General features: G+C 39.7%; 54 protein-coding genes and 1 pseudogene (1 of these 55 only partly in view). 46 read left to right on the top strand and 9 right to left on the bottom strand.

Going from position 1 to position 57,671, the window contains the following annotated elements; genetic code table 11:
- Positions 1-698, top strand: partial view of a hypothetical protein gene (locus OCV60_RS00700; protein ID WP_117784647.1) — the 3' portion only. Its footprint begins 349 nt before the window's first position; the window shows 698 of its 1,047 coding nt (coding positions 350-1,047); its start codon lies beyond the left edge, outside the window; its stop codon occupies positions 696-698.
- A 544-nt stretch (positions 699-1,242) separates the two neighbouring features.
- Here the strand turns inward: OCV60_RS00700 and OCV60_RS00695 are convergent.
- From OCV60_RS00695 to OCV60_RS00685, 3 genes are read right to left on the bottom strand one after another with little or no spacing between them, the layout of a single operon-like run.
- A complete protein-coding gene (locus tag OCV60_RS00695) occupies positions 1,243-2,205 on the bottom strand; it encodes a hypothetical protein (protein ID WP_262529015.1) in 963 nt (320 codons plus the stop codon).
- Positions 2,202-2,429, bottom strand: coding sequence for a helix-turn-helix domain-containing protein (locus OCV60_RS00690; protein WP_008400533.1), 228 nt, complete (start codon positions 2,427-2,429; stop codon positions 2,202-2,204). Before OCV60_RS00690 ends, OCV60_RS00695 begins: the two co-directional genes overlap by 4 nt.
- 14 nt (positions 2,430-2,443) lie before the next feature.
- Entirely contained in the window at positions 2,444-3,352 is a 909-nt protein-coding gene (locus tag OCV60_RS00685; RefSeq protein WP_021944455.1) for a DUF2975 domain-containing protein, read from the bottom strand.
- A 278-nt stretch (positions 3,353-3,630) separates the two neighbouring features.
- Between OCV60_RS00685 and fliB the strand changes: the two genes are divergently transcribed.
- The 4 genes from fliB to OCV60_RS00665 all read left to right on the top strand — a co-directional run bounded on the left by fliB (position 3,631) and on the right by OCV60_RS00665 (position 6,653).
- Positions 3,631-4,713: a flagellin lysine-N-methylase gene (gene fliB / locus OCV60_RS00680; protein ID WP_117784650.1), complete on the top strand. Its 1,083-nt coding sequence runs from the start codon at positions 3,631-3,633 to the stop codon at positions 4,711-4,713.
- 89 nt (positions 4,714-4,802) lie between these two features.
- On the top strand, positions 4,803-5,369 hold the full coding sequence (locus OCV60_RS00675; RefSeq protein ID WP_021944453.1) for an LOG family protein: 567 nt from the start codon (positions 4,803-4,805) through the stop codon (positions 5,367-5,369).
- 23 nt (positions 5,370-5,392) lie between these two features.
- On the top strand, positions 5,393-6,133 hold the full coding sequence (locus OCV60_RS00670) for a DNA alkylation repair protein (protein ID WP_262529010.1): 741 nt from the start codon (positions 5,393-5,395) through the stop codon (positions 6,131-6,133).
- A gap of 46 nt (positions 6,134-6,179) precedes the next feature.
- Positions 6,180-6,653 (top strand): LURP-one-related/scramblase family protein, encoded by a 474-nt coding sequence (locus OCV60_RS00665; protein WP_118675551.1) that lies wholly within the window; start codon positions 6,180-6,182, stop codon positions 6,651-6,653.
- On the opposite strand, the gene OCV60_RS00660 is transcribed toward OCV60_RS00665, so the two are convergent.
- Positions 6,650-7,186, bottom strand: coding sequence for a TetR/AcrR family transcriptional regulator (locus tag OCV60_RS00660; RefSeq protein WP_008400525.1), 537 nt, complete (start codon positions 7,184-7,186; stop codon positions 6,650-6,652). The two genes, OCV60_RS00665 and OCV60_RS00660, sit on opposite strands and share 4 nt — an antisense overlap.
- Positions 7,187-7,329: 143 nt before the next feature.
- On the opposite strand from OCV60_RS00660, the gene glgB reads away from it, so the two are divergent.
- From glgB to OCV60_RS00525, 27 genes and pseudogenes are all read left to right on the top strand, one after another.
- Complete coding sequence (gene glgB / locus OCV60_RS00655; protein WP_262529213.1) at positions 7,330-9,228, top strand: 1,4-alpha-glucan branching protein GlgB; 1,899 nt, start codon at positions 7,330-7,332, stop codon at positions 9,226-9,228.
- A 17-nt stretch (positions 9,229-9,245) separates the two neighbouring features.
- Positions 9,246-11,132, top strand: coding sequence for an aminopeptidase P family protein (locus OCV60_RS00650; RefSeq protein ID WP_262529006.1), 1,887 nt, complete (start codon positions 9,246-9,248; stop codon positions 11,130-11,132).
- A 22-nt stretch (positions 11,133-11,154) separates the two neighbouring features.
- On the top strand, positions 11,155-12,741 hold the full coding sequence (locus OCV60_RS00645) for a TFIIB-type zinc ribbon-containing protein (RefSeq protein ID WP_117784654.1): 1,587 nt from the start codon (positions 11,155-11,157) through the stop codon (positions 12,739-12,741).
- Positions 12,729-12,941, top strand: coding sequence for a hypothetical protein (locus OCV60_RS00640; protein WP_021944447.1), 213 nt, complete (start codon positions 12,729-12,731; stop codon positions 12,939-12,941). Before OCV60_RS00645 ends, OCV60_RS00640 begins: the two co-directional genes overlap by 13 nt.
- A 330-nt stretch (positions 12,942-13,271) precedes the next feature.
- Positions 13,272-13,874, top strand: a complete 603-nt coding sequence (gene thrH / locus OCV60_RS00635; RefSeq protein WP_021944446.1) for a bifunctional phosphoserine phosphatase/homoserine phosphotransferase ThrH — start codon at positions 13,272-13,274, stop codon at positions 13,872-13,874.
- Between the two features lie 123 nt (positions 13,875-13,997).
- Positions 13,998-14,531, top strand: a complete 534-nt coding sequence (locus tag OCV60_RS00630) for an N-acetylmuramoyl-L-alanine amidase family protein (RefSeq protein WP_021944445.1) — start codon at positions 13,998-14,000, stop codon at positions 14,529-14,531.
- A 138-nt stretch (positions 14,532-14,669) separates the two neighbouring features.
- A complete protein-coding gene (locus OCV60_RS00625; protein WP_008400514.1) occupies positions 14,670-15,569 on the top strand; it encodes a hypothetical protein in 900 nt (299 codons plus the stop codon).
- Between the two features lie 270 nt (positions 15,570-15,839).
- Entirely contained in the window at positions 15,840-16,313 is a 474-nt protein-coding gene (locus OCV60_RS00620; protein WP_044944682.1) for an HAD domain-containing protein, read from the top strand.
- A 50-nt stretch (positions 16,314-16,363) separates the two neighbouring features.
- Positions 16,364-17,047 (top strand): annotated as a pseudogene (locus OCV60_RS00615) (F0F1 ATP synthase subunit A); the annotation flags it as partial.
- Positions 17,048-17,083: 36 nt separating this feature from the next.
- Positions 17,084-17,308 (top strand): ATP synthase F0 subunit C, encoded by a 225-nt coding sequence (atpE, locus tag OCV60_RS00610; RefSeq protein ID WP_008400511.1) that lies wholly within the window; start codon positions 17,084-17,086, stop codon positions 17,306-17,308.
- A 102-nt stretch (positions 17,309-17,410) separates the two neighbouring features.
- Positions 17,411-17,914 (top strand): F0F1 ATP synthase subunit B, encoded by a 504-nt coding sequence (gene atpF / locus OCV60_RS00605; RefSeq protein ID WP_008400510.1) that lies wholly within the window; start codon positions 17,411-17,413, stop codon positions 17,912-17,914.
- Positions 17,895-18,404, top strand: coding sequence for an ATP synthase F1 subunit delta (gene atpH, locus OCV60_RS00600; protein ID WP_021944441.1), 510 nt, complete (start codon positions 17,895-17,897; stop codon positions 18,402-18,404). Before atpF ends, atpH begins: the two co-directional genes overlap by 20 nt.
- 6 nt (positions 18,405-18,410) lie before the next feature.
- Positions 18,411-19,919 (top strand): F0F1 ATP synthase subunit alpha, encoded by a 1,509-nt coding sequence (gene atpA / locus OCV60_RS00595; RefSeq protein WP_008400508.1) that lies wholly within the window; start codon positions 18,411-18,413, stop codon positions 19,917-19,919.
- Positions 19,920-20,804 (top strand): ATP synthase F1 subunit gamma, encoded by an 885-nt coding sequence (gene atpG / locus OCV60_RS00590; RefSeq protein ID WP_021944440.1) that lies wholly within the window; start codon positions 19,920-19,922, stop codon positions 20,802-20,804.
- Between the two features lie 13 nt (positions 20,805-20,817).
- Positions 20,818-22,206, top strand: a complete 1,389-nt coding sequence (atpD, locus tag OCV60_RS00585; RefSeq protein ID WP_044944676.1) for a F0F1 ATP synthase subunit beta — start codon at positions 20,818-20,820, stop codon at positions 22,204-22,206.
- Positions 22,207-22,226: 20 nt separating this feature from the next.
- The gene (atpC, locus tag OCV60_RS00580) at positions 22,227-22,634 is read left to right on the top strand and encodes an ATP synthase F1 subunit epsilon (RefSeq protein WP_117784657.1); all 408 of its coding nucleotides are present in this window, start codon (positions 22,227-22,229) and stop codon (positions 22,632-22,634) included.
- A gap of 100 nt (positions 22,635-22,734) precedes the next feature.
- Positions 22,735-23,460 carry a lysophospholipid acyltransferase family protein gene (locus OCV60_RS00575; protein WP_118675556.1) on the top strand — a complete coding sequence of 242 codons (726 nt, stop codon included), beginning with the start codon at positions 22,735-22,737 and terminating at the stop codon, positions 23,458-23,460.
- Between the two features lie 272 nt (positions 23,461-23,732).
- Complete coding sequence (locus OCV60_RS00570) at positions 23,733-24,584, top strand: hypothetical protein (protein ID WP_262528993.1); 852 nt, start codon at positions 23,733-23,735, stop codon at positions 24,582-24,584.
- Positions 24,585-24,914: 330 nt separating this feature from the next.
- Positions 24,915-26,201 carry an aspartate aminotransferase type Ic gene (locus OCV60_RS00565; RefSeq protein ID WP_021944438.1) on the top strand — a complete coding sequence of 429 codons (1,287 nt, stop codon included), beginning with the start codon at positions 24,915-24,917 and terminating at the stop codon, positions 26,199-26,201.
- 201 nt (positions 26,202-26,402) lie between these two features.
- Positions 26,403-27,125, top strand: coding sequence for a LytR/AlgR family response regulator transcription factor (locus OCV60_RS00560; protein WP_243100724.1), 723 nt, complete (start codon positions 26,403-26,405; stop codon positions 27,123-27,125).
- A 1-nt stretch (position 27,126) separates the two neighbouring features.
- Entirely contained in the window at positions 27,127-28,428 is a 1,302-nt protein-coding gene (locus OCV60_RS00555) for a GHKL domain-containing protein (RefSeq protein WP_262528984.1), read from the top strand.
- Between the two features lie 149 nt (positions 28,429-28,577).
- Positions 28,578-29,168 carry an accessory gene regulator B family protein gene (locus OCV60_RS00550; protein WP_262528982.1) on the top strand — a complete coding sequence of 197 codons (591 nt, stop codon included), beginning with the start codon at positions 28,578-28,580 and terminating at the stop codon, positions 29,166-29,168.
- Positions 29,158-29,292, top strand: a complete 135-nt coding sequence (locus OCV60_RS00545; protein WP_117784661.1) for a cyclic lactone autoinducer peptide — start codon at positions 29,158-29,160, stop codon at positions 29,290-29,292. Before OCV60_RS00550 ends, OCV60_RS00545 begins: the two co-directional genes overlap by 11 nt.
- Before the next feature lie 34 nt (positions 29,293-29,326).
- Positions 29,327-29,758, top strand: a complete 432-nt coding sequence (locus OCV60_RS00540) for a hypothetical protein (protein ID WP_117784662.1) — start codon at positions 29,327-29,329, stop codon at positions 29,756-29,758.
- A gap of 200 nt (positions 29,759-29,958) precedes the next feature.
- Positions 29,959-30,954, top strand: a complete 996-nt coding sequence (locus OCV60_RS00535) for an ABC transporter permease (protein ID WP_181985681.1) — start codon at positions 29,959-29,961, stop codon at positions 30,952-30,954.
- A gap of 6 nt (positions 30,955-30,960) precedes the next feature.
- A complete protein-coding gene (locus OCV60_RS00530) occupies positions 30,961-32,193 on the top strand; it encodes an ABC transporter permease family protein (protein ID WP_117784664.1) in 1,233 nt (410 codons plus the stop codon).
- A 23-nt stretch (positions 32,194-32,216) separates the two neighbouring features.
- On the top strand, positions 32,217-32,879 hold the full coding sequence (locus tag OCV60_RS00525; RefSeq protein ID WP_117784665.1) for an ABC transporter ATP-binding protein: 663 nt from the start codon (positions 32,217-32,219) through the stop codon (positions 32,877-32,879).
- A gap of 151 nt (positions 32,880-33,030) precedes the next feature.
- Here OCV60_RS00525 and OCV60_RS00520 read toward each other — a convergent pair whose 3' ends face one another.
- Positions 33,031-33,957 (bottom strand): tyrosine-type recombinase/integrase, encoded by a 927-nt coding sequence (locus OCV60_RS00520; protein ID WP_021944128.1) that lies wholly within the window; start codon positions 33,955-33,957, stop codon positions 33,031-33,033.
- A 327-nt stretch (positions 33,958-34,284) separates the two neighbouring features.
- Between OCV60_RS00520 and OCV60_RS00515 the strand changes: the two genes are divergently transcribed.
- Complete coding sequence (locus OCV60_RS00515) at positions 34,285-35,556, top strand: PLP-dependent aminotransferase family protein (protein ID WP_118675559.1); 1,272 nt, start codon at positions 34,285-34,287, stop codon at positions 35,554-35,556.
- Here the strand turns inward: OCV60_RS00515 and OCV60_RS00510 are convergent.
- The gene (locus tag OCV60_RS00510) at positions 35,542-37,866 is read right to left on the bottom strand and encodes a P-loop NTPase family protein (RefSeq protein ID WP_186847274.1); all 2,325 of its coding nucleotides are present in this window, start codon (positions 37,864-37,866) and stop codon (positions 35,542-35,544) included. The genes OCV60_RS00515 and OCV60_RS00510 overlap by 15 nt on opposite strands.
- Positions 37,867-38,019: 153 nt before the next feature.
- Between OCV60_RS00510 and OCV60_RS12920 the strand changes: the two genes are divergently transcribed.
- The 11 genes from OCV60_RS12920 (at position 38,020) to OCV60_RS00455 (ending at position 50,323) form a co-directional block, all read left to right on the top strand.
- A complete protein-coding gene (locus tag OCV60_RS12920; protein WP_118663426.1) occupies positions 38,020-38,865 on the top strand; it encodes a patatin-like phospholipase family protein in 846 nt (281 codons plus the stop codon).
- Between the two features lie 117 nt (positions 38,866-38,982).
- Positions 38,983-40,437: an MATE family efflux transporter gene (locus tag OCV60_RS00500; RefSeq protein ID WP_262528970.1), complete on the top strand. Its 1,455-nt coding sequence runs from the start codon at positions 38,983-38,985 to the stop codon at positions 40,435-40,437.
- A 286-nt stretch (positions 40,438-40,723) separates the two neighbouring features.
- Positions 40,724-41,374 carry a 3'-5' exonuclease gene (locus tag OCV60_RS00495; protein WP_117784669.1) on the top strand — a complete coding sequence of 217 codons (651 nt, stop codon included), beginning with the start codon at positions 40,724-40,726 and terminating at the stop codon, positions 41,372-41,374.
- 79 nt (positions 41,375-41,453) lie between these two features.
- Positions 41,454-42,707 (top strand): AI-2E family transporter, encoded by a 1,254-nt coding sequence (locus tag OCV60_RS00490; protein WP_021944004.1) that lies wholly within the window; start codon positions 41,454-41,456, stop codon positions 42,705-42,707.
- 72 nt (positions 42,708-42,779) lie between these two features.
- Positions 42,780-44,087, top strand: a complete 1,308-nt coding sequence (locus OCV60_RS00485; RefSeq protein ID WP_008400495.1) for an ATP-binding protein — start codon at positions 42,780-42,782, stop codon at positions 44,085-44,087.
- A gap of 6 nt (positions 44,088-44,093) precedes the next feature.
- Positions 44,094-44,738, top strand: a complete 645-nt coding sequence (nth, locus tag OCV60_RS00480) for an endonuclease III (RefSeq protein ID WP_262528966.1) — start codon at positions 44,094-44,096, stop codon at positions 44,736-44,738.
- Positions 44,739-45,036: 298 nt separating this feature from the next.
- Positions 45,037-45,981: an AIR synthase family protein gene (locus tag OCV60_RS00475; RefSeq protein ID WP_262528964.1), complete on the top strand. Its 945-nt coding sequence runs from the start codon at positions 45,037-45,039 to the stop codon at positions 45,979-45,981.
- Between the two features lie 66 nt (positions 45,982-46,047).
- A complete protein-coding gene (locus OCV60_RS00470; protein ID WP_008400491.1) occupies positions 46,048-46,812 on the top strand; it encodes a hypothetical protein in 765 nt (254 codons plus the stop codon).
- A gap of 28 nt (positions 46,813-46,840) precedes the next feature.
- A complete protein-coding gene (locus tag OCV60_RS00465) occupies positions 46,841-48,553 on the top strand; it encodes an RNA-binding domain-containing protein (RefSeq protein WP_008400490.1) in 1,713 nt (570 codons plus the stop codon).
- A 189-nt stretch (positions 48,554-48,742) separates the two neighbouring features.
- Positions 48,743-49,234, top strand: coding sequence for a tRNA (uridine(34)/cytosine(34)/5-carboxymethylaminomethyluridine(34)-2'-O)-methyltransferase TrmL (gene trmL, locus OCV60_RS00460; protein ID WP_117808535.1), 492 nt, complete (start codon positions 48,743-48,745; stop codon positions 49,232-49,234).
- Between the two features lie 12 nt (positions 49,235-49,246).
- Positions 49,247-50,323: a helix-turn-helix transcriptional regulator gene (locus OCV60_RS00455; protein WP_242996158.1), complete on the top strand. Its 1,077-nt coding sequence runs from the start codon at positions 49,247-49,249 to the stop codon at positions 50,321-50,323.
- Positions 50,324-50,582: 259 nt separating this feature from the next.
- Here the strand turns inward: OCV60_RS00455 and OCV60_RS00450 are convergent, their stop codons facing one another.
- The 3 genes from OCV60_RS00450 to OCV60_RS00440 are packed head-to-tail and all read right to left on the bottom strand — an operon-like array spanning position 50,583 to position 55,205.
- Positions 50,583-52,085 carry a HAMP domain-containing sensor histidine kinase gene (locus OCV60_RS00450; protein WP_117784672.1) on the bottom strand — a complete coding sequence of 501 codons (1,503 nt, stop codon included), beginning with the start codon at positions 52,083-52,085 and terminating at the stop codon, positions 50,583-50,585.
- Positions 52,086-52,087: 2 nt separating this feature from the next.
- The gene (locus tag OCV60_RS00445; protein ID WP_021943696.1) at positions 52,088-52,804 is read right to left on the bottom strand and encodes a response regulator transcription factor; all 717 of its coding nucleotides are present in this window, start codon (positions 52,802-52,804) and stop codon (positions 52,088-52,090) included.
- A gap of 25 nt (positions 52,805-52,829) precedes the next feature.
- Positions 52,830-55,205 carry an endonuclease MutS2 gene (locus tag OCV60_RS00440; protein WP_262528952.1) on the bottom strand — a complete coding sequence of 792 codons (2,376 nt, stop codon included), beginning with the start codon at positions 55,203-55,205 and terminating at the stop codon, positions 52,830-52,832.
- Positions 55,206-55,569: 364 nt separating this feature from the next.
- Here OCV60_RS00440 and OCV60_RS00435 point away from each other — a divergent pair, with 364 nt between their 5' ends.
- Positions 55,570-56,001, top strand: coding sequence for a protease complex subunit PrcB family protein (locus OCV60_RS00435; RefSeq protein ID WP_262528950.1), 432 nt, complete (start codon positions 55,570-55,572; stop codon positions 55,999-56,001).
- A gap of 21 nt (positions 56,002-56,022) precedes the next feature.
- On the top strand, positions 56,023-57,576 hold the full coding sequence (locus OCV60_RS00430; protein ID WP_262528948.1) for a DUF3794 and LysM peptidoglycan-binding domain-containing protein: 1,554 nt from the start codon (positions 56,023-56,025) through the stop codon (positions 57,574-57,576).
- The last annotated feature ends 95 nt before the right edge of the window (positions 57,577-57,671 follow it).

Here is a 57,671-nt window from a genome sequence, read left to right as displayed (position 1 = left end):
TGTGCGATTCCGGTGCAGATTACAAATTCCCACATGAGTTATTTATTTTTGGCTATGATAAGGATAAGGAAGAATTCCATGTTGGTGATTTCACATTTGGTGAGCATTATTCTTATTCAACTGTATCTTTTGAGGATGTTAAGCGGGGTTACGATATCATAACAGCATCCGAAGATCATATGTTTAAGGATGATTATAAAGGCAGACGTGGTTTATATGTGATCCAGAAGAATACCGCTGAGATGTATTATGATCTGGATGTGGCATATATCAAGGATACATTGGTTGAATATCTGGACGCAAAGGATTCCAAGAATCATTTCCGTATGATGAGAAATCGTTTCTCAGATACAGTATTCGGTGTAGATGTATACGATGCAGTATATAAGCAAATCGAAAAGCAGCTTTCAGGAGATGAGCCTGATTTTGATATCCGTGCGCTTCACCTGTTATACGATCATAAAGTTCTGATGAATGAACGTCTGAAGTATATGATGGCAAAAGGTGTGCTGGCTTATGATAATGAGATTCTTGACGAGTACATGGAGGTTGTCAACAATATGCTGACAGCAAGAAACCTTCTGATCAAGACATCCATCACAGGAAATGTGAACTGCCTTGATCGTTTTGAGAAGTATATCATGACCGCAAAGACCAAAGAGATTGAAGTCCTCAACAAGGTTGTCGAGAGACTCTAAAGTAGCAGACGAAAACACCACGGTGTATGGTCAAGTGACGAATTCGGGCCGGGCTTATATCTATTATTACGCAAAACATATACGAAGGTCTTTGAACTAAAAAAGAAAGAGTGACATTACCTATTATTACGCAAGTCGTTTGCACTCTATTCCAACGCAGCGGTACTAAGTTCCTCGCCTACGGCGACTCACTAAGAACCGGCGTTGGAACAGGCTTGCTTCATAATAGTAATGTTACTCTTCCTTTTAGTTCAAAGTTCTAATATCATGTTAGTTTTACATGATAACAGGTATAAGCCCGGTCCGAGTTCTGTTTCTTGAAATGTATATACCGTGGTGTTTTCTGTTTGTGGAAGAACCAAAGCCAGAAAAATATAGTCGGCTGTCCGGCAACAGATATTTTCATGAAGCAAGCCTGTTCGAATGTCGGTTCTTAGCGATCCACGGAAGTGGGAGCTTAGTACCGCTACATGAGAATAGAGCGAGAGCGTCTTGCGGAATGAAAAGTATCTGTGCCGGACAGCCGACTATATTTTTCGTCCGGTTACTTTACAATATGGATCTCTGAAGGCTGATAGTAAAAGCTGTCAGTTGCGATATAGCGGTTGCGGTAGTCAGGATCTGTGGTTTCTGCGTCATCATCTGTATGGGTAAGGACGTCGTAGGAAACAATGCCTTTGGTGGACACTTCTTTTATGAGCAGATAGGAAGCACCTTTTAAGGATATCGGTTCATCGGTGAGGGTGGCTGCTTTTTGTGTGTCGCTCCAAAGTATGGTATTGTCATCGGACATACCATAGAAGGTGTAGCTGTCTATAGGATCTGAAATGGATCGTACCGTAAGGGAGATCGTATTCGTTGTAGTGGCATTGGAATCGATGCCTGATTCTGTGTAGCTTTCAGAGAAGGTTTGAGTCGTTGATTCGCCTTCGTTCATGATTGAAACAGGAGAGCCGGGTGTTATAAAGAGATCACCATTTTCTTTCTGATAGATTAGATTCAGATAGATATAATAAAGATCTGAATCTGTGGAATAATCTGTTTTGTCCGGATCAACATAGAGAGTGCCGGAAAGGGATAAGGAAGCTTCTGTGGTACCATCAGGCGGATATATATAATTGCTTTGACCGATTAGTGTATGGGATGAAGACTCATAGGAGGTAGTGCTCGTTCCATCGGAACCGGAAATGTTTATAGATGGTTCAGCCATCATATCGGAACGGAACGAATAATAGAAATCTCCTTCTTCTTCGGATACATCAACTTTAATTGCGGCAAGATAGCAGCCGGAGATATCGGGATTATCCGGTTTGAAAGTATCTGTTTTCTGATCATATGTGCAGGAAATCGGTTCTTCCTGATCATCCAGAGGTGTTGCTGTACAATAGATGCCAACCAGATGCTTGGTAACTGCAGATGGGGTATTTTCTTTCTTTGCAAGCTGACAGCCGGAAAGGACAGTCAGACCTAAAATGGTCAGTATACTTATAGATAAAAATTTCTTCATGCTTCTTCCTCCTCATCAAGATTTCCGTCAAATGACAGAATATCGCCTACATCACAGTGCAGGTAGTAACATATTTTATTGATGGTTGTAAATCGGACACCTTTTGCTTTTCCGCTTCGCAAAATGGAAAGATTTGCTTCGGTTATGCCGATCTTTTTGCATAATTCTTTAGAAGTCATATTATTTTCTTTTAAGACTTTTTCCAGATTGATCTTAATTGCCATATGAAACCTCCGTGTTAAATGAATGCTTCATTTTCTTCTTCCAGCGTGTGTGCTGTCTCGAATTTCTTTGCAAGGATAAATGCCGTTACGGTCAGAAGTATCTCTATAATAGGAAGAGATACGGTAAAGGTCGTATCTGAAAGTGACGGAAGCATAAGAAGCTGCAGGATGTTTCGAACAACTTCAAGTACTGCCGTAATGCAGAGAACTCTTATACACAGATGGGAGAGTGCCCCTGCATCCTGGATCGTCTGATCGGTGAAATGATTGTCTTTCAGAGAACGACACAGCCGGAAGGATGCGATCAATACCCAGATGAATAACAGGGATGGAACCAGGTCGCAGAGGAGTAACGGAATGCGGTCAGGCTGAAATGATCTCATGCTGCCATTATCAAGCATAACAGCACCATCTTCTGATGATATGATCCGGGAATACAGGTCAGGACCTGTTTGATTTGCAGAAACCCATAGTTTTGGAAGCTTTATGAAACAGATATTAATGATTGATATGATCATTACAAGAATGATGAAAACCTGTGCGATCTTTGCCAGATTGATCTCATTTGCATACCGGATTATGGCAAGAACCCGGAGAATGATGTAACAGATAAAGATGGACCACAGGGTTGTCGATATTGCCAGATTGATCATAGGTATCGAATAACGAAAATAGGGGGGCATAAGCCCCGGATTTATCATCAGGTAAATGCCGATAAAGAGGGCAGCAGAGCATACGAGTAACAGATAGTCTGCACGGATCTTCTTTTTCCTTAGACAAAGAAGCAGAAATGCGATTGCCGGGAGACAGCAGATAATGATATAAAGTATGATCGCGATACAGTTACCGGAGTTTCCGGATAATGAAAGCTTTCGAAGCCATACTGCGATCCATTCAAACGGAGTTGTAAAAATCTGATTCATGGTTATATCCTTTCTGATAGCTGATTTTATCTAAAAATTATCGAAAAACAATAATTACAGTTTCAAAATATCATTAAAATTATCGTTTGTCAATAATTTCTATGGATTGCGAGCTTGATTCATTTATGCAGGTCTAATATAATAGAAATTGCCGTGTTCAGATTTCGTATCATTTGATTGAAGGATAAAATGATCGTTGGCATTTCGGTACCGGCATAAGGGAACATGGGAGAGCAATATTCTCAGTGACGATATATAAATGTTTGTGAGGCAGAGATATGATTTATTCTTATCCGGATTATTATAAAAAGTTTAGATGTATAGCGGACAAATGCCCGGACACCTGCTGTTCTGACTGGCAGATCGTGATCGATGATGAATCATTGGAAAAATATCGGAATTACGCAGGAGAATACAGGCAGACACTTCACCGGAATATACAGTGGGAAGAAGGCGTATTCGGACATAACCGGAAGGGCAAATGTGCATTTTTGCGGGATGATGGACTGTGCGACATGTATAAGCATATGGGAAAAGACAGCCTATGCACGACCTGTCGGGAATATCCAAGACATACGGAAGAATTTGAAAATATAAGAGAGATTTCATTATCGCTTTCCTGCCCGGAGGTGGCAAGGATATTGATGCAGAAGACAGAACCGGTAACATTTGTCTGTGAAGAAGACGATGAGGAAGAAGTATTTGAGGATTATGATTATTTCCTGTTTTCCAATCTTGAGGATATCCGGGAGGAGATTTTGAAGATTACCCAGAACCGGGAAGAAAGTCTGAAAGCAAGGATCAGAAAGGTATTGCAGATCGGTGCTTCCGCACAGAGACATTATGAAGAAGGGGATCTGATCGACTGGGATGAATGTGAGGATACAGATAAAGTCTGCGTGAAAGATGAATATGAACTGTTCCGGAAGCATATGAGATTCCTGTCAGAGGAGCTGGAGCTGTTATATCAGGACTGGGATGATGTGCTGGTGGAATCCGAAGTGCTTTTGTTTGATCAGGGGGAATCCGGTTTCACAGAGAATAAGAAACGATTTCTGTCATGGTGGGGAAACAGCAGCTTGCCTTCACTTGAGATCGTGCTGGAGCAGATCGTTGTTTATTTTATCTCGATCTATTTGTTAGGTGCGGTCTATGATGGGAATATTCTTGGTAAAATAGATTCCGCGGTGGGACATGTGACAGTAATCTTCCTGCTGCTTCTCGCCAGATGGATAAAGTGCAGTGAGAAGTTAGAGATGGCTGATCTGATCGAACTGGTGTACCGGTATTCCAGAGAGATCGAACATTCGGATGAGAATCTCGACCGGGTGGAAGAATTGGACTGGTTTATAAGAATATAATTTGAATTTCAGTGAACTCTATAGCATACTATAGGATAAGGTCGCTCGCAGAACGATGAACAGTGATAAAAGGAAAATGGAGTAGCAGTATGAATATATGTATATTTGGTGCATCCAGCAATGACATTGATCAGGCATACATGGATGCGGTTTTTAATCTTGGAAAGAAGCTGGCAGAGAGAGGACACACATTAGTATTTGGTGCGGGTGCAAGAGGACTTATGGGGGCTGCCGCCAGAGGAGCAAGTGCCGGAAACGGTGAGATCGTTGGCGTTGCACCGACATTTTTTAATGTGGATGGTATCATCTATGACAAATGTACAGAGCTGATCCGGACAGAGACGATGCGTGAGCGGAAACAGATCATGGAGGATCGGAGTGATGCGTTTATCATGGTGCCGGGTGGAATCGGAACATTTGAGGAATTTTTTGAGGTGCTGACTTTAAAGCAGCTTGGACGACATGGCAAGGCGATCATTGTCTATAACCAGGATGGATTCTTTAATTCCCTGTTTCAGATGATGGATGAATGTGTCGAGAAGGGTTTTATGAATCATGTAACAAACGAGATCTATCAGGTGATGACAGATACAGATGAGATCCTTTCTTATCTGGATGGCTATACACCGGAGGTTGGCAAGGTGTTTAAATTTTAAACGATATAGGTGCAGGAGGAAAAATGGGAGATACGAATGAATATACAGTTCACGATCTGGTACGGGATGAGTTGTATAAAAATATGGATGTTGAATATGGAAAATTTACAGCGAGTCTGTCACCGGGAGCAGGAAATATCATCGGCGTTCGGATTCCGGTGCTGCGCAAAATGGCGAAAGAGATTGCGTCTGTAAACTGGAAGGAGTATCTGGATGGTGCAAGGGATGATACCTTTGAAGAAGTCATGCTACAGGGCATCGTGCTTGGCTATGCCAGAGGAAAGATCGACGACATTCTCACATACATGGGACGGTTCATACCAAAGATCGATGACTGGTCGATCTGCGATACCTGTTGTAATACCTTTAAGATCGCAAACCAGTATCAGCAGGAAGTGTGGGATTTCCTGATGCCATATCTGGACGAGCAGGGAGTAATCGATGGCAAGCCTGCTAACGAGAGAAATCGTGAGTTTGAACTGCGGTTTGTAGCGGTTATGATGTTAAATTATTATCTGAATGATGCCTATATTGATAAGGTGTTATATGCATACGATCATATGAAGAATGATGGCTATTATCTGAAAATGGGTGTTGCATGGGGACTTGCAGAAGCCTATGTAAAATGTCCGGAGCCGACGAAGGCATTTTTAAAAAATAACCATCTGGATGATTTCACATTTAACAAAGCAATCCAGAAGATGCAGGAATCCTTCCGTATCACACCGGAGGAAAAAGCTGCACTCAAGGCAATGAAGCGATGATAATGATAATATAAGTAAATATGGCGAAATGAACGGAGGTGGCAGTATGAGAATGTATTTTAAACAGAGATTGTTTTCGTGGTTTGACAGTTATGATATTTATAATGAACAGGGAAATCCGATATATGTGGTAAAGGGACAGATATCCTGGGGACATTGTCTGAAGATTTTCGATCCATATGGGAATGAAGCCGGTACAGTAAAGGAGCAGATATTCACATTTCTTCCAAAATTTGAGATCTATCAGGGAAATCAATATCTGGGATGCATTAAGAAAGAGTTTTCCTTTCTTAAGCCCCGATATGATATTGATTATAATGGATGGCATATTGATGGAAGCTTTATGGAATGGGATTACAAGATCACAGATGCTGCAGGTGGTATGGTTGCATCCATATCAAAGGAACTGTTTCATATGACAGATCAATATGTGATCGATGTATATGATCCACAAAATCCACTTATTGCACTTATGTTTGTTCTGGCCATTGATGCAGAGAAATGTTCGAGGAATGATTAGGAATGGTCGGCAATCCTTCCGATGGTATCGGCAAGAATCTCGATCACCTGCTCGGTATCTTCTTCCTTATATTTTAAGAAGGTATGTACGCTTCCTTGAATCAGCAGAGAAATTGTGATATTTTTCTCCAGATTGTCTTTGAATTCCGGATGCGTGATAAAGATCAGTTCCTTAATGCGGGCTTCCAGTTTGTTGGTGAGCACGCCGCAGCTTCTGTCATCATCCGGGAAAAGAATGTTGAACAGATGTCCCTGTGTGATAAATGCGGTACAGAGCAGTCTGGCTGCGGCAGCCGGATCTGTGATGATAAGATCCGGATTTGGAATGTCTGCAACCAGTGACGTGATCGCGTCATTTTCCAGATATTCCGACAGATCGTAGATATCTTTAAAATGAAGATAAAATGTCTGTTTGCTGATATTTGCTTTCTGGGTCAGCTCCCGGATCGTAATCTTTTCGAGCGGTTTTGCCGCACGTAATTCTATAAAAGCACTGAAAATGCTGTTCTTGGTTTTCTGTATTCTTAAATCCATTGCAATCTCCTGATTTACTATTTGTTGACTATGGTCAATAAATTGACGTTATTCAATTATTGGCTATGGTGTCAGCTTTTGTAATCTCATATAATAAACATGTCTATTTTAATCTATAAATTTACTATAGTCAATAAAGAATCATCTGTACAAATACAAAGGAGAATGACATGGATATTTACGAATTTTATTCCGGAAGAAGCTTTGATGCATATAGAGAACTGGGGGCGCATGTGAAGAAAGAGGTCACAGGAAAGAAGACGGTTGTCAGTGGTGTGGAATTTGTCACATATGCACCGAATGCTCTGGGGGTAAATGTGATCGGTGAATTCAACGACTGGAACGAGACGGTCATGGAACGCTGTTATGACGGCAGCTTTTTCAAGGTATTTGTGCCGGAAGCAAGACCGGGCATGATGTACAAATATAAGATCTATCACAGAGACGGCAGCAGCATGGAGCATTGTGATCCGTATGGCTTCGGCATGGAGCTGCGTCCGGCATTTGCATCCATTATCCGGGATATGGATACATATCGTTTCCATGATGCCAAATGGATGAAGAACCGTAGTGTATGTCAGGGCAGTCCACTTAACATCTATGAAGTTCATCTGGGTTCCTGGCGCACAAAACCGGTCTTTGATGAACAGGGAAATCCGCTGACACCGGAGGAGATCGCAGAGAGCAACCGGGTAGCGGAGAGCTGGTATACCTATAAGGAGATCGCTCCGATGCTTGCGGAATATGTGAAAGAGCAGGGATATAATTATGTAGAGTTCATGCCGCTCTCCGAGCATCCGTCCGATCAGTCCTGGGGCTATCAGAATACCGGATTTTTCAGTCCGACATCCAGATATGGAACAGCAGATGACCTGAAGGAAATGATTGATATTCTGCATCAGCATAATATTGGCACAATTCTTGATTTTGTTCCGGTTCATTTCGCACTTGATGGCTATGGACTTGCCAGATATGATGGCACGGCATTGTATGAATATCCAAGCAACGATGTGGGATACAGTGAGTGGGGAAGCATGAACTTCATTCATTCCAAAGGAGAAGTGCGGAGCTTCTTACAGTCTGCGGCGAATTACTGGCTGTCAGAGTATCATTTTGACGGACTTCGTATGGATGCGATCAGCCGTATCATCTACTGGATGGGCGATGAGAGCCGTGGTGTAAATGACCGGGCGGTTGATTTTATCCGGAATATGAATCAGGGGTTAAAGGATCGTCATCCTTCGATCATCCTGTGTGCCGAAGACTCGACAGACTTTAAGGGTACAACGAAGGAAACAAAATATGGTGGACTGGGCTTTGATTACAAATGGGATATGGGCTGGATGAATGATACACTGAATTTCTTCCGTACACTTCCATTTGTCCGCGGCGAGCATTATCATGACCTGACATTCTCGATGATGTATAACTATAATGAACGGTATCTGCTTCCTTTGTCACACGATGAGGTTGTACATGGAAAGGCAACGATCATTCAGAAGATGGCGGGTATGTATGAAGAAAAGTTCCCGCAGGCAAAGGCATTATATGCTTATATGTATGCGCATCCGGGCAAGAAGCTGAACTTTATGGGAAATGAGATCGGACAGTTCCGCGAGTGGGATGAGAAGCGCGAGCAGGACTGGGATCTTTTGAAATATCCGAACCATGATTCTTTCCACCAGTATATGAAAGCACTGAATAAGATTTATATGAAAGAGCCGGCATTATCTGCATGGGATGATGATCCGAATGGATTTGCATGGATCCTTTGCGGTAAGGAAAATGATGTTGTCTATATCTTTCAGCGTGAAGTAAATGAAGATAAGGTGATCGTTGTATTAAACCTGTCGGGACTTGTATATAAAAATTATCACTTTAATTATGAAAATGGTGATACAATGAAGGTACTGATCAACAGCGACTGGAATAAATTTGGCGGAAGCACAAAAGATACAGAGAAAACGATTAAGGGTGTAAATGGAGATTTTGGATTTGACCTTCCGGCATTTTCCGGAATTTACCTGAAACCGGTCGATTAGAACATGAGAAGGTGAATATGATGACGACAATAGAGAAGCTGGCAGAGCTGCGTGAGAAAATGAAGGGAACAGGTGTAGATGCTTATGTGATTACTACGGATGACTTTCATGCATCCGAATATGTTGGAGCATATTTCAGGGAAAGAGAATATATGTCCGGGTTTACAGGATCTGCCGGAACACTGGTTGTGCTCCCTGATACGGCGGCATTGTTTACAGATGGGCGGTATTTCATTCAGGCGGAAGCACAGCTTGCAGGCAGTACGATCGAACTGATGAAGAGTGGACAGCCGGGCGTTCCAACGATCGAAGAATATTTGTATGACCATCTGGAATCGGAAAAGGTTGTAGGCTTTGATGGAAGAACCGTCAGCTTGGATTTTGCTGATAGGATGCTTGGCAAACTGGGCGATAAAAAGGTCACTTTAAATGGTGAACTGGATCTGGTCGATGAACTCTGGGCGGACAGACCGGAGCTGTCACATGAGCCGGTATTTGAATTACCATTTTCATACACAGGCGAAACCCGTGCGGATAAGCTTGTGCGTGTCAGAGCGTCAATAAGATCTGCAGGTGCGGATGCCCGGGTGATCTCTGCGCTGGACGAGATCGCATGGCTTCTGAATCTGCGAGGAAATGATATAGACTGTAATCCGGTATTCCTGTCATATATGCTGATCGCAGATGAAGACTGTCGTTTATATATCAATGATGCGATCTTAAACGATGAAATCACCAGAGAACTTGCCGTTGATGGGATTACACTTCATCCGTATAATGAGATCTATACGGATCTCAGGAGGTTGCCGGAGGTCATTCAAACACATAAAAAGACAGAGCAGGTAACGATATTGCTGGATGGTTGTCAGGCCAATTACAGATTGAGAAGCTGTATACCGGAGACTGTATCCGTAGTCGATGAACCGTCTGCTATTCAGTTGATGAAGGCACAGAAGAATTCTGTAGAGTGCGAAAATGAACGGAATGCGCATATCAAGGATGGAGTTGCTGTAACGAAATTTATCTACTGGCTTAAGCATCATATCGGAACAGAAACGATCACAGAGCTTTCGGCAGCAGAGAAGCTGGAGTCTTTTCGAAAAGAGCAAAAGGGGTATATCGAGCCGAGCTTTGATACGATATCTGCATATGGTCCACATGGCGCGATCGTACATTATGAACCGACAGAGGAGACAAATGTCGAACTAAAACCGGAGAGCTTCTTATTAGTGGACAGTGGCGGTCATTACATGGAGGGAACAACTGACATCACCAGAACAATCACACTGGGGGCTTTGACAGAGGAAGAAAAATGGGCGTATACACTGGTGTTGATCGGACATCTGAATCTGGCAGCAGCAAGATTTAAACATGGAACGCGTGGTGAGAATCTCGATTATCTGGCGCGTGAACCACTGTGGCGGTATGGCCTGGATTTCAATCACGGCACCGGTCATGGAGTCGGATATCTGTTAAATGTACACGAAGGACCAAACAGGATCCACTTCCGAATCATGGAAGAACGCAGACCGACAGCAGTATTCGAAGACGGAATGATCACGTCAGATGAACCGGGTATATATATAGAAGGAAGGTTTGGCATCCGTCATGAGAATCTGGTTCTTTGTAAGAAAGCAGGAAAACCGGCAGGCAAGCTTCCGGAGGTATTCTTGAAAGAAACGGAAGCAAATGGAACATTTCTGGAATTTGAAACTCTGACCTGGGTTCCGTTTGATACAGAAGCTTTGATACCGGAACTGATGACAGATCGTGAGCTCCAACGATTGAATGAATATCACAAGAATGTGTATGAGAAGATCGCTCCACATCTGACGGAGGAAGAACGCATATGGCTGGAGCAGGCAACGAGTCCAGTATCGAAAAAATATCATAATATAATTTGATGAATTTCAAGGGGAGAAACATATGATCTATAAGTGTGAGGCATGTGGGGGTGTGCTGGTATATGACCCGGATCTCGGGAAAATGAAATGTACACAATGTGGTCAGACAAGCGAACGCAGATTCCATATGAAGTTAAAGGAAGTAGATCCGGATACAGAGGAAAAAGAAGACGGAAAACGATCATTTGATAATCTGTGGTTTGGTCTTGATAAAGATCAGAAGTGGCATGGAGAGAAGGAAATCCAGATCAATCCTGACTGGGATGCGGATCTGTTGGCATTTGAGATGCGGAATAACAGACCGGAAGATATATCGGCTGCATCAAAACAGACGGAAGCAGAAGATATATCAGAAAAATCAGAACAGCAGGCACAAGACACTGCTTATACAGGTGACCGGAGAGAGATGCAGGGAGAACGACTGATGTCGGTTCAGATATTCCGCTGTACTTCCTGCGGAGCACAGATTATGATCCATGGAAATGAGCGGGCAACTTTTTGTTCGTTTTGTGGACAGCCGACGGTTATATTTGACCGTGAATCGAAGGAAGTATGGCCGGATTATATCATTCCATTTTCCATAACGGAACAGCAGGCAGTGGATGCGATCAAAGAGAAATTCGGTACAGGCAGATATGTGCCAAGAGAGATCAAGCATCCGAAGATTGACAAGATCCGTGGAATCTATATTCCATATTGGCTGTATACAGTGTATATGCGGAAAAAAGCAAATCTGCATCTGGTAACGAGTAATGAAGCTGAGAAGAAAGAACCGGAAAATATCTTTAATGCCGGAATGAACAGAAACCAATCCTTTTATACGATGCTGCAGTCATCGAAGAAGATGGGATTGTATCCGGGATCATTTCAGAATCAGAAATATGATGCGGAAACGAGAAGTGTCTCTGTAGGTATAAATGAGAAGACAGATATGTTTGCAGATGCATATGGAAATTTTGAACAGGTTACCTTTGATGCATCCAGAAAATTAGATGATCGGCTATCCAGTCGTCTGGAACCATATCATATGGAAGCATTAAAGCCATTTGATCCATCGTATCTGTCCGGATTCTATGCAGATCGGTATGATGTGCCGTCCAGAGAGGCTGCGCCGGACATCCATCAGAGGATAAGTGATGCTATGGATAAAGCAATGATAGAAGATACAGGAACGACTTACATAGAGAAGAGCATTGAACAGTACAGTGTGGATAAGATTGAGTACGCGCTCCTGCCCGCATGGTTCATGACCTTCTGGTATAGGCATGAGCTTTATACGATACTGGTCAATGGACAGACCGGAAAGGTTGTTGGCAATATTCCGGTGAATAAAAGGAGTTTTATTTCGGATGCGGTGATGACCGGAGTTGTATGCTGCACGATCGGAGCGGTTGTATTTTATGAAATCAATCAGGGAATTGCAAAAGGGTATGGCTTTTTCCATGAATATGGAGGGTCGATCATTGTATTCCTTTTTATGCTGGCGGCGGGACTTTTTACCAGAAATCTCAGTAAATATAACAGGTATAAGCACGACAAAGAACGACTTGCATCTTCAACAACGACTGATTATGTAAAAGAAAGGCAGGATAAGACATGGATTCGATAAATATTTTACTTACAGGATTTAAATTGTTACCGATCATACAGGGCATTGTCTGTGGCGGACTGTTTGCGGCAGGTCTGTTGCTGTCGTGGATGCTTCGCTCCAACCTCCATGGCGAGATGGAAACAGAGAAGGAATTTGCCAGACAGCACAAAATCTCCTACTACCAGATCGACCAGGGCCACAAGATTTTATTCTTCTGATTAATAAAAAGGAAAATCCTGCATATTTGTGGGGGAACATCTTGAATATCAGCTATAATGCCGCAGTGGCTTCTTTGTTTGAAAGATACGCTTTTTTCTTATTCGATACATATGCCTGATCCGCTCATGCTCCTGTGCAAACTCGCTCTTCGAGCTCAGACATGCACCCGCATTCGCTGGCAGTATGTATCTCATAGGAAACGAAGCGAATCTTTGAAGCCTAGCCTGTCCCGCCTGCATACATACAAACTGTTTTCCTCAGATGTATTGCAGAATGGCAGGCGGTATATTATAATGAAGCGAGAATGTAGATAACAGGAGGAACCCGAAATGGACATTGTATGTTTGGATTTGGAAGGTGTATTAGTACCGGAGATTTGGATCGCATTTGCAGAGGCAAGCGGCATCCCGGAGTTAAAGAGAACAACAAGAGATGAGCCGGATTATGACAAATTAATGAACTGGCGTCTTGGCATATTAAAAGAACATGGACTTGGCTTAAAAGAGATTCAGGAAACAATCGCAAAGATCGATCCGATTCCCGGTGCAAAGGAATTCTTAGATGAGCTTCGTTCTATGACACAGGTTATCATTATCAGTGATACATTTACACAGTTTGCAAGCCCGCTTATGAAGAAGCTCGGCTGGCCGACAATCTTCTGCAACTCATTGGAGGTAGCAGAAAGTGGAGAGATCACAGGCTTTAAGATGCGTTGTGAGAAATCCAAATACACAACCGTAAAGGCACTTCAGTCTATCGGTTATGATACGATCGCAAGTGGTGATAGCCACAACGATCTTGGAATGATCCGCGCAAGCAAGGCCGGATTCCTCTTTAAGAGTACCGATCAGATCAAAGCAGACAATCCTGATCTTCCGGCTTATGAGACATATGATGAACTGCTTGCAGCCATCAAGAAAGTGCTGGCTTAAGATCAATCCTTTCATATAAAAATGTATGCAGTATGTGAGACAGGCATACTGAGATCGTGAAAATTAAGTACATATAACAGAGAACCTGCATATACTGTAGCAAACAGAGTATGCAGGTTTTTTATGGCTATAAAAATAATGATTGATGCCGGACATGGCGGATTTGACAATGGGGCATCTTATAATGGAAGAACGGAGAAGAATGACAACCTGAATTTGGCTTTGGCACTCGGTGATGCGTTGTCAGAGCTTGGTTATGACGTGGAATTTACGAGAACGACAGATGTCTATGATTCACCGACAAGAAAAGCACAGATCGGAAATGAGAGTGGTGCGGATTATTTTATCTCCCTGCACAGGAATGCTGCACCGTATCCGAACAAATATAACGGAGTGGAAACCTTGGTTTATAATACATCAGGGATTGCATATGAAATGGCAGAAAATGTGGATGCAGAGCTTGCAAAGATCGGATTTGAGAATCTGGGAGTTGAGGAACGGAAGAATCTGGCTGTTCTGCGCCGGACAACGATGCCGGCAATTCTGATCGAGACTGGATTTATTGACAGTGATAAGGATAATTATCTGTTTGATTACCGGTTTGAAGATATCGTGAATGCGATCGCACTCGGAATTGATGAAACACTTCGTGGATAGATGTGTGAAAAACGCACAAAAGAATTTACAGTTAACGAGAAAAATTGTATAATTATAAAGACTGTTTTAGAAAACGACAATCCGATTGGAGAAGGTTATCTGATTGGAAAATACGATAGAAAAGTGGGGTAGAAAACAATGAAAAATACGTTCAGTAATTCAGGCATGTTGAACTGGCTTGGCTTCTTTGCAAATAAGATGGATGTCAGCCCGGAGAAGATAAAGATGCTTAATATCTGCGGCAGACAGAAAAATGTCGTGCCAACGATTGATACACATAAGCGGGTTCTGATCTATACTGATGCCAGTCATGAAGATCTCTTCTATACATTATGGGAAGCGGGATTTGGCGAATATGATATCTGGATCGGCGAAGGAACAGAGCCGGGAAGTGAACTAACAAATGCAAAGCTCAAGAATGTTATTAATAAGAAGATATCCGAACCGACGGTTATATTTATCGTAAACGAGAAGACCAGAGAATCCGTACGGTACGGTATGAAGAATGATCTGTTTACAAAGGGATCGGTTCATTATGTATGCAATGAGATCCGCGCGGTTATCATGAGTATTCTCGGTGTAGATACTCATGACACGATTCTTGCTCTGATGGCAGAGAGTATCGTTATCGAAGCTGCGATCACAGCGAGCGAAGGTCAGATCATTGCAGTAGAGCCGGACAGCGGTTCCAGAAGATCTATGGAGGAAAATGTTGAGAAGTTTGGAGTTCATAACGTGCAGATCATTCCGGATATGAGCGAAGAATCCTTAAGTAAGATTCCGGTACCAAGACTTGCATTTATCGTTGCGAATCATTATCTGGAATCTGATATTGAACGTCTGCTTGCGATCAATCCGCAGATGCAGTTTGTTATCTACACATTAGATCTTGGTATCCTTGCAGAGACCAAGCTGATTTTTGATAAATTCGGTATTCAGAATATGGAAGCGTTACAGATCAACGTATCCAAAACAAATAAAGAAAATGTATTTGTTGCTCAGCCGGCACCATGGATCATTACAGGTGGGGCTGAATAGAACATAGATATTCAGAAATAAAGCCCCATTCTCCGGTAAGAGTTTTCTTCTGTTTTATGGACAACGTAAAAAACAGAAGAAAGCCTGAAAAGGATGGGGCTATTTTACTTTACAGAGTAGAATTAGTTATGACTTTTTTATAAAAAGTTTAGAAATATATTTTTTATTAATAAATTAATAAAAGGTGAAAAATAAAAAATGGTGTGCTATAATACGTTGTTGTTTAAAGGACAACTGGAAGCACATGGAAGAATGCAGGAGGAAATTTAAATGAAAGCCATTTTTTTCGACATTGACGGTGTGTTAAATTCAAACAAATTCATCTGTAACAATCCGGGTGAAACCGTTGACAGAAAAAATGTAAAAAACCTTGCAGATGTTGTAAAGGCAACAGATGCGAAGCTGGTAGCGATCTTTAACTGGCGGAAAGAGGTTATGAAAGATCCGGTATGTGACGAGAGAGCACAGGAGCTGATCCTGAAGCTTAAGGAGGAAGGTCTCGTTATATCCGATGTAACTCCGCCGCAGGAACATATATCCGGCAAGTATGAGGATTATGGACGGTGCTTTGAGGTTAAGGACTATGTAGACCAACACGATGTGGACAGGTTGGTGATCTTAGATGACATGGATTCAGACTGGGACAGAGTTGGACTTGCTGATTACTGGATCAATACGGAGAATACAGTAAAAGGATTTTCCGAGAGTGATGCAAGAGAAGTAATAAATATCCTTAACAGTTAGTATGCCCTTTGAAAAAATTACATGAGAGGAAGTGAAGACCTACGGGTGACCTTGCAGAAAAGTTAACAGAGGAGCTGAATTGCGAGACTCTCTTTACCATTCCAATTTTTGGTGGAATCCCGATCTCGGAATCAATCGTGGTAACATGGATCATTATGGCGGTACTTGTTCTGTTGTCCGTTATACTTGTCCGGAATCTGAAAGTTGAAAATCCGGGAAAGAAACAGCTTGCTCTGGAGTCGATCATTACGACATTTAATAATCTGTTTAGTGACGTTTTGGGAGAAAAAGGTAAGGCATATATACCGTATCTGATCACTGTCATTTTGTATATCGGAATGGCAAATATCGCAGGTATATTTGGATTTAAACCACCAACCAAGGATCTGAACGTAACAGCAGCACTGGCGATCATGAGTATAGTCATGGTTCAGGTTGTCTGTATTAGAAGCAGGGGACCGAAAGGATGGCTTAAGAGCTTTGCAGAGCCGGTAGCAATAGTAGCACCTATAAATGTAATGGAGCTTGTAATAAAACCATTGTCGTTATGTATGCGATTGTTCGGCAATGTTTTAGGTGCATTTGTTGTAATGAAATTAATTGAGGCGGTAGCGCCTGCCATTGTGCCTATTCCGTTAAGCCTTTATTTTGATATCTTTGATGGCTTACTTCAGGCATTTGTATTCACATTCTTAACTGCACTCTACATGCAGGAAGGATTGGGAGAAGACTAAGATTAACATAAGGAAAATGAAAAGGAGATAATAATTATGAACACAGTAATCGCAATTGGAGCTGCTATAGCAGTATTAACAGGTATTGGTGCAGGTATCGGACTTGGAATCGCAACATCAAAGGCAGTAGAAGCAGTAGCAAGACAGCCGGAAGCAGACAGTAAGATCACAAAGCTTCTGATCATCGGTGGAGCACTTGCAGAGGCAACAGCCGTTTACGGTCTGGTAATTGGTCTTTTGATCATTCTTCTTCTGAAATAATATTTATAAGAATATGATGATTGCGGCACTATATCATAATAGATATGAAGGAATCGTAATTGTCGGATAACGAAAACAGACAGAAAGGCAGGAGGTCATTAAATGATAAATTTAAGTGTCTCGTCCATAGCCATAACCATAATTAATATTATAGTTTTGTTTCTTCTGTTAAAGAAATTCCTGATCGGTCCGATCAATAAGATCATGGCAGAACGTGAAGAGATGATCAAATCCTCGATCGCGAATGCCAATCAGACGAAGGATGATGCCATGAAACTGAAGCAGCAATATGAAGATACTCTCGCAGGTGTTCAGGATGAATGTGATACCATGCGGGATAAATCCAGACAGGCTGCACAGAATGAATATAACAGGATTGTGGCAGATGCAGGCGAGAAATCAAACCGTATGATTAAGGATGCGGAAAAAACTATAGAAGTACAGCGTGAAAAGGCTTTGAGCGATATGGAATCTCAGGTTGCAGAGCTTGCAATGTCGGCAGCGGCTAAGATTCTGGGTGAAGACTCAAATGACGCGAAAAATCAGTCACTATATGATGAGTTTATAGAAAAAGCAGGTGAGGCCCATGACACAGAAAGCAATTAATTATGCTGAAGTTTTGTGCGAGCTGAATATTGATGCGGCTGAGCTTTCAGATATGGAAGCAGTTGTCAGGGAGAATCCTGAATTACAGGAGGCACTTACGTGTCCGGTTGTCAGCAGAGAAAAAAAGTCAGAAGTTATCGATAAGATATTCGACGGTTCAAAGACTACGGTAAAATTCTTAAAGGTACTTTGCAACAATTCTGATTTTGATCAGTTCTTTGAGATATGCAGGGAATACAGAGTTCTTATAAAGAAGAAGGCAGATGTCCTTCTTGCAACCCTTTATTATGTGACACCTCCAACGGAGACACAGAAGAAGGGGATTGAAGATTTTCTGAAAAAGGAATATAAGACCTCAGATGTGGAACTGACATTGGAGAAGAAAGACAGTCTGATCGGCGGCTTTATTATTAAGGTCGGAAATAAGGAATATGACTGGAGTCTGGCAGGCAGATGTAAGCGGCTTACACAAAGATTGGTTACGAGGTGATAAGATTTGAGTTCAATAAGTTCAGGAGATATTATCTCCATACTGAAAAGTGAGATAGAGAATTTTGACTTCGACACCCGGGACAAAGAAGTAGGAACTGTCATCTGGGTAGGAGATGGAATAGTAACGATATATGGTATTGATAATGCCATGTATGGTGAGATTGTAGTATTTGAAAATGGTATCAAGGGTATGGTACAGGATATCAGAAGAACCGAGATCGGATGTATCCTGTTCGGAAAAGATACCGGAATAAAAGAAGGTACAAAGGTTACCAGAACAGGTAAGAGAGCCGGCGTACCGGTAGGTGAAGAATTCCTTGGAAGAATCATCAATGCATTGGGTGCACCAATTGATGGTAAGGGAGCGATCAAAGAGGCAGATTATATGCCGGTTGAGCAGGAAGCACCAAGTATCGCAGACAGACAGTCGGTCAATGAACCACTTCAGACCGGTATTCTGTCGATCGATTCCATGTTCCCAATCGGTAAAGGACAGCGTGAGCTGATCATCGGTGATCGTCAGACCGGTAAGACTTCGATCGCACTTGATACGATCATCAACCAGCGTGGAAAGGATGTTGTCTGCATCTATGTAGCGATCGGTCAGAAAGCATCCACCGTTGCAAAGATTGTTTCCACACTTGAGAAGAATGATGCAATGGACTATACGATCATTGTAGCATCAACAGCCAGTGATCCTGCACCGCTTCAGTATATAGCACCATATGCAGGAACATCGATGGCAGAATATTTTATGCATAAGGGAAAAGACGTGCTCATCGTATACGATGATCTGTCAAAGCATGCAGTAGCATACAGAACACTGTCCTTGTTACTTGGACGTTCCCCTGGACGTGAGGCATATCCCGGTGATGTATTCTATCTGCATTCCAGACTGCTTGAGCGTTCCAGTAAGTTAAAGGATTCATTAGGCGGTGGTTCGATCACAGCCCTTCCTATTATAGAGACACAGGCAGGTGATGTATCTGCATACATCCCAACAAATGTTATCTCCATCACGGATGGTCAGATCTTCCTTGAGAGTGATCTGTTCTTCTCAGGTATGCGTCCTGCGGTAAATGTAGGATTGTCCGTATCCCGTGTCGGTGGTGCAGCGCAGACCAAGGCTATGAAGAAAGCAACCGGTACCGTCCGTATCGATCTTGCACAGTTCCGTGAGATGGAAGTATTCACCCAGTTCAGTTCCGATCTGGATGAGAATACAAAGGAGCAGCTTACTTATGGTAAGGGACTGATGGAGCTGTTAAAGCAGCCGTTATGTCATCCGCTTAGTATGGCAGAGCAGGTTATTACACTGGTTGCAGCAACAAATAAGCTGTTCTTAAATGTAGATATCAAGAAAGTAAAGCAGACACAGATGGATATGCTTGCATATTTCAAGGATGCAGAACCGGATGTTATCAAAGAGATTGAAGAAGGAAAGGTTCTGACAGATGATCTGAAAGAGCATATTCTTGAAGCAGGAAAAGAGTTTATGAAGAGGGTGGAGTAATTGGCAAGTACCAAAGAAATCCAAAACAGAATAAAAAGCATTAAGGATACAATGAAGATCACAAATGCCATGTACATGATCTCTTCTTCCAAACTGAAAAAAGCGAAGAAGGATCTGGAGAATACGGAACCGTATTTCTATACTTTACAGGTTTCTCTGGCACGACTGTTACGACATCTTCCTGATATGGATCATCTTTATTTCGAAAATGAAGACGATGAAAAGAAGGAAAATCCGAAAAGAGGTTATATTGTAGTTACAGCCGATAAGGGCATGGCAGGTGCATATAACCATAATATCATTAAGATCGCAGAAGAAGAACTGGCAAATCACCCGGACAGCGAATTATACGTTGTCGGACAGGTGGGAAGACATTATTTTGCAAGGAAGAATGTGCCGGTTGATATCCATTTCCAGTATACAGCCCAGAACCCAAGTCTTCACAGAGCGAGGGTTATTGCGGATAAGATGCTGGAGAATTACGAAAGCGGTAAGATCGATGAAGTCTATATCATCTATACGAAGATGATAAACAGTGTAACGGCAGAGCCGGAGATGATCCAGCTTCTTCCGTTCAGAAAGATGGATTTCAAAATCTCGCAGGCGGATGTCTATCATGAGGAGATCATCATTGAACCTTCTCCGAGAGCGGTCATGGATCGAATTGTTCCGAATTATATTACAGGTTTCATATATGGAGCACTGGTTGAATCCTTCTGTAGTGAACAGAATTCCCGAATGATGGCAATGGATTCTGCAACCAGAAGTGCGAAAGATATGTTAGCTGATCTCAGTATTAAATACAACAGAGCCAGACAGGCTGCGATCACGCAGGAGATCACCGAGGTAGTTGGTGGTGCGAAGGCTCTGCAGAATAAGAAATAGGAGGTCTGATGTTTTGAAAAACGGTAAAATAGTACAGGTCATGGGACCTGTTGTAGACGTAGAATTTCCGGATAATGATTTACCAAACATCAAGGATGCTCTGGAAGTTGATAATCATGGAAAGAAATGCATAATGGAAGCTGCACAGCACATCGGAAATAATACCGTCAGATGCATCATGCTGGCAGCAAGCGAGGGCTTATCCAGAGATATGGAGGTTGTTCCGACAGGATCAGGAATCAAGGTTCCGGTTGGTACAGATACCCTTGGCAGATTATTTAATGTAACCGGTGACACTCTGGACGGTGGACCGAATCTGGCAGATACAGAGCACTGGGTCATCCACAGAGATCCTCCATCATTTGAGGATCAGAGCCCTGTTGTTGAGATTCTCGAAACAGGTATCAAGGTTATCGATCTTCTTGCCCCATATGCCAAAGGTGGTAAGATCGGTCTGTTCGGTGGTGCCGGTGTAGGTAAGACCGTTCTGATCCAGGAGCTGATCCAGAATGTAGCAACAGAGCATGGCGGATATTCTATCTTCACCGGTGTCGGTGAGCGTTCCAGAGAGGGTAATGACCTCTGGACAGAGATGAAAGAGTCAGGGGTATTGTCCAAGACAGCCTTAGTGTTTGGACAGATGAACGAGCCACCTGGAGCAAGAATGCGTGTTGCGGAAACAGGACTTACGATGGCAGAATATTTCCGTGACGTAAATCATCAGGATGTGTTATTATTTATAGATAATATCTTTCGTTTTGTACAGGCAGGATCAGAGGTTTCTTCCCTGCTTGGACGTATGCCATCCGCAGTTGGTTATCAGCCAACTCTGGCAAATGAGCTTGGTGAGTTGCAGGAGCGAATCGCTTCTACAAAGTCAGGATCCGTTACATCCGTACAGGCAGTTTATGTGCCTGCCGATGACTTAACAGACCCGGCTCCGGCAACTACATTTGCGCATCTGGATGCGACAACCGTTCTTTCCAGAAAGATCGTAGAACAGGGTATCTATCCTGCTGTTGATCCTCTGGAATCCAATTCCCGTATTCTGGAGGTGGACGTTGTCGGTGAAGAACATTATAATGTAGCCAGAGGCGTACAGGAGATTCTTCAGAAATACAGAGAATTACAGGATATCATCGCAATTCTTGGTATGGAAGAATTATCAGAGGAAGATAAGATTACGGTTACAAGAGCACGTAAGGTGCAGAAGTTCTTATCACAGCCATTCCATGTAGCAGAGAACTTTACAGGTGTTCCGGGAAAATATGTACCTCTTAAAGAAACAGTAAAGGGCTTTAAGGCTATCTTAGACGGTGAGATGGATGAATATCCTGAGTGGGCATTCTTTAACGTAGGCGGAATCGAAGAAGTCAAAGAAAAAGCCGCAAAGGGACAGTAGGATAAAGGAGGCAGACAGACATGAATACATTTTACCTGAGAGTCATATCAAGTAATAAAGTATTTTTTGATGATAAGGTTACGAAGTTTGTATTGCCTTTGGAAGATGGTGAGATGGCAGTCCTTCCTCACCATGAGAATATGATCATTGCAACCAGTATCGGGGAGATCCGAATTGATACACCGGATGGAAAGAAGATCCTTGGTGTTGTCGGGGAAGGATTTGCCCAGATCGTAAATAACCGTGTAACGATGCTGGTGGATTCTGCAGAGCATCCGGAGGATATCGACAGAGTCCGTGCTGAACAGGCACTTGAACGTGCGAAAGAGCGTTTGAGACAGAAGGAAAGTCTGAAAGAGTACAAACAGACAGAAGCATCTCTTTCCAGAGCGTTAATGCGATTAAAGGTAACGGGTAGAGATTTATAAATGGCCGGATCCGGTGCGAATCGCACCGGATCAAAAAAACAGTTGTTGGATATTGCAGTACTTTTGGACAGAGAGTTGTAAATTCAGGGGATTTAGGTAGATGGTTAGATTTTTTATAGTGATCATTTCCTGTTTTTTTCTGATTTTGTATTATGTTCCGAAGATGTCATATTATGCCAGACATGGTGAGAAATATGATGAGGAGACATGCTACAGAATGGCACAGGTTATGATCGAGCATGTAAAGAAAAGAGGGCGTATCGAGACGGTTGCATCCGGCATGGAGAATCTGCCGACGGAAGGCGGATATATCATGTTTGCAAATCATCAGGGCAAGTACGATGCACTTGGTGTTATAAGCGTACATGAAAAGCCATGCACATATGTAATGGATGCGAAGCGATCGCATTTGTTTATCGTCACGCAGTTGTGTGAGCTGTTAAAGGCAAAGCGTCTGGATAAAACCGATCTCAGGCAGCAGGTTCAGGTAATTAATGACGTTGCGACAGAGATCAAAGCGGGAAGACGATATATTCTTTTCCCGGAAGGCGGATACGACCATAACCATAATTCTCTGAGAGGCTTCCTGCCGGGAAGCTTCAAGATCGCACAGAAGGCAAAATGCCCGATTGTGCCGGTCGTATTATATGATTCATTTAAACCATTCGAAGGAAAATCTTTCCGAAAGGTTATTACACAGCTTCATTTTCTGCCACCGATCCCATATGAGACATTTGCAGATATGAAGACCTATGAGATAAGAGATATGGTAGTTTCACTGATCCAGAACCAGCTCGACAAGATGGAGAGCCTGAATGACTGGTAGGAGATTGCCGAAGAAAAGAGAGATAGCAGTTATGTTATCTCTTTTTTTTCGTGGAAATCCAGATAGAGCAGAAATGTTGTATCTGAATTTTGGGGTTTGAACATATACAAGTGTGGCATTTCTTTAGCAAAAATTTTAGAAATATATTGTCTGTTGAGATTTTAGATGGTAGAATAAATTTTGTCGATAATGAATATATTGTGTTATCGATGGGCTATCTGGCAGATGAGGCTGTCAGATGAAATTTAGTCTGAATTATAAAGGAGAGTAACATGGACGAGAATATGAATGGAAATCAGCAAAATGGCACAAATGCCGGACAGCCGGATGGAGCAGCTCAGAATATGAATCCAAATCAGCAGGCATACGGCGGACAGCAGTATTATGATCCGAACCAGCAGGCATATGGCGGACAGCAGTATTATGATCCGAACCAGCAGGCATACGGCGGACAGCAGTATTATGATCCGAACCAGCAGGCATACGGCGGACAGCAGTATTACGATCCGAACCAGCAGGCATATGGTGGACAGTATGGACAGCAGCCACAGGGTAATAAGCCGGCAGGCGGTGGATTTGATAAAGTAAAGAATGCGATTGTGAATAATAAGAAGATCGTTATTATTGCGGCGGCAGCAGTTGTTGCATTGATCCTGATCTTTAACATTATCGGTGGAATTGCTGGTCACGGTAAGCAGAGCCCAAAGGCAGTTGTTAAGGCTTATGTAAATGCAGTAGAAAAGCAGAGCGGTAAGAAGCTGTATAAGCTGATTGATAAGAAAGTCCTTAAATATACGAAGGACGAAGAAGATATGGATAAAGATGAAATGATCGATAAGTTAGATCAGATTCTGGAATGGTCAGGTGAATCTCTCGAAAACCAGGTTGGTAAAGTAAAGAGCATCAAGGTTAAGTTCAAGAAGGTTAAGAAGTTAAAAGGCAGCAAGCTGGAAGATAAGCAGGAAGACTATGAAGATGAATACGATATCAAGGTTAGCCAGGTTGCACGCGTGGAAGGCACGGTCAAGGTAAAGGGCAAGGATGATGATATCGAGAATGATTTCACTATGTATGTCTATAAGAGAGGCGGAAAATGGTATCTGGATTTTAGTTCCATATACTAAGATGAAAGCTTGTAAAAGTATCAATTCGTAAATACATATAAGATGGCACCGGTTGGAGAGAGAGTCTGACCGGTGTTATTTTGTTTGCATATTACTTAATGAAAACAAGTCATACATGAAAATAATGGAGAAAAATACGATTTTTGCAGAAAAAAAAGAATAAAATAAAGAAAATTCAATAAAATAGTTGATATTTGAAACGAAATAGACAAGAACTTTCAATTATAGGCTTGCCTTTTTTGAAAAATGTTTTAAAATAGCTAATAGGAATTTTACAGGACATAACTGATTTAACCGGAATAGAATAAGTGAAAGGCACAGGTATGTAGAATGAAGAAATACAAAGATATGAGTAAAGATGAATTATTGACTTTAAAAGCCGCTCTTTTGGAGGAGTATAAGGAAGAACAGGCAAAAGGTCTGAGTCTGAACATGGCAAGAGGTAAGCCAGGATTCTCACAGCTTGCATTGTCTATGGGAATGTTAGATGAGATTAATAGTTCTTCGGATATGAGAACTTTGTTAGGAAATGATACCAGAAACTATGGTGATCTGGATGGTATCGGTGAGTGCCGTCAGCTTATGGCAGATATGATGGAAGTTAAGAAGGAGAATATCATCGTATATGGTAACTCCAGCTTAAATGTAATGTATGATACAGTATCACGTTCCATGACACATGGTGTAAATGGTTCTACTCCATGGTGTAAGCTGGACAAGGTGAAGTTCCTTTGTCCTGTACCGGGATATGACAGACATTTCAAGATTACAGAATTCTTCGGAATTGAAATGATCAATATTCCTTTATTAGAGGATGGACCTGACATGGATCTCGTAGAGGAATATGTAAATAACGATCCTGCGGTAAAGGGAATCTGGTGTGTACCAAAGTATTCAAATCCAACCGGAATCGTATATTCAGATGAAGTTGTAAGACGTTTTGCAGTATTAAAGCCTGCAGCAGAAGACTTCAGAATCTTCTGGGATAACGCATACTGCATCCATCATTTATATAAGGACAAGCAGGCAGAGATCTTAAATATTTTAGATGAATGTGAGAAAGCTGGAAATCCTGATATGGTATACATGTTTGCTTCTACATCTAAGATTACATTCCCTGGTTCTGGTATCGCAGCACTTGCTACATCTCCAAGAAATGTTGAATTTATCAAGAAGCAGCTTACTGTTCAGACAATCGGACATGATAAGATCAACCAGCTTCGTCATACAAGATTTTTTAAGAACATCGATGGCATGAAGGCTCATATGGATAAGCATGCAGATATCTTAAGACCAAAGTTTGAAGCAGTTCTGAATGAATTTGACAAGGAACTTGCAGGACTTGAGATCGGCTCATGGATAAGACCGGTCGGTGGATATTTTATTTCATTTGATGCATTAGAGGGCTGTGCAAAGAAGATTGTAGCAATGTGTAAGGATGCAGGAGTTGTTCTGACAGGCGCAGGTGCAACCTTCCCATACGGTAAAGATCCAAAAGACAGCAATATCCGTATCGCACCATCCTTCCCATCTGTTGAGGAGATGGAAGCAGCTTCAAAGATCTTTGTTCTTTGCGTAAAGCTGGTCAGCATCGACAAATATCTGGGTGAAGAATAAGTAATAAATAATCGAATAGAGGACATATAGAAACAACATTAACGTGTTAAAAATAAGATTATCAGAAGGTAGTCTTATGGCTGGCATGTTGATGTTGTTTTTTGTCGAATAAAAAGGCCAGACGATTGATTTATGGGCAAAAATCTTATATTATATTGTTTACAGACATAATGCATTATGCGAAAAAGAGGGGGACATATGATGAAGATTGCCATATGTGATGATGAAAAAGAATTCCGTGATCTGATACGGGTATATATAGAAGACTATCTGAATACAAAGGATATTCTATATACAATCGATACATTCATTTCCGGGGAGAAGTTTCTAAATGAGACATTCCCTTCTGAGTATTCTATTATATTCCTTGATATAAATATGGAAGGCATGGATGGTATTACAACAGCAAAGAAAATCCGTGAGAGGGGAATTAACAGTTATATTGTATTTGTGACGGCATATATAGATTATTCTCTGGAAGGATATAAGGTTGGTGCTGTTCGTTACCTTTTAAAAAATGGATATAATCTGCAGGTGGCAATGGAAGAGTGTCTGGATGCCATTTTGGAGAAAAAGAGAGAGAACAATGCCAGAAAAAAGTTTCCATTTAAGGAAGGACAGACAGAGGTTCTCTTTGCTCAAATTCTCTATATTGAAAGTAAACTACATAAACTGGAATTTCATATTCTGGAAAATGAAAAAATACGAATTTATACTATGTACGGAACAATGAATGAACTGGAAGAAGAGCTGGAATTATATCATTTTGTCCGAGTACATCAAAGCTATCTTGTAAATTTACAATATATCAGACAGGTATCAAGATACAAAGTTACACTTTATGATGATGAGACAATTTCAATACCAAAAGCCCGATATAAAGAGGTTCAGGCAGTATTTGTAGCATATAAAGGAGAAATATAATATGTTTGAATGGATAAGTAGTCTGGCTCTTGTTATATTTGAAGTAATCTGCTGCGTGATGTTTTTTGAAAGCTTTTGTAAAGAACAGGAGAATTGGAAAAAATGGCATAAATATGCACTGATAGGAATACAGACAGCGGAGTTTTTTGCATGTGGAATGTTTTTATCACAGTGGATCATTATAAAACAGATTGTAGGTGTGCTTATGATAGTCATAAATATGTGTGTCTATTTTGGAATCAGCATACCAAAGTCCGGTATATTGTCTGTGTTGTACACAAGTCTGGTATGGGGAGCAGATTATCTGGTATATGCCGGAAATAGCATTATGTTTTCACGGGCTGGGGAGGTACAGTCTGGATATGCACTTAAAGGAAACTTATTGGTTATATGCGCAAAACTTATATTGTTTGTATTTGTTATACTGATTCGCAGACGGTTTCAGAATAAATCATCTGATATATTAAATGATGCAGAATGGGTCAAATTTCTTGCGTTCCCAATATTTACAATTTTAACTGTATCTGGAATGATTGCAGTATCTTCTGGAGTTAAGAATCAGATGCAGGAAAGGGTGATGTATCTGATCGCATTCGGAATGGTCGTTATGAATATATTTGTGTATTATCTGATCAGTGATATTATGGAGCATGAAGCAAAGCTGCATGAAAAAGAAATACTTGAAATGCAGGAAAAAAATCAAGTTGAGTTGTATCATTCTATGCTGGAGCATTATGAACAACAGAAACGAAGGTCACACGAATTCAAAAATCATATCTTGTGCATGGAGACGCTTGCGAGAGAGAAACAATATGATGAACTGGTAAAGTATTTGAATCAGATAAGTGAACAGATTGTAGATGGTGACAGACAGATCGATACAAATCATATCATTGTAAATGCGATATTGAATGCAAAATATAATGAGGCAATAAAGAAGAATATTCTTTTTATTTTGCGGGTAAATGACCTGTCAAAGCTTCAGATCCAAAATGATGATCTGGTTGTTTTGCTGGCAAATTTGCTGAATAATGCGATTGAGGCGTGTGAAAGCTGTAAAGAGAAACGACAGATTAAATTCCGTTTCACCAGAGAAAAAGATGGAACTACTATTCTATCTGTAAGAAATACATATAGCAGACCTCTTGTATTTCAACAGGATGAATTGAAAACCAGTAAAAAGGATCAGCCGGAGGAACATGGAGTAGGTGTGAAGAATATAATTAAGGTTGTTGAGAAGTACAACGGTTCCTATGTTATTCAGCATGATGCTGGTGAATTTTATATATCGATCATACTGTAATGAATGAACATAATCCGATATGGTTATCGCATATAGAGTGGTAACTATATCGGATTTTGCCGTTTTCTGCAATATTTGGTCGTTTTCTGCAATATGGGTTGTAGGCAGTATGGGAAAATTATATATTGAGGATGGAGGAGGTGTAGAGTGTGGTTGCAAGGTTCGCAGAGCATCTGGTAGATCAGTTTGAAAAAGAGAAATTAATGGATCATACGATGAGAGAACATTACATTTATGCAGTGGTCTCAATAATTGAACGTTTTTTGACGGTGGGATCCATAATATGTCTGGGATTTATTCATAAAAATGTGGATTTAACAGTTCTCTTTATGATCTTCTTTTTTTCCTTACGAAAAAGAACTGGAGGATATCATGCAAAGCATTATTGGCAATGTTATATTATGACAATAATTGTGTACATGACAGTTATGTATCTGTGTCATCATGTGCAGGAAGTGGCCTGTTTGATATGGATTCTGCTCGGAATATCAGTTGTGGTTATCAGCGTTATAGGCACAGTAAATCATCCAAATCTTGATCTGGATGCAGAAGAAATGCAGATATCGCAGAAATCAGCCCGATATGTATTGCTGATAGAATGTGGAATTTTATGTATAGCATGGTATCTTCGTATAGATAATTCTTATGTATATTGTATGATGCTTGCAGTCATACTGTGCGGCTTTCTCATGATACTGGCAAAATTATTGGAACAGGAGGTGAAGAGGGATGAAGCATGAAGTAAAGAAAAACATTCTGAAAGGTGCAGAAAAAATCGTAAATGCTGAGGTAAAAAAGAATAATGATACTACAGCCTGGTGTTTTGGATTTTTCCACCAGCCGAAAAGACCTAAGAAGATGTAGTAGATCAGAAATTGTATTATTGGGAGGTGTTTTTATGAAAAAGAGTAGTTTAAAACGAAGAAGAAATATTTCAATTTTAGTGCTGGCATTAGTATTTACTTGTTTATTTAGTAGTATATCTTATGCAAGTGGAGCTGGTTCTGCAGCTAAATCAGGAACTTATTGTCAGGTTGCAGGAGCTTTTTCCCAGAGCAGTTCAAATAGTTCAAAGATATCTGGGCTAGCAAGTGTCAAAAATTTATATGCAGGTAAGGTATATACAACTTTAAGTGTAAGAATGTATGATACAAAAGGAAAACTACAGGATAGCAAATACTATAGCCGTGTATTATCAAGTAAAGGACAGTTACAAACCGATCTTATTCAGACAAATCGTTCTTATAAGGTTAAAGCGACAGGATCTGTATATAGAGGCCCTAGTGTATCATCTGGGCAGTTGGAATCAGTGACTATAACTATTAATTAAAATTGTACAGAATTAAAAAATGGGTAGGTGGTTTAATGTATTTTAAGTATACACTGAAAAATATAAAATCCTTTTTTATAAACAATTTTATAATTTTTATATTGCTTGTAATCAGTACAATTACATCAGCTATTGTCATTTTTTTCTCGTATGGCGTATATCAGAATTATAATACTATATTAAGTTATAAGGAAGATGACTTGTCTGATGATTATATAGGGATTAACTATGTAAATACCGGTTCTGAATATGTTACAAAAAGGGACTTATTAAACTGCCTGTCTGAAATTGATGATATAAGTAATGAATTGCGGGAACAGATTATACAATATGATGTAGAAGGAATAATTGATAATAATTCCTATGAATTTAAGTTTTTATACTGTGATGGAAAATTTAAAGTAGCAGAGGAATTTAAGGAAAATCTTAAAAAATATGATAATTTGACAGAAGGAACTTACTGGTCTGATTATGAGGAAGCAAATGGCATATGCGTTGCTCTTATTTCTGATCCGGCTGTATTTGGAGAGATTTCAGCATTGGATTCGATTAAGTATGTCAACCAGCTTAAAATTGGTGGAAAAATATATGACATAATTGGTAAACAGGCTTGGAATGAAAAAGGGGCTATGTTTCCTTTCTCAACGGTAGCAGATGAACAGCTTCTGACAAGTACATTAATTTCTTTTAATTCTGCGGTTTCAGTAAAGACCTATAATCAAATAAGAGATGTTTTCAATAATTATATGGGGGATAAAGCAGTTTTTGAAGAAATTAGAACTATTGATAAAGATACATATTATACTTATAAAACAGTTATTTTGATATCGGTATTTATCGCATTAATAGCCGCAATAAACTTTATGATTTTATATAGATATATTATGTCAACAAGAAAAAGGACAACTGCAATTTTTAGAATTTTGGGATTGACCCCTGCTAAATTGAATTTTATGAATATGAGCGAGTGTATAATTCTAATTGTTCCGTTTTTTATTTTAGGTATGGTGTTGTACCAGACAGTATTTTTGCCACGTTTACATACCTATTTTGTATATATGCAGGATGCATATACCCCGTTTGTTTATTTCCTTTTGTTTGTAATATTTATTAGTGTTTCGCTTATTGTTATTGGTATCATGCTATTGGTAATGAGCAGAAAAAGAATTCTTGAATTAATAAAGGACAGGGGGTAGGGGCAAATGTTAAAAATCGGTTTTTATGAACTAAAAAATAATATATGGATTAATATATTGATATGTATACAATTGGTTATCGTTTTTGTTCTTGCCATAGCAACTTCTTCAATTATTGTTTACCATTACAAATATTATAATAATTTCAGGGATTATTTTGAATCAGATGGATATTTGTATAATCTGGATTCTTTTTATCTGAATGACAATAATCTTATAGCCACAGATTCGAAAGATATAGAGAAATTGTTATCCAATGCTGATGTAGTTGCAAGTTATGAACCCGTGGTTAATTATTATGATAATAACGGGGACAGACTTGAATTTGTATCTATGGCGTATGATAGGGAAATAATTGACCGTCATACGCCTGAGTTATCGGAAGGAATATGGTTGAATTCAATTTCTGAAGATGCTGACTACATTGAGGCTGTTATTTCGCAAAATAACTATAATATAAAGGTTGGAGATACAATCTTTATGAATAATATTTTTTATGAATATCCTGAAAAACTAATAAAAATAAAGATTGTTGGTGTTTTAGAGGATAATGCAAGAATTGTAGGATATACAAAAAATACATATAGAAATAGTCGGGATTATAGTGATATATATTGTGATTATAGTTTGGATAATGAAGAAATTCCAATGTTGATAATGAGTGAAGAAAGTATAAAATGTTACCATGAGCAATATGAGGTAGAAGCGTTTGTAAAAGGTTGGGTCTTTGTAACATTTTCAGATAATATAACAGAAACTCAAATAATACAAAATGAAAAAATATTAGGAAATTATGCACAAATTATAACTAAAGAAGATTTAGAGGAGATTGCTATAAAAAGTCAGGTCAGACTTCGAGAAAAACTGATTGCTATATTTCCTATTTTTATTGGAGTTTTTGTTCTTACAATTATTAGTTCCTTGTGTTCAGGCGCTGTTTCAGTTAAAAAACAAATGAAAAATTATGCAATATACAGTATATGTGGAATGCCTTGGCAGCGATCTGCCAGTATATCCGTTATTGCTACCAGTATTTTGGCAATAATTTCATTTATTATAAGTATAGTGTGTATTTTTATAATAACAACTATTAATAAAGTGACAACAATAAATTTGGGAATCGTACAATTGGCGGTATGTGTAGGTGTTGCTTTAATTTATTGTATTATATCAGCTTTGTTGCCATCACTTATCATTAATGGAACAAGTATAAAGGAAATATTAAGGAATAATGAATAATTCATTTGAAAGGATGTAAGAAAGTGATTAAATTAATTGGTATTGAGAAAAGCTTTAACCCGGGTAAGTCAAATGAACTTCATGTTTTAAAGGGAATATCAACAGAAGTAAAGGATGGAGAACTTGTTGCTATTGTGGGAAAGTCAGGGGCAGGTAAATCTACGCTGTTACACATAATAGCCTGTATAGATAGCTATGACAGTGGTGAATATTATATTGATGATCTTCTTATTAAAAATATGAGTGAAAAAAAATTAGCGAATATAAGAAATGAGAAAATCGGAATTGTAATGCAGGATTTTTCATTGGTTGAGGATTTCACAGTTTTGGAAAATATAATGATTCCGCTTGACTTTGCAAAAAATAAGCGTCCAAACGCAAAAGAGTTAGCAAAAGAAGTATTAAAGCAAGTAAATATGGAAAACTTTGCAAAAGAAAAAGTTAGAAATCTATCAGGCGGGGAAAAACAGCGAATTGCAATTGCGCGTGCTATTATTAATAATCCTAGCTTAATTCTGGCAGATGAACCTACTGGTTCGTTGGATTCAGCCAATACTGAAGCGATAATGGATCTTTTCTTTTCTCTAAATAAACAAGGTAAAACAATTATTATTGTTACGCATGATAAAGAATTAGCGGAAAAATGTCATAGAATAATTGAAATTTCAGATGGTCGAATTATATAGGATTTTAAGTTAAAAATTTATCTTGTAGAGATAATCTGGAAGAAAGGTAAAAAGATGGTGTGGAATATACCAGCTTCAAAAGTTAGATTTGAAAATCTAATATTGAAGTTTGATATATTCTGCATCATTTTTTTGATATATACTATATGGCTTATAGTATGAACTGATTTCTAGGATGTCTGGTTGCCAGAATATTACGTTGTTTGGCGACAGCTACATGAGTATATATTTCGGTTATTGTGATCGAACTGTGACCAAGCATTTCTTGTATATATCGAATATCCACATCTGCATCCAAAAGGCTGGTTGCAAATGTATGCCGAAACATATGTGGTGTAATATGCATATCAATAGATGCAAGTTCTGTGTATTTATTTATCATACGCCGCACAGCCTGATCGGATAAGGGGTTTGCAGCCTGATTAACAAAGAAAGAATCGCAGGCGAGTATTTCTTTTTGAAAAGTTATCTTATATTTTTTCAAAATACAAAGCACAGATTCATTTCCAATCTGGATGCGGCGTTCCTTTGATCCCTTTCCATAGATTAGAATTGTTCCGTCTTGCAGATCAATGGAATCATTGTGAAGAGAGCAAAGCTCGGAGATTCGAATACCCGTTGCAAAGAGTAGTTCCAGTACGGCAGTATCTCTTAATGCATTTTTTCGTTGATATTCTGTTGGAGCCAGTGTTTGCTGTCTGTGTGCTACAGACAGAAGCGTTTCGACAGTAGCTAATGGGATTGTTTTTGGTAAAATAATAGGTTCGCGAAAACGCAGTTGAAGCTTATCGAATGGATTTTGAGGCAGAAAATCCTTATATAACAGGTAATGAAAAAAGGCTTTTAATGAAGCAATTTTCCGTTTTACCGTTCTTGGTTTATATTGTTCGTGAAGACCTGCAACATATTCCTCTAAAAGATCGGGAGTGATATCTGTAATGTCGGAAGGAATTTGTGCATGTGCAAATTGTGCCAGATCAATCCGGTATGCTTTTAATGTTTTTTCATCCAGTCGCTTCTGGTTCTTACAGTAGGTGAGATAGTTTTGAATGTGTGTAGATAAAAGAGTCGTAGTCATTTGTATCTGTTCTCCTTAAAATTATTTATTAGATGCACTTCAAGATAGATCCGATATAAGTCCGGTATGGATTTTAACAAGGTCATTTTGCTGTGCATAGAATCTCCGTAGCAGGGTTCTGCCTTGTCTAGTATATATTCTGGAATTTATAAAATGGAAGGATACAATCGAAAAATAAGAGAAATATGGTCATTTTCTGCAATATATGGTCGTTTTATGCAAAACGGTTGATTTTGCATGGGATTGGGGATAGATTGGAGGGGAAGGAAAGTAAAAAATAAGTGATGGATAATAAATTGTTATACAGTGCTTACAAGGAGAAATTTTATGAAACCAATATATTTTAATGATTTAATAAACCTATGTACAGAGCTTTCAATACAAGAAAATAAATTATTACCCCTATGTGCTGCAGAAAACGTGCTTTCTCCTTTTAGTAAAATTCCTCTAGATACGTTTTTACAGGAAAAGTATATTATGGGTGGAGTAATGAATTATCAAAATGAAAGTAATTTTGTTGGCAGCAAAAAATTATATAAACTATATGAGTTATTATCGCTTCAATGTAATAATTTATATGGATGTAAATATGCTGATGCACGTACTTTATCCGGTGTTAATGCTGTTATGACTTTATTAATGAGCTTATTTTCTGCTGGTGATACAATTCTGATTTCTTCGGAAGATTGTGGTGGACATGGATCAATGCCTAAAATTTGCCATAGGTTAGGAATTAATACTATAGAGTTACCTTATAATTATGATACATATGATTTTAATTATGAAGAAATAAATAAACTATTAAGAACGCAAAGAATAAATGGTATATTAGTATGTCTCTCAGATATCATAATTATGCCACAACTAAAAAAAATTAATCTTCCTGAAAACTGTATTTTAATATTTGATGCCACACAGATACTTGGACTAATTGCAACAAATAATATAGAGAACCCTTTATATTGGTTTAGTGATGAGCAAAAATTTATTTTAATGGGTGCAACACATAAAACATTGCCGGGACCTACTTGTGGTTTAATCATGACAAATAACTTAAAATTAGCTCGTCAATTTGATACATTAATAAATCCTGATTATTTGAGAAACAGCCAGTTGCATCATATATTAAGTTTAATACTAACATTAATGGAACTAGAAATATATGGTAAACAGTATAGCTTTTCCATTATAAATAATGCAAATATACTAGCAAAAGCACTCGACATATATCAATTTAATATAATCCAAGTACCACCCAAATATACATATACACATCAAATTTTTATTTCTATGCCTCAAAATAAAGCGGAAATGTTTTATAATAAATGTTTAGATTATGGAGTAAGTATTAATTTTAGAAATAAAAAGATATATAGAACATGCGGATTGCGCATAGGAACACAAGAAATTTCAAGATATGGATGGAATGAAAAAGAAATGTTTATTATAGCTGAAATCTTAAGAGATATCCGGGATAATGTACATTTATCCCAAGATATCTCGCAAAAAATCAACACACTTTCAGCAAACAAAAAAATATTTTATACATTTGATAATAACTTGTATGATATATTATATTCTCAATTACATAACCGTTAACTTAAGATTATATTTCTCAGATTTGCTTTTAGAAGAATAGAAAAGCAAATCTGAGTATTGCATTTTCTTCCAATATAAAGATAATTCTTTAGGAATAGCCTCATTTGCAATAATATATTTTATATATATAGCATAATTATAATTAATATTTAAATTCAAATTGCGGGTTTCTATAATAATTGTTCTAAGCATTTCAATATTTATTTCATAACCATATTTCAAATTTAATAACATTATGCCAAGTTGGGAGTTGCTTTGTAAATTATAGTCATGTACTCTCTTTGCAAATTGTTCAGCTTCTGAATAAAATGCAAGACTTTTTTCATAGTTATTTAATTTATTATCATATATTCTATATACTTCGGCTAATTCAAAATATATATCATATTTAATGCGCAGCGAAGTTACTTCTAATAAATTTATCGCTTCTCGAAGTGTTTTTTCTGCCATATAAGGATCCTTACAAATTTTGTATTCATAAATTGCTTTATGTCTTATTACATAAGGTTTCCATATTTCGTTTTTATCATCATTACATATAATTTCATTTATTGTTTCAAAAGAGTTTTTGTAATTATAATTCTTATCTCTCTGAAACATTTTAATAGATGCTGCAGAATAAATTGAACGTATTCTTATTTTATCATTTTTATAACTCGTAGATTTTGCTAAATCTGAAAAAACAGTAAAAGCAAGATTTAAATCTTCACCTATATGTCTTAAACAATGTGCATATAAATACTGGCATTTAATTTTCTGATCTATAGTAGAAGATTTTTTCAATAAAGCCTGTGAAAACGAAATTGCATTTTGAAAGTAATTCGTTAAGTGGTCAAGATCAGCTAACAAATATTGATATTCAAAAGTTATATTACTATTGATATTCAAAAGATTAAATTGGTTATCACAATTATCAACTACTTCTCTAGCTTTGTTATATAACCCAAGTTCAAGAAGTGCCTTTAAATAATAATAACGAATATATATCCAACATTCTTTATCTTCATATAAATTTGAATTTATCTGTCCATTAACTTCTAATTCACCTAAATCTATTAATAAATAAAAATTATTATTCACATATTGATCATGTAATATCTTTTTAATAAGCGCATAATCATATTTAAAATCAGATTTTAAAGCTGCGAATAAAGCAATATACGAAACACTTGAAAATCTTTTATAATATTGATAAATTTTTTTATAGCTCTCATTTTTGTAGTTTGATAAAAAGTCTAGACATTTGAGAGAAATCAATTTATCAGCATATATTTTATTTCTTTGTACATTAATTAATGAATATGTACTTAGTCTTTTTATAATAGGTTGTGTTATTCGATTATCTATTCCATATATAGCTTTTTCTTTTATTCCATCTTGTAAAAATTGACTAAGACAAATTATTAATGATAATGATCTCTTTTCAAGGTCATTTAATGAATATATTAATTTTTCAATATAATTTTCAAGATTTCGATAATCTGTTATTTTAATACCTTTCGTATATGCTTCAACGCTATAACGTGCATATACAGGGTATCCATTTGATAATATTGATATTTTTTTTCGATCTTCTTTTTCTATTTCTGTATTATAACTAATTGCGAGTAACTTTATCTCATTTTCACCGAATTTGCTTGGACAAATGTGAAAATCATCATCATTACTATCTACAGCAATAATCACTTGATTACTCTTTTTGCAGTTTATAAATGCTTTGGCAACTTCTGTGCATTCTAATAAATCAATTTCATATATATTATCAATAAACAAAATACAATTTTTTTTAAGAGTAGCATTATTAAGTTGCTGACTAATATCCGTCACGGAGGCATTGGAATGCCCACAAAATTTATTAGATAAAGCCTGTATTATAGTCTTAGTACGATTATTATTATAATAAAAAGCGGCATATGATTTCCATTTTTTCTTATCTGTAAAGTTAATTCTATCACATGACATTTTCATGAACAATGTTTTACCCATTCCAAATCTACCGTTAATATATATTATCCGGTCTGGCTCATTTTGTATCAAATTTAATAATTTTATGTATTCCATTTCTCTATCTACAAAATGTTCATCATTCAGATATTGTTCAATTAAAGTGCTTTTATGAGATTTATCAAATAAATATGTCCAAAACGTTAAAATTAATGTAAGCAGAATACCTATTAATGTAGCAAAAACGCCGGCATTTCCAGAATCATTTTTATATAAATAATAAATAGTACCACAAGAAAATAATATACAAATTATAATAAGTCCCACTATAATGCTTATTTGAAAATATAATTTGCATTTTTTCATAAACATGACCTTTCTTTAACCCTTAACTAATAATGGATAACAATTTATTATCCATCACCCCACCTCCAAAATTCCCCTTGCCAAAATTCAGATTTGCGTTATCATAATAAAAACAAAAGATAGCAAATTTGTTTGAAAGGAAGTTGAAGATATATGACAAAGACAGGATTGGTTTTAGAAGGCGGTGGCATGCGTGGCATCTATACTGCCGGCGTACTGGATGTATTTTTAGATCATAATATTACAGTGGATGGCGTGATCGGCGTATCGGCGGGAGCTATTCATGGAGCATCTTTCGTATCCAAGCAGCGTGGAAGAAATATTGCATATAGCTTGGAATACCGAAACAATAAGGAATATATGAGTTTGAAGTCATTGCTGAAAACGGGAAATTTATTTGGCGTTGATTTTTGTTATGATCGACTGCCGAATGAATTATACAAATTCGACTATGATGCATTCGAGGAGAATCCAACGAGATTTTATGTATGTTGTACGAATGTAGAGACTGGACAGCCGGAGTATCTGGAATGTACGGATCTTCGAAAGGATATGGACAAGCTACGTGCATCAGCATCACTTCCGATCGTGTCACAGATCGTAGAAGTAGATGGCAAGAAGTTATTGGATGGCGGAACGGCAGACAGCATTCCAATCTTCCAGTTCCGGAGAATGGGATATCGAAAAGATATCGTAGTTTTGACCAGACCGGAAGGCTATGTCAAGGAAGAAGACAGCATGTTGAAGCTGGAAGCAATCCGGTATAAGGAATATCCGGAGTATGTGAAACGAATAGCCATGAGGCATTTGTATTATAATAAGACATTGGAGAAGCTGGCTGAACTGGAACAGAAGGGCGAGGTTCTTATTATCCGTCCGAGTGTACAGATTGACATATCAAGAACGGAAAAGGATGATAAGAAGATTCAGGCAATGTACGATCTGGGCGTATATGATGCACAGAATAAGATCGAGGAAGTTGTTGAATTTCTGAAATAATGCATCATATCCGGATAATATAAAAGATTGTTATGATTTTGGTATCAAAGTTTGGATAGATACAGAAAGATTTATTTGTCAGTTTCTTACTACGGCTATAAGGCAGGAAGACTGCATATGAAAAAAGATAATATCTCAAATAAAGCTGACAATACAAAGGATAAGGCACAGGAGAATCATGTGAAAATGACACAGACTCCTGTGCCTTCTCTTATTCTGCGGCTGTCCTGTTCGACCGTTGTCAGTATGCTTGCCGGAACGACATACAATATCGTGGATATGTATTTTGTTTCAGATCTTGGAACCAGTGCAGTGGCGGCAGTTGGCATTTTGTTTTCGGTGCTTGCGATGATACAGGCAGTAGGTTATACATTTGGGATGGGAGCAGGCAGCAGGATATCCAGGTTCTTAGGGGAGCAGAAAGAGAAGGAGGCGGGCAGAGATGCGTCTGCTGCTGTCCTGATGGCTCTTGTGGCCGGCTTGATACTGATGGCGGCCGGCTTCCTGTGGCAGAAGCCATTGATCGATTTTCTGGGTTCAACGGATACAATCGAGATCTACGCGCTTGATTATGGCTTCTGGATCCTGCTTACAGCTCCGGTCATGTGTGTGTCGTATGTACTCAACAATGTTCTGCGGGCGGAAGGGATGCCCGTCTGGGCATTGGTTGGAATTGGAAGTGGTGCTGTCTTAAATGCAGTCTTAGATCCGATTTTGGTGTCAGGTTTGGAACTTGGAATCCGCGGAGCGGGAATCGCGACATTTTGTGGACAGAGTGTAAGCCTTGCTATTATGCTGATCGTAATGCTGAGCGGGAAAAGCGTGATCGGATTAAACAAGGCAGATTCAAACTATAAACCGGCGGGAATACGGGTCAAAATTGAGAAGATAAAGAGAGAGGACAAACAGAGGTTTCAGGCATTCCGACAGACAGCCATCGATATTACGAGAACCGGAATCCCATCCTTTTTCCGTCAGGGGCTGGTCTGTGTGGCAACGATCCTGTTGAACCGGGCGGCGAGAGAATATGGGGATGATGTGGTTGCTGCAATATCGGTATCGAATAAAGTATTTGCCATATTATTTGCAGTCATGGTCGGATATGGGCAGGGTTTTGCACCGGTGGCCGGTTATAATTATGGAGCAAAGAAGAATGATAGAGTAAGAAAAGCGATCATATTTACGATTCTAAGTCAGGTCATTGCATCGGCTGTTACAGGTATTCTTGTGTGGATATTTGCATCCTCGATTATCTCATTATTTGGGGAAAATGCGGCACTTGAGCTGGGAGTTCTTTCTCTTCGGATGCACGCGGTATCATTGCCATTTATGGCGGTGTGTCTGGTCAGCGGTATGTTATTTCAGGCAATAGGGGAGATCGGAAAAGCCATTCTCATATCCTCCACCAGACAGGGAATCTTTTTCCTGCCATTGATCTGGCTTCTTCCTATGTATTTTCAGGAAAATGGTGTAGCGGTAACGCAGGGAATCTCGGATATCCTGTCTGGGATATTCTCATTGCCGTTTATACTTGTGGCGATTCATATGTGTAAAAAAACAGGTAGGAAATAGCTATAATGAATAATGTTTTTTGCGATGGAGAATAGATATCCTGTAAAAAACTGTAGCTGCCCCGGCTTTGTTTATCCGAAATCTTTTAAGTTACGGTAAATAAAGTCAGGACAGCTACATTTTTTAACAGGGCATTTACAGGAAATCTCCACAGGAAATCTCCATCAAGAAAAAGATAGACATTTTTGACCGTGAATGGTATGCTTTAAGGTAAGATTGTGACGGTGGAAGCCATGTTCGACAGGCGGCTTTCATCCGGAAGACAGCTGTAGGAAGGTTGTGACACATGGAGTATATATTTGTGGATTTTGAGATGAATCAGATCGATAATTCTCATCCCGATGAATTAAAAATTTGCAAAAATGAAATAATTGAAATAGGAGCTGTTAAGCTGGACGATACATATAAGGAGATTGATTCATTCAAGACTTATGTAAAGCCGGGAATTACGCCTGTGACATCCAGAATAACAAATCTTACCGGGATCACAAATGAGATGGTAGACGATGCACCGGATTTTGCGATTGCGATGGATCGGTTCATTGCATGGGGCTTAAGCGCGGATGTGATCTATGCATGGAGTGAGAATGATCTGCGGCAGTTTAACCGGGAACGCAAGTTAAAATCCTACAATAACCCGGATGCACAGAAGCTTGCATCCAAATGGAAGGATTTCCAGAAGGAATTTGCACGTATGCTTGGAACCAGAAGAAGACTGGCACTGTCAGATGCGGTATTCTATCTGGGAGAAGATTTTCAGGGAAAAGAGCATGATGCATTGTGGGATGCCAGAAATACAGCAGAAGTATTCGTTCTTTCAAAGAACAGGGAGAAGTTTGAGAAGATCATGGCTCCGATTATGAATGCTTATAAACCAAAAGAGAATATGACCTATTCCATAGGAGATGTATTTGGAAACATCAATCTGCCGGAATAAATGGTCTTGGCATGATTGAGCAGACACGTTCTATGTGCCTGCTCAAAAAAATGTAAAAAGAAAGCAGAGGAAATTGAATTTGGAACTGAATAATTCGAATATGAAAAAGCTTATAAAACTGATCATTATAACTGTATTAGTCGTATTTTGCGTATTTCGTTTTGATAAAATCTATGCCTGCGGTACATGGATCATCGGGTTGCTTATGCCGTTCGTGATTGGATTTGCGATTGCGTTCATTCTGAATGTGCCGATGAAGGGATTTGAAAATCTGTTATTCCGAAATGAAAAAAGTAGATGGTATCGGTTCCGGAGACCGGTCTGTATGGTGCTTTCCCTTATCTGCGTCGTTCTGGTGATTGCTTTTGTGATCACGATGCTGATACCGGAGGTCAGCCGGACAATTACAGCGATCGGACAGCAGTTTCCGTCTACGATGGAGGCAATTAAGAATTGGGCGGTGAATCTGGCAGCGGGATATCCGGATATCGTTGACCGGATCATGGAGATTGATATTGCATGGGATAAGGTGAGTGAGAGTGCGATCAATCTGATAAAAAATGGAAGCGGAAGCCTGTTGTCATCAACATTTAATTTTGCAACCTCTGTTGTCAGCGGTATAGTCGATTTTGTGGTTGGATTATTTTTCGCAATCTATATTCTGGCACAGAAGGAGAACTTGAAGCGTCAGACAAAGGGTCTGATATATGCGTTATTTAAAGAGAAAACAGCAGATAAGATCATCAAGACCTGCGTTATGGCAGATGAGACATTTGCAAATTTCATAACCGGACAGTGCCTGGAGGCATGTATTCTGGGCTTGATGTTCTTTGTATCCATGAGCGTCCTTAGTATTCCATATGCACTGACGGTCAGTGTTACGATTGTGGTAACGGCATTGATTCCGGTCTTTGGTGCATTTATTGGATGTGGTGTTGGTGCATTTCTCATTCTGGTTGACGATCCGAAAAAGGTACTGGTATTTTTGATCCTGTTTATCATACTGCAGCAGGTCGAGGGAAATCTGATCTATCCGCATGTGGTAGGCGGTTCCGTCGGACTTCCATCTATATGGGTGTTGGTTGCAGTTATCATTGGCGGAGATCTGATGGGAATTCTCGGTATGTTGATATTTGTACCGTTATCCTCTGTCTTATATGCACTGGTGAAGGAATTCGTACTTATGAGATTGCGGGAAAAGGGAGTCGCCTGGGAAAAGTATGGAGAACCTTACGCTTCGTCGGATGATGGCTGGAGGGAGAAACCCCGGAAGCGGCAGCAGAGACGACAGTCCAGACGCATGAAAGAGAAAAGAAGCAAGGAAAATGCCTGAGAGAAACGAGCTGGATAAAACAGGGCAAATGCCTGTTTATATAGACAAATGAAGAAAGAAGGATAATTTAAGATGTACAGAGATATAGCGAAATTAGTATTATATAGAAATCTGGGTGAGAACAGTATTCTGATGAAGCTGTCCGGGATATTTGAGGATTTTGACCGCGGAGACTGTCCGAATGCGGAGCTGGTTGCAAGGATCTACGACCAGATCAAGCGGTTGCTGGATCTTGCTACCGATTATGGATTTGACACAAATCTGTGGCACAATTATCTGGCATTTATTCTTATCACAAATGAGAATTCATTCTCTATGACGAGTGAAAAAGTGGGTGCCAATGACGGAACCGTTAATTATTTTGCAAAAAATGATTTCAAGATCTTCAAGAAGCTGTTTGATTTTGATTTCTCTGAGATCGAGGAAGCGTTGGATATTGACTGCTTCACGATCGTGAATAATTATAAAGCCATCGGCAAGAAAGAACGTATGTATAATAAGAATGTCAGCACAAAGGTACAGGATATCAGCCGTGCGATCGAAGGGGCAAAGGATGAAAATGATATCTTCAAGATCGTGACGGATTTCTATAAGGCATATGGTGTTGGAATGTTCGGACTGAACAAGGCATTCCGTATCGTTCATCCGACAAATGGAGATATGCAGTTTGTTCCGATCAATAACACAGAGGATGTTCGTCTGGATGATCTGATCGGATATGAGATCCAGAAACAGAAGATCGTGGAGAATACGGAAGCCTTTGTTGCAGGACGTAAGGCAAATAATGCGCTGTTATTTGGTGACAGCGGAACCGGAAAGTCAACAACGATCAAGGCGATCATAAATGAATATTACGATCAGGGACTTCGTATGATCGAGATCTATAAGCATCAGTTTCAGGATCTGTCTCAGGTTATTTCCCAGATCAAGAACCGTAACTATCGATTCATCATTTACATGGATGATCTGTCCTTTGAGGAGTTTGAGACAGAATACAAATATCTGAAGGCAGTCATCGAAGGTGGCCTGGAGATCAAGCCGGATAATGTTCTGATCTATGCGACCTCGAACCGTCGTCATCTGATCCGTGAAACATGGACAGATCGTACCGATCTTGAGAATAACAATGGTATGCACAAGAGCGATACGATGCAGGAGAAGCTGTCACTGGTCAATCGTTTTGGTGTTACGATCAATTACAGCAAGCCATCACAGAAGGAATATTTCCAGATCGTTGTAGGTCTGGCAGAGAAGAACGGCATCCATATGACAGAGGAAGAACTGTGTGCGGAAGCAAACAAATGGGAGCTGTCGCATGGTGGAATCTCCGGTCGTACAGCCCAGCAGTTTATCAACTATCTGGCAGGAAAACAGGAGTAATGCAGCATGACAAAAGAAGAAAAGCAGCAGGTCGCTGAGATCTGCCGGATCTTGAATGAGACATATGGAACAGATTACAAGTGTTATCTGAATCATGAAAATGCATGGCAGCTTCTGATCGCAACGATGCTGTCGGCACAATGTACAGATGCCAGAGTAAACATCGTAACAAAAGATCTGTTCGTGAAATATCCGACCTTGCAGGCATTTGCCGATGCAGATATCAAGGAACTGGAAAAGGATATTTACTCGACCGGGTTTTATAAGAATAAAGCGAAGAATATAATTGGCTGTGCAAAGAAGCTCATCAGTGAATATGGCGGAGAAGTGCCGAGTGATATCGAGAGCCTGACGAAATTAGACGGTGTTGGAAGAAAAACCGCAAATGTGATCCGTGGCAATATCTACCACGAGCCAAGTATCGTCGTTGATACACATGTAAAACGTATTTCCAGGCTTCTTGGGCTGACAGATAGTGATGATCCGGTGAAGATCGAGCATGAGCTTATGGAAAAGCTTCCAAAGGAACAGTGGATCTTATATAATATTCAGATCATTACACTTGGAAGAACGATCTGTATCGCCAGACGACCAAAATGTGCCGAATGCGCGCTGAACCGTGTGTGCCCATCGGCAAATGTAACGGAATAAGCAGTTGGCAGAATCTGGCACAAATGCTAAATTGCTATAAAATAATGCTATTATATCTGGACAAAGTGAAAATTCAGCGTTAATCTATACATGATGTCGCTGCATAAGACGGAAAAAGGTCTGATGTGGGGCGGATAATATCAGAAAATTATAAGTTTAAAATATAAAGGAGAAATGGGAAATGATCAATTTAAGCAGTTCAAAGGGTAAAAAGGTAGCATCTGCAATTATAGTTGGAATCCTGGTAGCAGCTATGGTAATCGGTATGCTTGCATATGCATTCTAAAAGGTATCAGGGATGAATAAAGAAAAGTTTCGATTTATACAGCAGAAGCGGTCAATCTTAAGATCGTTGAATAAACAGGAACATTCTGACGTAACACAAGCCGGCATAGGAGATGACTATAGCCGGCTTGTGTTGTTGGATAGTGAGCTTGCAGTAACGGAAGGACTCTGCCTTGCAAATGCACTGGGTACGGTGACTTCGGATGTTATCAAACAATATAATAAATTACAGCTTGGCGGGTATCAGCCATTTGCACTTACAGATACGGTTATGATGCCGGAAAATGATGAGAAGCGTATGAAAAAAATTCTGCGGGAGCTTTCTGATCTTGCGAAGGAGCTTCACATGGATGTTGTGTATGGAGATACCGCGATCAGCGGGATATTCAAGGAGCCTGCGGTAACTGTAACGATGTATGGACGAAAGATATCGCAGGGCGAGAAAAATGCAAAGATCAAGCCGGATATGGATATCGTTATGTGCGGACAGACTGGCATCCTCGGAACCCTGCTTCGGGTAAGGGAAAGAAAAGAAGAGCTTCTGACCAGATATTCTGAGGAATATCTTCGCACAGCAGAGCAATTTGACCGGTTATTACTTGTGAAGGATCAGGGAGATATTGCGATGGCGTGTGGCAGTATATATGTACGTCACATCTCAACAGAAGGAGTATATGGCGCATTATGGGAACTGGCAGAGGCTGGAAATGTCGGGCTTCGGATCAGCCATGACCATATACCGATCATGCAGGAAACCATTGAGATCTGTGAATTTACCGGGGATGATCCATACCGGATCGATGGATGCGGAGCGGCATTATTTGTCACGGCAGATGGTGGATTGTTAAGCGATCGTCTGTATGAAGCCGGATTTGAGGCTGCTGTGATCGGCAGAACAACAACCGGACATGACCGCGTGATCATCCACGATGGAGAGGAAAGCTTTTTGACACCATAGTTTAGTTCACAATATATTTAAGACTAGCCATATAGCCTATATGGGGATATAAAGGAGAAATATAGTATGGGTAATATTATTCAAAAAGAGCTTAGAATTGCAAAGACAAAAATGTTTGAAGAGGTTACTTATAATAACAAAAAACTTGTTAAATTAACAACGGATAATGTCGCTATTGTAGAGGCTATGATACGTAATGATTCTGCCTATATAAAATCAACAGATATATCGGCGGGACCTAAATTTGATAGAAAGAATCAACTTGTATATGGTGGCTCATCAGCATACTGGATGACCATGTTGAAAAGTGTTCTAATTAAAAATAAAGAAGTAAATTATACTTATGAGGAATTAATAAAAGGTGCAGTTGAGGCTGTAGATAGAGAAAACAGTACACATTTGAATGCTGATAAATGTGGAAGAACAGAAATAGTAAGGCGTATTTGCGCATTTGATTGTTCAGAACTGATTGAATGTTTGAGAAATCCGGAATATGAAGATATGAAGTTAGTTCATGAAATTGCAAGAGTAACATCTGCCAAGTTTAGGGCAAGAACAAATTTGTCCTTTGCGAGTAAATTTTGTCATTACGCATGCTTTTATTTATTTGAAAATACAGAATATCAGGATAATTATTCAATATATGATAATATTTTAAGAACAGTTTTACCAATGTATTTGGTTTATTTTAATATTACTGAGCGGTATGATCTCCGTGATTATAAGCAGTATAGAAATGCTGTTGATATGATTAGGAATGCAGCAGATGAAAAAATTAGTAGAAATGGTTTTGACCACTTGTTGTGGTATTATCATAAGGGAAGAATGTGAAAATTTGTAATAGGGGGTTAAAGGTGAAATGGCTTTTTTTCATTATGAGAAGAATGTTAAAGATATTGAATACTATGAAATACTTGAGAACTTGATGGAACGTTGGGAGTATGAAACAGTTGAATTTAAAGAAGCAAAAAGTAATTATGATACGGATAAAATAGGAAGATATTTTTCAGCATTAAGTAATGAGGCTAATCTGAAGCAGCAACAGTACGGATGGCTAATTTTTGGTGTAAGTGAACGAGATAAGATAAAACATGTTGTTGGAACTGCATACAAGCAGGGAGAACAGAGTCTTCTTGAAAAATTTAAGTATGAGATATCAAGAGATATTACAAATGGAATGACTTTTTATGAAATTAAAGAGATATTTCCTATTGTAAATGGTAAAAGATTAAGGGTGTTAATGTTTAAAGTTCCAGCCGCAGCAACGGGTATTCCTACAGATTGGCGTACCAATTATTATGAGCGTTCGGGTGAGAGTCTTGTTCCATTAAAACAATATAAGATTGATGCAATTCGATCACAGGAAAGAAAAGACTGGTCAAAACAGGTGATTGAAGTAGCCACTATTGATAATTTAGATAAAACGGCTATTAATTTGGCTAGAGAAAAGTATAAAGAGAAAATGAATCAGGAACACATATCAAAAGAAGTCGATGAAATGACAGATGAAGAGTTCTTGACGAAAGTAAAGTTATTGATTGGTGGTAAGGTTACGAATGCTGGCATGTTGTTACTTGGGTCAGCAGATTATGATTATTTAATGACATCTGCTCCAAGTATTATGTGGAGATTATATGGTGCGGATGGAAGTGATAAGGATTATGAAATATTTAAGATACCATTTATAAATGTTGTAGATAAGGTGTTTTCGAAGGTGCGTAATCTTACATACAGATATATGCCGAATCAATTGACCCTTTTTCCTATGGAAACGGAACAATATAACAGTTGGCTTATTCGAGAGTTGTTAAATAATTGTATTGCACACACAAATTATCAACTTGGTGGGAGAATATATGTAAATGAATTTGAGGATAAAATTAAATTTACAAACCCTGGAGATTTTATTCCGCAAAAGATTGAAAATGTATTGGAAGTGAGCTATAATCCACCATTTTACAGAAATCAGTTATTAGCTGAATCGATGGTTGTGTTTCATATGATTGATACTGCAACTTTAGGTATCAGAAGAGCATTTAATATTCAAAAAGCGAAATATTTTCCTATGCCAGATTATAATATTTCATCAGGAACTCAGGTTGAGGTTACTGTTTATGGAAAAATATTAGATGATAATTACATGCATATATTATATGATCATCAGGACCTGGATTTACAGACGGTATTTCTTTTGGATCGAGTTCAGAAGGGACTTTCACTTGATAAAGCGGATGTAGATAAATTAAGAGCTGCAAAATTGGTTGAGGGAAGAATTACAAGTTTGTTTTTATCAGCGTCAGCATCAAAAAGTATGGATGATAGTGCAGGCTATATCAAGAATAAAGGATTTAATGACAAATATTATAAAGATTTGATTGTTGAGTATTTGAAAAAATATCATAAGGCAAAACGTAGAGATATTAAGTTATTATTGTGGGAAAAATTACCGGATTCTTTGTCTGATAAACAGAAGGAAAATAAGATTCATAATATTCTAACAGCAATGAAAAAGAGCAATATTATACAATTAGATTCGGATAATCAACAAATATCTAATTGGATACTTAAGTAGGGCTTGGTTAAAATCCTGATTTTAACCCAAATAATTTGTTTGATAATTAGTGTTGTCGAGACAATTTAACCGAGATTTAACCGAGATTTAACCGAGATATTTTTAAAATTGTAAAAATGAAGGATATAAGCTTGGTTAAGAAGTGAGCGATGCTTACGAATATACAGCTATATAAAAAAGGAGAAAAACATGTTAAATATCGTACTTCATGAGCCGGAGATGCCGGCAAATACAGGAAATATAGGACGTACCTGTGTGGCAGCAGGTGCAAGACTTCATTTGATCGAGCCTCTGGGCTTTCAGATCAACGAGAAGCAGTTAAAGCGTGCGGGTTTGGATTATTGGGACAAATTAGATGTAACGATCTATGATGATTTCAATGATTTCCTTGAAAAGAATCCGGGCGCAAAGATCTATATGGCAACGACCAAATCCAAACAGAAATATACAGATGTAAACTATGAGGAAGATGCCTATATCATGTTCGGAAAAGAGAGCGCGGGAATCCCGGAGGAAATTCTGTTAGACTATAAGGAAACAGCAGTCAGGATTCCGATGTTCCCAGAGATCCGTTCCCTGAATCTGGCAAATTCTGTAGCAATCGTGTTATATGAGGCACTCAGACAGCAGGGCTTCCCGGAGCTTGAGACGAAGGGACAGCTTCACCATTATGAGTGGTAAAAAGGAGTATTTATGAGTACATACATGGTAGATGGAAAGAAAATGATGAATATCTGTATCCTTGAGATTCTTCGGAAATACACGGATTCCGAACATACAATGGATCAGAAGGATATCATAAAGAAACTGGAAACCGAATATGGAATGAAGGTTGACCGGAAATCTGTCAAGAGCAATCTGATGAATCTGGTGGATTTTGGTTATAATCTGGAATGTACGGAGATTGAACGTGAAAATAAAAATGGAGAGACCGAGATCCTGACAAAGGACTGGTATTACAATCATGAATTTGATGATGCTGAGCTTAGAATGTTGATCGACAGTATTTTATTTTCAAAGACGATACCGAGAAATCAGGCACAGGAGCTGATTGAGAAGATCAAGGGGCTTTCGAATGTGTATTTCAGTGCGAAGGTACAGCATGTGTGCAATCTGCCGGGGTTATCACATACCGATAACCGTCAGACCATGTTAAATGTTGAGATGATCGATGATGCGATCAGTGAGGGCAAGAAGGTTGCATTTCTCTATAACACCTATGGTATCGATAAACAGCTTCATCCAAGAAAGGATACGAAGTATATCGTAAATCCATATCAGATGGTTGCAAATGAAGGCAAATATTATCTGATCTGCAATTATGATAAATATGACAATCTGTCGAATTACCGGATCGATCGTATGACGGAGATTGAGATATTAGATGAAAAGGTCAAGGATAAAAGTCTGGTAAAAGGGATGGAGCATGGACTGAATCTGCCACAGCATATGGCGGAACATCTCTACATGTTCAGTGATCCCGCAGCTACGATTGTATTAAAGGTTCAGAAAGGGAATATGGGTGATATTGTAGACTGGTTTGATAAGAACTTTGAAGTGTTGTCACCAAAATTTGTTCAGAACAATTATCCAGATAACTTTAATCCTGAGACAGATGCCAATAAGGCGTTTATCCGTGTGACCTGTAGCCAGAATGCCATGTTCCACTGGGCGATGCAGTACGGAACCAGCGTGGAAGTCATAGAGCCTGCAGATCTCCGCGAGCGTATCCGTGATGCTGTAAATGAGATGGCAGAGAGATATAAATAATGCCTCCTATTAATGGAGACATTATGAGTAAGACATAAAATAAAGTCCCACCCGCTCTTGCCACTATGCTGGGTAGGAATTGAAACATCAGTGAAACTTTCGTTATGAGGTTTGCACTAGCTGTCAGCATCAAGCCCTTGTTTGAGCCTTATAAGGCGAGTTTGGGCGACTGCTGACAAATCAGCGTGCGAACCGAATAGAAAGTGTAGCGAGTTTCAACTCCTACCCAGCATAGTGGCAAGAGCGGGTGGGGCTTTGGTTAGTTCTTCTTAATACGGAACTTTCCGTTGGAGATATATTGTGTAGCTTCTTCTTTTTTCACATGCACGGCTTTGATCGGAACTTGCATTTCCTTCTGCATAGGGAGGGAGAAAATGAATTCACTTCCTTCGCCGACCTTACTGTTGAGGGTGATATTCTCACCATGCGCCTTGATGATCTCTTTTGTGATGGCAAGTCCGAGACCGGTTCCGGTCTTATCCTTTCCGCGGCTTGGATCCGTTTTATAGAAACGGTCAAATACTTTCTTGATCGATTCCGGTGGAATTCCGACACCTTCATCCTTGACACTGACAAAGATCTTATCGGATTTTTCTGTGACCTGAACTGTAATCTGTCTGCCTTCTGGGGTGAATTTGATCGCATTGTCAACCAGATTGTAGATAACCTGCTGGATTCTTGTACGATCTGCGTAGACAATGGTATTGTCGGTATGGAAGATTGCATGCAGATAAATGCCTTTGTCCTGACAACGACCTTCAAAGGTGTTGATCGTAGGAAGGATAATGCTCTTGATATCAAAATTCGACTTATCAAGCTGAAGGTCAAAGGAGTCGAAGTTGTTTAGTTCCAGAAGTCCCTGTGTCAGCTTGGTCAGACGTTTTGTCTCATTTAATACGATCTGTAGATATTTCTCATGCTTATCCGGTGGAATTGTTCCATCGATCATGGCTTCGATATATCCCTTGATCGAGGTCAGAGGAGAACGGAAGTCGTGGGATATATTGGAAATGAAAGACTTTCGGTATTCATTGGAACGACTCAGCTCGTCTGCCATTTCCTCCATATATCGTGCCAGTTCACCAAATTCATTATCGGTATGAACATCAATTCGCGCATTGAAATTTCCGGTGGCATATTGCTTGGAGGTTGCAATGATTTCACGGATTGGTTTTAATGTACTGTTCGTGATCAGCATTAAGGCGATCAGAGACAACACCACAATGACCAGAAATGGCATATAGGTGGATGCAAATGTTTTCTGCGCAATATCCTTGATAAACTGCAGTGACAAGTGAATGGACAGCAGTCCTGCATAGGATTTATCCTGATAAACAGGGGTGCTGAGGCTTAAGGTTTTTGCTGAAAAGCAGCCATTCAGTGTACCGGTTTTTACTGTCTGGGAATATATATCCGTCCGGTCATAAAAATCAGTGATCATCATATCTTTTGCAGCAGGACTTTCACTGTTTGAACAGTATATGATCTCACCATTTGCAGTAGAAAGCCAGATCTCTGCGTCCATATCAGCCGCATGTTCATCCAGTTTCTGATAAAACGTATCCTTATCGATCAGACCGTTCATATAATCCGTTACGGTGGTGCTGATGATAAGCTTGGATTCTGTTTTCAGATTTTGTTCTGTGTTGCTTAGCAGCTTTGACTGTGTCATATTGACGGTATACAGAGCAAGTACACTGAAGATTACAATGACCAGCAGGACAAAGCCGACAACAATCTTATCAAAAATCGTTTTTTTCATGGTTATTTAACCTCAAATTTGTAACCGATTCCCCATACTGTAAAAATGGACCAGTTATATTTATCGGTCAGTTTTTCACGCAGACGTTTGATGTGTACATCAACGGTACGGGTGTCACCGACATATTCGTAGCCCCATAATTTGTCCAGAAGTTGTTCTCTGGTAAATACCTGATTTGGACGGCTTGCAAGGAAATATAGCAGTTCCAGTTCTTTTGGCGGCATTTCCAGATTTTTGCCCTCTAATGTAACGGTATAATTTGAAATATTAACGACCAGATTATCATACTCAACATAGGTGCCGATATGATCGGCGTTTGTCGGATTATAGTTCTGGGAATTATCCGTCCGTGAGTTGCAGCGACGAAGCAATGCACCGACACGGGCAACCAGTTCGTTGGAATCGAAAGGTTTTACGATGTAATCATCGGCGCCGATCTTAAGTCCGAGCACCTTGTCAAATACCTCGCCTTTTGCGGATAACATGATGATCGGTACATTTGACTGCTTTCTGATCTCGGTACATACCTGATAGCCGTCCATGCCCGGGAGCATAACATCTAAGAGGATGAGATTTGGCATAAATTCGACAAATGCCTCCAGGGCAGAAGCTCCATCTGTGGCAATCTGTGTTTCATAACATTCTTTATTCAGATAAAGGGAGATCAGTTCGGCGATGTTTTCGTCATCGTCAACGATCAATATTTTTTCTTTGTCCATATAGTTCTCCTTGTTGATATATATTTTATAACTCTACAATCGTAACGCCGGCTTCGCCTTCGCCGTACTCACCCAGACGGAAGGATTTGACATATGACTGCTTACGCAGATAGTCGTGGATACCCTTTCGGAGTGCTCCGGTGCCTTTGCCGTGGATGATCCTTACCTTGTGCAGGTGCGCCATCATGGCATCATCGAGATAACGGTCAACCAAAGAGGTAGCTTCGGCTACAGTCATACCGAGTACATTGATCTCCGGCTGAATGTTTAAAGCCTTGCCCATTCCACGTTTATTATTGATCGATACCTGAGCGTTGTTCTGCTTTGGTGTCTCGATGATCACAAGATCAGAAGCAGGAAGCAGAGAGCTTAAGATGCCCATCTGAACCTTGATATTTCCCTTCGAATCAGCAGGAGCAGTAACCGTTCCTGTTGTATCCATGCTGATAACATGCACGGTGTCTCCGGCCTTGAAATCCTTTGCCGTATGATGGGAGGTCATGGATTTGCGTTTTTCCGGCGTCATCTTCCGGTAATCGTCCATCTTGGTACGGAGCTTTTTTCGTTCATTCTCCATCGTGCTCGCATCTGCTTTATGAGGATTTGTTGTCCATTTGTTATATTTCTTAATGGCTGAATCTGCCATTTCCTTTGCTTCTTCTAGAATATCCGCCGCTTCTTCTCTTGCGTCTGCAAGGATCTGAGCCTTCTTGGCAGAGAGTTCATCATCCTTTGCCTTTGCCCGTTCCTGAAGCTGTCTGGCTTCTTCCTTGAACCGTGCGATCTCCGCTCTGTCTCGTTCAATCTCTTTTCGGCTGTTTTCCAGATCGGACAGCAGTGTTTCGAAATCAACCTTGTTGCTGTCGATATTTGTCTTTGCCCGTTCGATGATATCGTCGGATAAGCCTAATTTCTTAGATATTGCAAATGCATTTGATTTGCCGGGAATACCGATAATAAGTCGGTAAGTCGGCATCAGTGTTGCTACATCGAATTCGCAGCTTGCATTCTGAACGCCCGGAGTCGACATGGCAAATAATTTCAGTTCGCTGTAGTGCGTGGTAGCCATGCAGCGGATGCCCTGATCATTTAAACTGCTTAAGATCGCGATCGCAAGTGCAGCACCCTCGACTGGATCGGTTCCACCGCCAAGCTCATCGAAAAGGCACAGCGTGTTCGGTGTCACATGGTTCATGATATATACGACATTGCTCATATGGGAGGAGAAGGTCGAGAGACTCTGCTCGATGCTCTGTTCGTCTCCGATATCGGCAAATACATCATCAAATACATTCAGTCTGGAACCGTCCAGTGCCGGAATATGAAGTCCGGACTGTCCCATCAGAGTAAACAGACCCAGTGTTTTTAAGGATACGGTCTTACCACCGGTATTTGGACCGGTAATGATTAGCAGGTTGTAGTCCTCACCCAGTTTGATGTCGACCGGAACAACGGTATGTTTGTCTAAAAGTGGGTGGCGGCCCTGTTTGATATCCACGATGCCGTCCGTATTAAAGATCGGTTCGGTTCCCTTATAGGATCTTGCAAAATTCGCTCTGGCAAATATAAAGTCCAGATCGGTCAACGTCTCAAAGTCAAATTTTATATTTTCGTATTCAGATGCTGCCTGCGCTGACAGGCTTTCCAGAATCTTTTCGATTTCTGCCAGCTCCTGATTATCCAGCTCTTTTAACTGGTTGTTCAGATTAACTACCGCCAGAGGTTCGATAAATACAGTATTTCCACTGGAAGACTGGTCATGGATCATGCCCGGAAAGCTGTTCTTATATTCCTGCTTGACCGGGATACAGTATCTTCCATTACGCATCGTGATCAGATTATCCTGAAACATCGTCTGCTTGCTCTGGTCAGTTACAAGTTTGTTCAACTGGTTATGCAGTTTTTCATTTGTCAGTTTTTTATTCCGTCTGACCGCCTTCAGACCGGACGATGCATCGTCTGCGATCTCAGATTCTGACAGGATACAGCGGTGGATCTCCTGACTTAAATGTTCCAGCGGAACAAGTTCCATGAAGCGGGAGTAGAGGCTGTCATGTGCCTTTTCCTCGTTATCATCGCCGCTGCCATATTGTCTGGCAGATAATGCCATATCAAGGACACTTCCGATATCTAACAGTTCCTTGATGCCGAGTGCTCCCTGCACCTCCAGCCGCTTGATCGAAGCACCGATATCACGGAGACCGGCAAATGACAGGTTGCCCTGTGTATTCAGCCGTATCAGAGCATCTCTTGTTTCCTGCTGTAAGGTCTGGATCAAAGCCAGATCCCTGCGGGGCTTCAGGCGTTCGCATTTTCGTTTTGCCATCGGGGATGCCGCGTAGGAGGTCAGCATTTCTACAATTTTATTATATTCTAAAAGTCTTAAAGTCCTTAAATTCATATCATTTTCTCCATCTTAAATGCACAAATACGCATACACAATCCATTATAAACAGTTTGCCTGTGACTGTCCAGTGTGGGTTGGCGCCGGAAACCTATATGTTGTTTCAACTTATATGTTATACTTGCCGGACAAGAAGAAACTAGAAGAATTTATGTTAAAAGAGATAGAAGAAATGGGAATGTAGAGATAAGCACCTTAGCTAATGATCGTTAAGGTGCTTTTTGTATGTCCTTAAAAAAGGAGAAAGCTCCGGCAAAATTTCCATGCATAGACTTACAAAGCAGGACATATAAATAATGGTATAGAGATTGACAAGGGTAAAGATAGAGCCGAAAAATGACATTGTGAAGGGAGCGGTGAGATGAGAGGACAAAGATGGCTGCGTATTCTGGAAGGGGTGTTGACTGTGGTAGTTGGGCTGAGTTTGTTTGCCGGATGCAGTTTTTATAAGGTGAAAGAAGATGGTGAAGCGCTGACTTACGATATCTGTGACGACACCATGCTGCCGGAGGAGTTGTTGAGCGTCATTAACAGCAAAAAAGAAGAACCGTTTAATCTGACATATTCAAACAACACTTACACATATATTGTGATCTGCAGCGGCAGGCAGAATCGGGATGATGTTGGCGTGGTTGTAGATAAGATGTATATGGATGAAAATGCTATTTACATCGAATCGGTTCTTAGGCAGACGGCGACACCATCAGATGCAGTAAGTAAGGATACGGTATCGTATCCATATATAGTTCTTCGGATCGCACGGACAACGACACCGGTTGTATTTAAAAATTAGAAAATAGTATGGGGGTATCATATGGAACTTGTAAAAAATAAACTCAGTACAACGATTTTAAAGACTTCTAAGTATTCGCAGTTTACGATCAATGATGATTTTAATGTACCGGATGCAAAAGACGATATGGAACGGATCATTGCAAGTACAGGAAATGTCCTTTTAGATGATGTAGAGACATTGGAGAATAAGGTGCGGATATCAGGAACAGTTGTATTTAAAGTCCTGTATCAGACAGTTGGTGAAGATGCTCGGTTTGAAACCTATGAGGGTGATGTTCCATTTGAGGAAACCATCAATATGGATGGCATACTTGCCGGTGATAAGGTCGATGTCAGCTGCGTGCTGGAAGATCTGTACATAACCATGATCAATTCAAGAAAATTTGAAGTTCGCGGTCTGGTTGGCATGAAACTGTGGGCTATGGATTCCGTAGAGCTGTCCGGGGCAACCGGATTGTTAAACGGATCGGGAATCGAATGCAGGAATGAGCAGATTCCATTTACAAATAATGTGGCATCTGTAAAAGATATATTGAAGGTAAAAGAAGATTTCGAGATCGCTGCCAATAAACCAAACATCGGTCGGGTGCTTTGGAGCCGGGTGTCCTTCTATGGCATCGAGACAAAGGTTGTAGATGGGGGAATAAATATCAAAGGACAGATGGACCTGTTTGTAATCTATCTGGCGGAGGAGCCCGGCGTACCGATGCAGTATCTGAATGAGAGCCGGGAATTTGAAGGTCTGATCCCTTGCGAAGAAGCAAATGAAGGAATGATCCTGGATGACCGCATCACGATGGGAAAAGGAGAAGTCAGTGTGCGTGCTGACAATGACGGAGAAGACCGTGTGCTTCAGGTTGAATATAATCTCCATACAGATATGAAGATTTACGAAGATATGGAGCTTTCTATCATCGGGGATATGTTCTCTCCGTCGGCAAATGTAGAAACGATCTGTGAACAGTTTCCATTTGAGAATCTTCAGATAAAAAATAATGCCAAGACAAAAGTCGTACATAAAGAGCGAATCAAGAGCAGCTTCCCGAAGATACTGCAGATCGTATATGCAACCGGAACAGTTGAGATCGATGAGGTAAAAGCAGGAGAGGACTGCATTGATATATCAGGTGCGGTAAAAGCTGAAATACTCTATGTATCAGCAGAGGATAGCAAGCCGTTACAGCAGATTGAAACGGCGATACCATTTAATTATCAAGTGGAATCCGTACCATTTGTCAATCAGGATTCAATCCGTATCAATCCATCCGTTGACCAGATTACAGCCCAGATGTTGAATTCCGATGAGGTGGAGATCAAGGCGGTGATCAATATGAATGTTACGGTATTTGCACCGGGTTCTGTGGACGTCATTACCGATATGAATATTCTGCCGATCGACTGGAATAAGAAGGCAGCCATGCCGGGTATGGTTGGATATGTTGTAAAAGAAGGCGACAGTATCTGGTCCATTGCCAAAGAATATTTTTCCAGCCTGGATTCCATCCGAACCATCAACCATCTGGAAAGCGACGAGGTAACACCGGGTGAGAAACTATTGATCGTAAAATGTTAGCAATATAAAAATCCCCGCCTGTCTCCGGCACGATGGTGGATAGTGTTTTCAACATCAGTGGAACTTTCGTTATGAGGTTTGCACTAGCTGTCAGC

The sequence above is a fragment of the Coprococcus ammoniilyticus genome (assembly GCF_025567345.1).
In the GTDB taxonomy this organism is placed as follows: domain Bacteria; phylum Bacillota; class Clostridia; order Lachnospirales; family Lachnospiraceae; genus Coprococcus; species Coprococcus ammoniilyticus.
This window is presented reverse-complemented; position numbering and strand designations above follow the sequence as displayed.

Excerpts from the sequence above, each read along its gene's own strand:
- OCV60_RS00520 (WP_021944128.1), bottom strand. The coding sequence starts at position 33,957 with ATGACTACGACTCTTTTATCTACACACATTCAAAACTATCTCACCTAC.
- OCV60_RS00695 (WP_262529015.1), bottom strand. The coding sequence starts at position 2,205 with ATGAAGAAATTTTTATCTATAAGTATACTGACCATTTTAGGTCTGACT.
- OCV60_RS00675 (WP_021944453.1), top strand. The coding sequence starts at position 4,803 with ATGAATATATGTATATTTGGTGCATCCAGCAATGACATTGATCAGGCA.
- OCV60_RS00545 (WP_117784661.1), top strand. The coding sequence starts at position 29,158 with ATGAAGCATGAAGTAAAGAAAAACATTCTGAAAGGTGCAGAAAAAATC.
- OCV60_RS00455 (WP_242996158.1), top strand. The coding sequence starts at position 49,247 with ATGAGTACATACATGGTAGATGGAAAGAAAATGATGAATATCTGTATC.
- atpE (WP_008400511.1), top strand. The coding sequence starts at position 17,084 with ATGAACACAGTAATCGCAATTGGAGCTGCTATAGCAGTATTAACAGGT.
- OCV60_RS00630 (WP_021944445.1), top strand. The coding sequence starts at position 13,998 with ATGGCTATAAAAATAATGATTGATGCCGGACATGGCGGATTTGACAAT.
- OCV60_RS00640 (WP_021944447.1), top strand. The coding sequence starts at position 12,729 with ATGGATTCGATAAATATTTTACTTACAGGATTTAAATTGTTACCGATC.
- trmL (WP_117808535.1), top strand. The coding sequence starts at position 48,743 with ATGTTAAATATCGTACTTCATGAGCCGGAGATGCCGGCAAATACAGGA.
- thrH (WP_021944446.1), top strand. The coding sequence starts at position 13,272 with ATGGACATTGTATGTTTGGATTTGGAAGGTGTATTAGTACCGGAGATT.
- OCV60_RS00445 (WP_021943696.1), bottom strand. The coding sequence starts at position 52,804 with ATGGACAAAGAAAAAATATTGATCGTTGACGATGACGAAAACATCGCC.
- atpF (WP_008400510.1), top strand. The coding sequence starts at position 17,411 with ATGATAAATTTAAGTGTCTCGTCCATAGCCATAACCATAATTAATATT.
- OCV60_RS00575 (WP_118675556.1), top strand. The coding sequence starts at position 22,735 with ATGGTTAGATTTTTTATAGTGATCATTTCCTGTTTTTTTCTGATTTTG.
- OCV60_RS00665 (WP_118675551.1), top strand. The coding sequence starts at position 6,180 with ATGAGAATGTATTTTAAACAGAGATTGTTTTCGTGGTTTGACAGTTAT.
- OCV60_RS00485 (WP_008400495.1), top strand. The coding sequence starts at position 42,780 with ATGTACAGAGATATAGCGAAATTAGTATTATATAGAAATCTGGGTGAG.
- OCV60_RS00660 (WP_008400525.1), bottom strand. The coding sequence starts at position 7,186 with ATGGATTTAAGAATACAGAAAACCAAGAACAGCATTTTCAGTGCTTTT.
- OCV60_RS00560 (WP_243100724.1), top strand. The coding sequence starts at position 26,403 with ATGAAGATTGCCATATGTGATGATGAAAAAGAATTCCGTGATCTGATA.
- OCV60_RS00620 (WP_044944682.1), top strand. The coding sequence starts at position 15,840 with ATGAAAGCCATTTTTTTCGACATTGACGGTGTGTTAAATTCAAACAAA.
- OCV60_RS00500 (WP_262528970.1), top strand. The coding sequence starts at position 38,983 with ATGAAAAAAGATAATATCTCAAATAAAGCTGACAATACAAAGGATAAG.
- atpH (WP_021944441.1), top strand. The coding sequence starts at position 17,895 with ATGACACAGAAAGCAATTAATTATGCTGAAGTTTTGTGCGAGCTGAAT.
- atpC (WP_117784657.1), top strand. The coding sequence starts at position 22,227 with ATGAATACATTTTACCTGAGAGTCATATCAAGTAATAAAGTATTTTTT.
- OCV60_RS00465 (WP_008400490.1), top strand. The coding sequence starts at position 46,841 with ATGGCTTTTTTTCATTATGAGAAGAATGTTAAAGATATTGAATACTAT.
- OCV60_RS00555 (WP_262528984.1), top strand. The coding sequence starts at position 27,127 with ATGTTTGAATGGATAAGTAGTCTGGCTCTTGTTATATTTGAAGTAATC.
- OCV60_RS00495 (WP_117784669.1), top strand. The coding sequence starts at position 40,724 with ATGGAGTATATATTTGTGGATTTTGAGATGAATCAGATCGATAATTCT.
- OCV60_RS00440 (WP_262528952.1), bottom strand. The coding sequence starts at position 55,205 with ATGAATTTAAGGACTTTAAGACTTTTAGAATATAATAAAATTGTAGAA.
- OCV60_RS00690 (WP_008400533.1), bottom strand. The coding sequence starts at position 2,429 with ATGGCAATTAAGATCAATCTGGAAAAAGTCTTAAAAGAAAATAATATG.
- OCV60_RS00650 (WP_262529006.1), top strand. The coding sequence starts at position 9,246 with ATGATGACGACAATAGAGAAGCTGGCAGAGCTGCGTGAGAAAATGAAG.
- OCV60_RS00625 (WP_008400514.1), top strand. The coding sequence starts at position 14,670 with ATGAAAAATACGTTCAGTAATTCAGGCATGTTGAACTGGCTTGGCTTC.
- OCV60_RS00450 (WP_117784672.1), bottom strand. The coding sequence starts at position 52,085 with ATGAAAAAAACGATTTTTGATAAGATTGTTGTCGGCTTTGTCCTGCTG.
- OCV60_RS00510 (WP_186847274.1), bottom strand. The coding sequence starts at position 37,866 with ATGAAAAAATGCAAATTATATTTTCAAATAAGCATTATAGTGGGACTT.
- OCV60_RS00470 (WP_008400491.1), top strand. The coding sequence starts at position 46,048 with ATGGGTAATATTATTCAAAAAGAGCTTAGAATTGCAAAGACAAAAATG.
- OCV60_RS00645 (WP_117784654.1), top strand. The coding sequence starts at position 11,155 with ATGATCTATAAGTGTGAGGCATGTGGGGGTGTGCTGGTATATGACCCG.
- OCV60_RS00530 (WP_117784664.1), top strand. The coding sequence starts at position 30,961 with ATGTTAAAAATCGGTTTTTATGAACTAAAAAATAATATATGGATTAAT.
- OCV60_RS00475 (WP_262528964.1), top strand. The coding sequence starts at position 45,037 with ATGAATAAAGAAAAGTTTCGATTTATACAGCAGAAGCGGTCAATCTTA.
- OCV60_RS00670 (WP_262529010.1), top strand. The coding sequence starts at position 5,393 with ATGGGAGATACGAATGAATATACAGTTCACGATCTGGTACGGGATGAG.
- OCV60_RS00540 (WP_117784662.1), top strand. The coding sequence starts at position 29,327 with ATGAAAAAGAGTAGTTTAAAACGAAGAAGAAATATTTCAATTTTAGTG.
- fliB (WP_117784650.1), top strand. The coding sequence starts at position 3,631 with ATGATTTATTCTTATCCGGATTATTATAAAAAGTTTAGATGTATAGCG.
- OCV60_RS00565 (WP_021944438.1), top strand. The coding sequence starts at position 24,915 with ATGAAGAAATACAAAGATATGAGTAAAGATGAATTATTGACTTTAAAA.
- OCV60_RS00570 (WP_262528993.1), top strand. The coding sequence starts at position 23,733 with ATGGACGAGAATATGAATGGAAATCAGCAAAATGGCACAAATGCCGGA.
- OCV60_RS12920 (WP_118663426.1), top strand. The coding sequence starts at position 38,020 with ATGACAAAGACAGGATTGGTTTTAGAAGGCGGTGGCATGCGTGGCATC.
- OCV60_RS00430 (WP_262528948.1), top strand. The coding sequence starts at position 56,023 with ATGGAACTTGTAAAAAATAAACTCAGTACAACGATTTTAAAGACTTCT.
- OCV60_RS00685 (WP_021944455.1), bottom strand. The coding sequence starts at position 3,352 with ATGAATCAGATTTTTACAACTCCGTTTGAATGGATCGCAGTATGGCTT.
- OCV60_RS00435 (WP_262528950.1), top strand. The coding sequence starts at position 55,570 with ATGAGAGGACAAAGATGGCTGCGTATTCTGGAAGGGGTGTTGACTGTG.
- OCV60_RS00515 (WP_118675559.1), top strand. The coding sequence starts at position 34,285 with ATGAAACCAATATATTTTAATGATTTAATAAACCTATGTACAGAGCTT.
- nth (WP_262528966.1), top strand. The coding sequence starts at position 44,094 with ATGACAAAAGAAGAAAAGCAGCAGGTCGCTGAGATCTGCCGGATCTTG.